General features: G+C 47.6%; 32 protein-coding genes (2 of these 32 only partly in view). 15 read left to right on the forward strand and 17 right to left on the reverse strand.

The window, feature by feature from the left end; translation table 11 throughout:
- The 6 genes from ACOMHB_RS11370 to sthA form a co-directional block, all read left to right on the forward strand.
- Positions 1-781 carry the 3' portion of a hypothetical protein gene (locus tag ACOMHB_RS11370; RefSeq protein WP_448216692.1) on the forward strand. Its footprint begins 665 nt before the window's first position, so the window shows 781 of its 1,446 coding nt (coding positions 666-1,446); the start codon falls outside the window, past its left edge; it ends in the stop codon at positions 779-781.
- Between the two features lie 69 nt (positions 782-850).
- On the forward strand, positions 851-1,633 hold the full coding sequence (locus ACOMHB_RS11375; protein WP_448216693.1) for a hypothetical protein: 783 nt from the start codon (positions 851-853) through the stop codon (positions 1,631-1,633).
- Positions 1,634-1,748: 115 nt separating this feature from the next.
- Positions 1,749-2,843, forward strand: a complete 1,095-nt coding sequence (locus ACOMHB_RS11380; RefSeq protein WP_448216694.1) for a carotenoid oxygenase family protein — start codon at positions 1,749-1,751, stop codon at positions 2,841-2,843.
- 220 nt (positions 2,844-3,063) lie between these two features.
- On the forward strand, positions 3,064-4,185 hold the full coding sequence (locus tag ACOMHB_RS11385) for an FAD:protein FMN transferase (RefSeq protein WP_422133381.1): 1,122 nt from the start codon (positions 3,064-3,066) through the stop codon (positions 4,183-4,185).
- A 155-nt stretch (positions 4,186-4,340) separates the two neighbouring features.
- Positions 4,341-4,586, forward strand: coding sequence for a (Na+)-NQR maturation NqrM (gene nqrM, locus ACOMHB_RS11390; protein ID WP_422133382.1), 246 nt, complete (start codon positions 4,341-4,343; stop codon positions 4,584-4,586).
- Between the two features lie 248 nt (positions 4,587-4,834).
- Positions 4,835-6,229, forward strand: coding sequence for a Si-specific NAD(P)(+) transhydrogenase (gene sthA / locus ACOMHB_RS11395; protein WP_422133383.1), 1,395 nt, complete (start codon positions 4,835-4,837; stop codon positions 6,227-6,229).
- Between the two features lie 46 nt (positions 6,230-6,275).
- Here the strand turns inward: sthA and ACOMHB_RS11400 are convergent, their stop codons facing one another.
- The 4 genes from ACOMHB_RS11400 to ACOMHB_RS11415 all read right to left on the reverse strand — a co-directional run bounded on the left by ACOMHB_RS11400 (position 6,276) and on the right by ACOMHB_RS11415 (position 10,141).
- Positions 6,276-7,082, reverse strand: coding sequence for an ion transporter (locus ACOMHB_RS11400; protein WP_448216695.1), 807 nt, complete (start codon positions 7,080-7,082; stop codon positions 6,276-6,278).
- Positions 7,083-7,265: 183 nt separating this feature from the next.
- On the reverse strand, positions 7,266-8,549 hold the full coding sequence (gene codA / locus ACOMHB_RS11405; protein ID WP_448216696.1) for a cytosine deaminase: 1,284 nt from the start codon (positions 8,547-8,549) through the stop codon (positions 7,266-7,268).
- A 229-nt stretch (positions 8,550-8,778) separates the two neighbouring features.
- Positions 8,779-9,153, reverse strand: a complete 375-nt coding sequence (locus tag ACOMHB_RS11410) for an RING finger domain-containing protein (RefSeq protein ID WP_448216697.1) — start codon at positions 9,151-9,153, stop codon at positions 8,779-8,781.
- Positions 9,154-9,721: 568 nt separating this feature from the next.
- Complete coding sequence (locus ACOMHB_RS11415; RefSeq protein ID WP_448216698.1) at positions 9,722-10,141, reverse strand: RING finger domain-containing protein; 420 nt, start codon at positions 10,139-10,141, stop codon at positions 9,722-9,724.
- 653 nt (positions 10,142-10,794) lie between these two features.
- Between ACOMHB_RS11415 and ACOMHB_RS11420 the strand changes: the two genes are divergently transcribed.
- The gene (locus ACOMHB_RS11420; RefSeq protein ID WP_422442386.1) at positions 10,795-10,962 is read left to right on the forward strand and encodes a hypothetical protein; all 168 of its coding nucleotides are present in this window, start codon (positions 10,795-10,797) and stop codon (positions 10,960-10,962) included.
- Positions 10,963-11,407: 445 nt separating this feature from the next.
- Here ACOMHB_RS11420 and ACOMHB_RS11425 read toward each other — a convergent pair whose 3' ends face one another.
- Positions 11,408-13,696 (reverse strand): RING finger protein, encoded by a 2,289-nt coding sequence (locus ACOMHB_RS11425; protein ID WP_448216699.1) that lies wholly within the window; start codon positions 13,694-13,696, stop codon positions 11,408-11,410.
- 273 nt (positions 13,697-13,969) lie between these two features.
- On the opposite strand from ACOMHB_RS11425, the gene ACOMHB_RS11430 reads away from it, so the two are divergent.
- Entirely contained in the window at positions 13,970-14,881 is a 912-nt protein-coding gene (locus ACOMHB_RS11430; RefSeq protein ID WP_448216700.1) for a patatin-like phospholipase family protein, read from the forward strand.
- 70 nt (positions 14,882-14,951) lie between these two features.
- Here the strand turns inward: ACOMHB_RS11430 and ACOMHB_RS11435 are convergent, their stop codons facing one another.
- Positions 14,952-15,512, reverse strand: a complete 561-nt coding sequence (locus ACOMHB_RS11435) for a Smr/MutS family protein (RefSeq protein ID WP_422133390.1) — start codon at positions 15,510-15,512, stop codon at positions 14,952-14,954.
- 206 nt (positions 15,513-15,718) lie between these two features.
- Between ACOMHB_RS11435 and prmB the strand changes: the two genes are divergently transcribed.
- Positions 15,719-16,723, forward strand: a complete 1,005-nt coding sequence (gene prmB, locus ACOMHB_RS11440; protein WP_448216701.1) for a 50S ribosomal protein L3 N(5)-glutamine methyltransferase — start codon at positions 15,719-15,721, stop codon at positions 16,721-16,723.
- Positions 16,724-16,813: 90 nt separating this feature from the next.
- On the forward strand, positions 16,814-17,908 hold the full coding sequence (gene aroC, locus ACOMHB_RS11445; protein ID WP_422133392.1) for a chorismate synthase: 1,095 nt from the start codon (positions 16,814-16,816) through the stop codon (positions 17,906-17,908).
- A 71-nt stretch (positions 17,909-17,979) separates the two neighbouring features.
- On the opposite strand, the gene ACOMHB_RS11450 is transcribed toward aroC, so the two are convergent.
- The 5 genes from ACOMHB_RS11450 to ACOMHB_RS11470 form a co-directional block, all read right to left on the reverse strand.
- Positions 17,980-18,489: a phosphoribosyltransferase gene (locus ACOMHB_RS11450; RefSeq protein WP_422133393.1), complete on the reverse strand. Its 510-nt coding sequence runs from the start codon at positions 18,487-18,489 to the stop codon at positions 17,980-17,982.
- Positions 18,490-18,642: 153 nt separating this feature from the next.
- Positions 18,643-20,448: an AMP-dependent synthetase/ligase gene (locus tag ACOMHB_RS11455; protein ID WP_448216702.1), complete on the reverse strand. Its 1,806-nt coding sequence runs from the start codon at positions 20,446-20,448 to the stop codon at positions 18,643-18,645.
- Positions 20,449-20,837: 389 nt separating this feature from the next.
- Entirely contained in the window at positions 20,838-22,238 is a 1,401-nt protein-coding gene (locus ACOMHB_RS11460; RefSeq protein WP_448216703.1) for a TrkH family potassium uptake protein, read from the reverse strand.
- Positions 22,239-22,547: 309 nt separating this feature from the next.
- A complete protein-coding gene (gene acuI / locus ACOMHB_RS11465) occupies positions 22,548-23,525 on the reverse strand; it encodes an acrylyl-CoA reductase (NADPH) (RefSeq protein WP_448216704.1) in 978 nt (325 codons plus the stop codon).
- Positions 23,526-23,602: 77 nt separating this feature from the next.
- Entirely contained in the window at positions 23,603-24,475 is an 873-nt protein-coding gene (locus ACOMHB_RS11470; protein WP_422133398.1) for a LysR family transcriptional regulator, read from the reverse strand.
- Between the two features lie 135 nt (positions 24,476-24,610).
- Here ACOMHB_RS11470 and leuC point away from each other — a divergent pair, with 135 nt between their 5' ends.
- The 5 genes from leuC (at position 24,611) to ACOMHB_RS11495 (ending at position 30,830) form a co-directional block, all read left to right on the forward strand.
- Complete coding sequence (gene leuC / locus ACOMHB_RS11475; protein WP_422137099.1) at positions 24,611-26,026, forward strand: 3-isopropylmalate dehydratase large subunit; 1,416 nt, start codon at positions 24,611-24,613, stop codon at positions 26,024-26,026.
- Between the two features lie 6 nt (positions 26,027-26,032).
- Entirely contained in the window at positions 26,033-26,680 is a 648-nt protein-coding gene (gene leuD, locus ACOMHB_RS11480; protein ID WP_448216705.1) for a 3-isopropylmalate dehydratase small subunit, read from the forward strand.
- 220 nt (positions 26,681-26,900) lie between these two features.
- Complete coding sequence (leuB, locus tag ACOMHB_RS11485; protein ID WP_422133400.1) at positions 26,901-27,980, forward strand: 3-isopropylmalate dehydrogenase; 1,080 nt, start codon at positions 26,901-26,903, stop codon at positions 27,978-27,980.
- Positions 27,981-27,999: 19 nt separating this feature from the next.
- Positions 28,000-29,121: an aspartate-semialdehyde dehydrogenase gene (asd, locus tag ACOMHB_RS11490; protein ID WP_448216706.1), complete on the forward strand. Its 1,122-nt coding sequence runs from the start codon at positions 28,000-28,002 to the stop codon at positions 29,119-29,121.
- A gap of 191 nt (positions 29,122-29,312) precedes the next feature.
- Positions 29,313-30,830, forward strand: coding sequence for an IS1182 family transposase (locus ACOMHB_RS11495; RefSeq protein ID WP_448216038.1), 1,518 nt, complete (start codon positions 29,313-29,315; stop codon positions 30,828-30,830).
- Between the two features lie 470 nt (positions 30,831-31,300).
- Here the strand turns inward: ACOMHB_RS11495 and ACOMHB_RS11500 are convergent, their stop codons facing one another.
- The 6 genes from ACOMHB_RS11500 to ACOMHB_RS11525 all read right to left on the reverse strand — a co-directional run.
- A complete protein-coding gene (locus ACOMHB_RS11500) occupies positions 31,301-33,439 on the reverse strand; it encodes a hypothetical protein (protein WP_448216707.1) in 2,139 nt (712 codons plus the stop codon).
- 330 nt (positions 33,440-33,769) lie between these two features.
- Positions 33,770-35,917: a hypothetical protein gene (locus ACOMHB_RS11505; protein ID WP_448216708.1), complete on the reverse strand. Its 2,148-nt coding sequence runs from the start codon at positions 35,915-35,917 to the stop codon at positions 33,770-33,772.
- 170 nt (positions 35,918-36,087) lie between these two features.
- Positions 36,088-37,464 (reverse strand): exodeoxyribonuclease VII large subunit, encoded by a 1,377-nt coding sequence (xseA, locus tag ACOMHB_RS11510; RefSeq protein WP_448216709.1) that lies wholly within the window; start codon positions 37,462-37,464, stop codon positions 36,088-36,090.
- A 142-nt stretch (positions 37,465-37,606) separates the two neighbouring features.
- Positions 37,607-45,895, reverse strand: coding sequence for a hypothetical protein (locus tag ACOMHB_RS11515; RefSeq protein WP_448216710.1), 8,289 nt, complete (start codon positions 45,893-45,895; stop codon positions 37,607-37,609).
- A gap of 246 nt (positions 45,896-46,141) precedes the next feature.
- Positions 46,142-54,493, reverse strand: coding sequence for a hypothetical protein (locus ACOMHB_RS11520; protein WP_448216711.1), 8,352 nt, complete (start codon positions 54,491-54,493; stop codon positions 46,142-46,144).
- A 296-nt stretch (positions 54,494-54,789) separates the two neighbouring features.
- Positions 54,790-57,671: the 3' end of a hypothetical protein gene (locus ACOMHB_RS11525; RefSeq protein ID WP_448216712.1), read on the reverse strand. It continues 5,308 nt past the right edge of the window; the window shows 2,882 of its 8,190 coding nt (coding positions 5,309-8,190); the start codon falls outside the window, past its right edge; the stop codon is at positions 54,790-54,792.

Raw genomic sequence — 57,671 nt, forward strand, 5'->3', positions numbered from 1 at the left:
GAAATCTGAGAGTTATTACTCCAGAGCGCTCCTGCAAAGTGTCAACCTCAATAATGGCAAGCCTGCCAGCCGTTGGGATGATATAAAAGATGAACCGATCAATGCGAAAGGGGATGGTCTCTTACAGTTCGGCGAAACCATCTATATAACGAGCGATATGTTAGAAATTCACGCTCGTGTGCCTTCCACTTTGAGAGGAGACTTCAGTGGCCTTAATGTTGACCCTTACACCCGTTCAATGGTGCTCAGAGGCAAGCATCACAAGTTGGTTATTGTTCGATACCCCGTGGAACCCGTGAGCATGGCCTATATTGGAGCCTGGGGAAAAACGGTGAGTTCAGAGATATTGGACGGTAAAGAACCACCGCTGCTTGAAGATGGTTATCCCAAAACATTCAGAGTCACCCATGACTTTCAGGATAAATCTGATCTACTGCCAGCCACTAAAGAGAAGAAGAAGCGTTATGCGCATCATCATATGATCAGCATGAAAAAGGGCATTATCTATTCTGCAGAAGCGGACTTTGAAGGTTTTGGGCAGTTCGTCTATCAATGCGATACCGGTTTGACCTCTGGAGAAGCCTGGACAAAAGGTGCCTGGATAGAGCCAAGGCAATGCCAGTGGGAAAAAGCTTCTGCGCACTACACGCGGCCCGACAAGCTGGAGGGGCTGGGCTATCCATTAAACGGATTAAACTATTTTCATTCTTTTACTACCCGGTTGGTGGATGAGAAAGGCCTTGTTGATCCTAACCTCCCTGATTCAAGGGATGAACTCTAACAAGGCTGGAGGCGCTCTTATGGCCAATAGGCAATGCAATCGTACTTGCGCAAAAAAACAGGAAATATGATGAACATATCATCTAGCACAAACACTGTGTTTCGCCCCGAAAAAACCGTGAACAACAATAGTCCAGAGGAAAACAGCAACACCTCATTTGCCGGTAAAAAAACAGGCCATGCAAAAACTGTCAGGGTTTATATAAAGGATTCGTTTATACAGACACATCAGTCATTAATAAATCCCTCTATTACCAACAAAACAACCCTCCATAGCTTTGAAATCGGAGGCAGAGCTTATGGCTCATTTTGTGATGAGGGCGCTCACGAATACATAAGATCACTTTTTCAAGACAAAGATGATGATATTTCTTTTGTTGTCAAAGAGCAGGATGACATTGAGCGTGAATATCACCCTCCGGCTCTCTGGGGAAAACGATTTGTTCAGTGGATTTCACTAGGGGCCAATTACTGTACGACTTGCGAAGACGATAAGGATCAGCTTCCATCATGTCATCAGTTCGAGCATTTCTTGCACTGCGGAGTAAAAAAATTCTCTATTAAAAACGTTATAACCTGTTACAACGAAGCAATAGTCACTGATATAAAAACAGTTAAGCCATTCAGCTATCTAAACTTGGCAGATACCTTTACACAAGAGTGGATTCACTCCATGACCTACATAGGCTCCGGTTTCTGCACCGGTATGTTTGGTACAGATGGTCCTATTGCTATCCAGACTGTTGAAAACTCTTTATTACACTGGAGCAACAAGGACTGTGAAAGCCCCAGGTCAATTACCTTACGGACTGGTTTATTGTACGCAGGCAGTAATTTTGCAACATTCACCTGAAAGCCAGGCGACGCCACGCTTCTCCCCTGAAAAGCGGACTCTGCAGTGCGAGATAGGTATGGGTTCCCACGCTCCTTCAGAGCCCAGTATTTTACTAGCCCGGAAGAGGGGGTAAATGATGAAGATTACCCATAAGAACGAGGTCAAACACAGTCTGAAGCCCAGTTCACACCCCTATCTAAGCGGTGCCTGGACTCCCAATTTCACGGAATACTCGGCCAGTGATATGGAGGTTATTGGGGAAATACCGACCGATATAGACGGCGTATATGTAAGAAATACTGAAAATCCTGTGCAGGAACCCATCGGTCATTACCACCCTTTTGATGCTGACGGCATGATTCATGCGGTGTCATTTCGCGATGGAAAGGCTGAATACAGTAACCGCTTTGTTCGCACCAAGGGGTTTGTCGCCGAGCAGGAGGCCGGAGAAGCGCTTTGGGCTGGTTTTATCAATGACCACAAGATGTCAAAGCGTCCGGGGATTGGTGCTCAGGGCAGTTCCAAAGATGGTTCATCAACGGACGTGGTGGTTCACGCAGGCAAGATCATTTCCACGTTTTGGCAATGCGGTGACGGGTATCAGCTGGACCCCTATACCCTTGAACAGTTGGGCACATTTAGCTGGGCGCCCATTGATGGGATATCTGCCCATCCGAAAGTCGATGAAAAGACGGGTGAGATGCTGTTCTTCAATTATTCCAGGTATCCACCTTATCAACACTACGGTGTCGTTAATCGTGACGGCAAGTTGGTGCACTTCACACCGGTGCCGCTACCCGGTCCCCGCTTGCCCCATGACATGGCATTCTCTGAAAACTACTCGATTTTTGCCGACCTGCCACTGTTTTGGGACCCCGTGCTGCTGGAAGACAATATTCACTTCCCTTGCTATTACCCTGAGTTGCCTTCGCGATTTTCTATCATTCCCAGGTTCGGTAACGAGAAAGACATTGTTCAGTTTGAAGCAAAGCCGACTTATGTTTTGCACTGGCTTAATGCCTACGAAGAGGGTGATGAAGTTATTCTGGAAGGATATTTTCAGGAAAACCCCAATCCGGGTCCCATTCCTGGCTTGCCCAAAGGCGCTGGTAAACTGATGGCTCAGCTGGCCCTGAATCATCTTCAGCCGAAGCTGTATCGCTGGCGATTTAACCTCGTAACAGGTGAGGTTGTTGAGGGCAGGTTGGATGATCGGGATCGATCATGAACCTGATCGGAAAGACACCTGAGAGCAATCTGGAGAAGGGTATTCAGATGTGCTCCGGCTGGCAGACCAGTCAATATTGATGGTCTGGTCAGATAAGAAAGCGCTCTGGTGCTCTGTACGGATGACGATGCAACACTCCCGGTGGTACACTGCGTCCCCTTGAACGAATTCTGGAGGTGTCAGAACGGCATTTCCAGTGTCTACGGGAGAGAACAGGTTGTTGTCCAAATCCTATAAGTGGTCACTGTTGATCGGCTTAATTCTTCTGGCTGCTGGCTTTTATGCTCTGTCTTTGCGTCCTACCCTGAAGCATATAAAGGGTGAGACCATGGGCACTACCTACAGTATTACTTACGTTTCAACGCCTTTTTCCCATTCGACAGGGAGTGTTAAAAAGCAGGTGGATAGGCTGCTGGAAGAGATCAACGACAGCATGTCTACCTACCGTGAAGACTCCGAGTTGATGCAATTCAACCGCGCCGAAATCGGGAAGCCATTCAAGGCTTCCGATGAGCTGGTGGATCTTGTCGAGAGAAGTCTGGTGGTTTCCCGCATGTCGGATGGTGCCTACGATGTGACTGTGGGTCCTCTGGTAAATCTGTGGGGTTTTGGCCCTTCCGATGCCAGCAGGCAAGCCTCACAAAGTAAAGAAGAATCGTCCGGTTCCGGTGATAAAAAAGCTCCGGAATACATAGAATGGATGATCAATAATTATCCGGCTGAACTGCCTTCTGATGAAGAGATTGCTGCAGCTCAGGCTAAAGTGGGTTATCAGGCGGTTATCGCAGATACCCGAAACGATGAGCTGACCCGAACCAAAGACGTCTTTGTGGATCTCAGCTCCATTGCCAAAGGTTATGGTGTCGACAAAGTGGCTTATCTGCTCAAGTCAGAAGGCATCAACAGTTATCTGGTTGAGATTGGTGGTGAGGTCATAGTCGGTGACCCTAAACCGGATGGCTCTCTCTGGAAGTTGGGTATCCGTGGTCCAGCTATGATCGGCAGTAATCCGGCCCTGATTGTTGAGCTGGAAAACAGGGCCATGGCGACATCGGGCGACTACCTGAATTATTTTGAAGTGGATGGCCAGAAGTATTCCCATACGATCAATCCCCGAACCGGCCATCCTGAAATGGGGCGTCTGGCCGAAGTGGCTGTGATTGAGGATAATGCTGCTGAGGCTGATGCACTGGCCACCCTGTTTATGGTTTTAGGTGATAAAGAAGGTCTGAAGCTGGCCAACAGGGAGGGAATCTCAGCCTACTTCACCTATCATACTGAAAAGGGTTTTGAAGCGGTCAGCAGTGATGCATTCAAACCCTTTCTGCCAGAACAGAATTGAGTGATGACCAGGCCGATAACCCTGGCTGCCATTGCAAACGACAGAGCACTTATTGCAGTGAAAAACTGTCATATAAAATTAACAGTGCCCGAGCGGTGCTAGATAAATAAGAGTGTTTTCTTTAGCTACGGGCCTCTTCTCAGGAGGGCAATATCATGACACTGATGCTGATTACATTTGGAATCTTTTTGCTACTGATGGCCCTGATGGCCATTGGTGTAATTGTTGCCAACAAGCCGATCAAGGGGTCCTGTGGTGGTTTGAGCACCCTTGGCCTGAAGGATGGCTGCATGATCTGTGGCGGCGGGGACAAGAACGATCCTTTCTCTGAAGGTCAGCATAGGGATATGGAGCATCTGTTTTACGATGCGACTGCCGAAAAGACTGTTAAGAAGAGTTGATTTGCTCTCTGAACGGGCTTTCTGCTCTGCAGGAAGAGTGCGAGCAATATCCGGAAAAAACCGGAGTTTCCCAATACGGATGACCGATTGTTTCTGTATTGAAGGTTAAGAGGCTGTTCCCTTAAAGTTTGTGGGCAGCCTCTGAGAAAATTAATAAAAATATGGGAGCCTTGCAGTGTCATGAACCTCTGGGCACAGAGTTCATGACCTGATGCAATGCTGCCCGGATCGCTTTGAGGGGTTAAAGGATGGGTGTAAGTCACTACGATCTGGTTGTGCTGGGTTCCGGGCCGTCGGGCGAAGGGGCGGCAATGAATGCTGTCAAGCTGGGCAAGAAGGTTGCAGTCGTTGAGCAGAATGCCTTTGTAGGTGGTAACTGTACCCATCTGGGTACCATACCTTCCAAGTCTCTGCGGCACTCAGTCAAACAGATCATGGACTTCAATACCAATCCCATGTTCCGTGAAATTGGTGAGCCCCGCTGGTTCAGTTTTCCCAAGGTTTTGAAAACGGCTGAACGCGTCATTCAGAAGCAGGTGCAGTCCCGCACCTTATATTATGCCCGAAACCGGATTGATCTTTATTTTGGCCATGCCTCCTTTGTTGACGAGCATACTATTGAGGTTCAGCAGGATAATGGCCATGTCGAAAAACTTCACGGGTCCAATATTCTGATTGCCACCGGCTCCCGTCCTTACCAGCCTGCAGATGTTAACTTCCGTCATCCACGGATTCACGACAGTGATTCTATTCTTCAGCTAACCACTACTCCACGCCGGATGATCATTTATGGAGCGGGTGTTATCGGTTCCGAGTATGCCTCCATTTTCTCTGGTCTGGGTGTGCTGGTGGATCTGGTGGATACCCGTGATCGTCTGCTCTCTTTTCTGGATAAGGAGATTTCCGATGCTCTGGGCTACCAGCTGCGGAAAATGAACGTCATTATTCGTCACAATGAAGAATACCAGAAAGTGGAAATGCTGGATGACGGCGTAGTGATGCACCTGAAATCAGGCAAGAAGCTGAAAGCGGATATTCTATTGTGGGCCAATGGCAGAACGGGCAATACTCAGGATATGGGCCTTGAACTGATAGGTCTGAAGCCGAACAGCCGCGGACAGCTGTCTGTTAATGAGAATTATCAGACAGAGATTGATCATATCTATGCAGCGGGCGATGTGATTGGGTGGCCCAGCCTGGCCAGTGCTGCTTATGATCAGGGCAGGTCCGCTGCTGGTAATATGGAAAATATCGGACAGTGGCGTTTTGTCAACGAAGTACCGACCGGTATCTATACCATTCCGGAAATCAGCTCGCTGGGTAAAACCGAAGAAGAGTTGACAGCTGCTGCTGTGCCCTATGAAGTGGGCAAAGCTTTCTTCTCGAGGCTGGCCCGGGCCCAGATTACCGGCGAAACAGTGGGTATGCTAAAAATCCTGTTCCACCGCGAGACCGGTGAAGTGCTGGGTATCCATTGTTTTGGTGACCAGGCATCGGAGATCGTACACATCGGTCAGGCTGTGATGTCCCAAAAAGGGGAAGCTAACAATATCCGCTACTTCCTGAACACCACATTCAACTATCCCACTATGGCCGAAGCCTACCGTGTGGCTACTCTGGATGGTTTGAACCGTTTGTTCTGAGTATCTCCAACCTGCCAGGCTAAACAGTCTGGCAGAGACCCGATGATTAGCTTTTCTTTTGCAGGAGGCATTTGATTTCGGTCAGCTGTTGCTGCAAATCTTCAAGGTTGGGTTGACCCTCATTCTTAATAGCTTCTTCTTCACTGCGCACCTTTTGACGCTCTTCCTCCAGAACGTTGACGACAATACCAATGATCATGTTCAGAAAGGCGAAGGTCGTGAAGAAAATAAAACTGAGATAGTAGGCCCAGCTCAGTGGGTAGACAGCCATGGTTTCGTACATGACATCGGTCCAGTCTTCGAAAGTCATGACCCTGAACAGGGTCAGCATACTGATGGAGATATTACCCCAGAGTTCAGGATTGATATTCAGGAAGAAGGTGCTGCCAACAGCGGCGTAGATATAAAAAATGATGAACATCAGCAACATGACATAACCCAGTTGTGGCAGAGCTTTCAGCAGTGAGTTCAGTAGCAGTCGAAGCTCGGGGATGACAGATATCATCCGCAGTACCCGGAAAATTCTGATTAATCGACCCACAAGAGCCATCTCGGTATCGCTGACCGGGATCAGGCTGACGATCACAATCAGGGTGTCAAAGAGATTCCAGCCGGACTTGAAGAAATTCTTTTTGTTCTCTTCGCCAAAAAAGCGGATTAGTATTTCCACCAGAAAAAAGAGTGTAATACCGATATCCAGCACGCTGATAGTGCCTTCAAGGTACGGTGGCAGCTTATAAGTCTTCGCGCCAATGACCAGGGCAGAGAAGATGATGATACTAACGACAAAGAGTTCAAATATCTTGTTGGAGCGTATGGCGTTGAAGCGAGCCTGTAAATCGCTGTTTTTCATGGTTTGGTTACGATTAAAAAGGGCGGGTTGACTGCCCCGGATGCGACTGCACCGGGCTATGTTTTAATTTTAAGGCAGTTATTCTACCGTGAATAACATTGCCTCCCCAAGAGGGAGGCAAGTATTTTTTCAGCAGGCAGATTCTAAGTATCTGCTTCTCCTGGTGTCTATCAGATAAAAAGCTTATTGAGGGCAGAAAGAATAATCGATAGGGCCAGACAGCGAGTGATTAGCCCTGATGCACGACTCTGCGGGTCTGGTTTCTGCAATCAGCTGGCCGTTGCGGAAAGAGTGGGTTACCACTGACTGACGTCTGATGGCATCAAAGACGGTCTCGGAGTCCAAAACAATCAGGTTGCCGGGTTTCCCTTCTTCAATCCCGTATTGGTCGTGAATATTCAGGCATTTCGCACTGTTAGTGGTAATCAGGTCGATGCCCTGATTTATCTGATCCAGCCCTGTCATTTGACAGCCCACCAGACCTGTAAACAACACTTGTAGCATATTACAGCCCTGCATCGGGAACCATTGGTCAACAATGTCGTCCTGACCAAAGCAAGCATTTACACCGGCCTCAAGCAGTTCTGGTATACGAGTAATACCACGGCGTTTCGGGTAAGAATCCATTCGCCCCTGAAGGTTCAGGTTGGTTACCGGGTTGGCGATAAAGTGTATGCCTGACCGTTTCAACAGCCGCATCAGCTTCACGACATAGGCGTTGTTATAGGAATGCATGGCAGTAGTATGACTGGCAGTCACACGCTGACCCATGTTGCGTTCCAGAGCCAGACAGGCAACAGTCTCGACAAATCGGGATTGTTCGTCGTCTATCTCATCGCAGTGAATGTCGATCAGGCTGTCGTATTTTTCGGCAAGGTCAAAGACGGTATTGAGAGAGTCCAGAGCATATTCACGGGTGTATTCAAAATGGGGAATAGCACCGACGGCATCACAGCCCAACTTCATGGCTTCTTCGAGAAGCTCTGCACCTTTAGGAAAAGATGGGATGCCTTCCTGCGGAAAGGCGACCAGCTGGATATCAATCAGATCTTTAACTTCTTCTTTCACCTCGAGCAGAGTATGAACGGCGGTAAGACCCGGATCGGTAGTGTCAACATGACTGCGAACATGCTGCACGCCCTGACCTGCATACCAGGCAAGTGCTTTTCTGGCTCTTTGCCTGACGTCGTCGTGAGTCAGGTTTTTCTTGCGCTCAGACCAGTTTTGAATCCCTTCAAAGAGGGTGCCAGTGCGATTCCAGACGGGTTCACCTGCCGTTAGGCAGGTATCCAGATGGACATGAGGATCAATGAAGGGAGGGAGTGCCAGCTTACCCCCGGCGTCAAGGCTATCAGTGTCAGGCTGGCGTTGAGTACCGGCGGGAGTAACGCTCAGGATCATGCCCTGATTAAAAAGGATATCAAACAGGCCTTCCTGTTGATGCAGACGCACATTTTCAAGACGCATGATTTACCTCAGCCCGCTTTTGCCGGAATAGGGCGGTTTTTCAGAATAAAGCATCACAGATAAAGGCGAAATGCACCATTACCTCCAAGTCGGGCTAATGGTACAAAAGTTTCCAGATAGAAAAAGAGTGGCCCGATCCCATTCATTCGTCAAAGCAGGAATAACTGCGAAAACTTGAGAAAGTAGCAACCCAAGTGGCCCAAGGGAATTTCACAGTGTTTTCTTTTAATTAGCCGTAATGAACGTCAACTCTGAGTGAGTTGATTGAATGCCTTGGCCAACTCAATGTCTGTTGCCTAGATAGAGTGAACTCGTAGTCGATTGGCTGATTAAGCAACAAATCTAGAAAGTTCAATGGCATGGCAGGCACTGGTTGTACTTCCCTTCCCCTGAGACTGGTTCTGCACAAAGGACAGATACTATTGGCCGATAGCCACCTCGCCACGCAGTCTTTGTGAAACATATGGTGGCAATCTTCGAGAACCCTGACTTCCCTTCCGTCAAAGGATTCGAGACAAACAGGGCAATTGTCGGTGGGCTCTTGATAAGGTGCTGACGGACTTGGTGTGCTGGGTGGTGTGCCGAGTGGTCTGGTTCCGTTCATATCTCATACTCCTGTCTCTGATTTTTCAAATGGCTTATAGTTTTAGATCATTGTCTATGCATTTAGTTCCCTGTGCATATAAGTACCTAACCAGTTGGTTTCGCATATTCTGGACGGCGGCTTTTTCCACCCTTCTGCGTTCCAACTCTGGTTGCGTAGCTACGGCTACGTGCCCGTCGTTGCGCCTTGAAGAATGAAAAAATCCACTCGCCAGAATATGCGAAACCAACTGGCCAGGTACTTAGAAAAGCTCTTTTGCTGAGAAGGTTCTGAAAGCAACAGGCAGCGAATGTCTCTAATGCCCCGTTTTTACTTTTAACTTTTAGAATAAAGCATCACAGATAAAGGCGAAATGCACCATTAACTCCAAGTCGGGCTAATGGTACAACAGTTTCCAGATAGAAAAAGAGTGGCCCGATCCCATTCATTCGTCAAAGCAGGAATAACTGCGAAATCCCGAGAAAGCAGCAACCCAAGCGCCTCCACCACGGGAATTCACCAGTGATTTCTTTTAATTAGCGGTATATTCAACTCTGACTGAGTCATCGACTAAATTCCCTGCCGGACGTCATGTCAGCAGCCCATGTTGAGAGAAGCTTGAATCTAACGGCGCAGGCAAGTATTCAACTCTGACTGAGTCATCGACAATATTCCCTCGCGATGTCAGCAGCCCATTTTGAGAGAAGTCTACATATGCCTGCGCAGACGAAAAAACTTGAAAGCTCAACGGCATGGCAGGCACTGGTTGTGCTTCCCTTGCCCTGAGACTGGTTCTGCACACAGGACAGATACTATTGGCCGATAGCCACTTCGCCACGCAGTCTTTGTGAAACATATGTCGGCAATCTTCGAGAACACTGACTTCCCTATCGGCAAAGGATTCGAGACAAACAGGGCAATTGTCGGTGGGCTCTTGATAAGGTGCTGACGGACTTGGTGTGCTGGGTGGTGTGCCGGGTGGTGTGCCGGGTGGTCTGGTTCCGTTCATATCTCATACTCCTGTCTCTGATTTTTCAAATGGCTTATAGTTTTAGATCATTGTCTATGCATTTAGTTCCCTGTGCATATAAGTACCTAACCAGTTGGTTTCGCATATTCTGGACGGCGGCTTTTTCCACCCTTCTGCGTTCCAACTCTGGTTGCGTAGCTACGGCTACGCGCCCGTCGTTGCGCCTTGAAGGATGAAAAAATCCACTCGCCAGAATATGCGAAACCAACTGGCCAGGTACTTAGAAAAGCTCTTATGCTGAGAAGGTTCTAAGCAACAGACAGAGAATGTTTTTAACGCCCCGTTTTCACTGTTTAATATTTAGTCAGTCAGTAAATAAAGCACTACCAGCCCACATCAGGAGAGGCAACAAGTAATACTTTGATCTAATTGTGAGATCTGAACCAAATTCCTATTGTTAAAGTATCGAAGCTAAGTCTTATGACAAGGATGTTAGTATGATCTTGGAAAAACTTTGCGGTCAAAACTGGCCTGCCCATTTAAGAACAAACTCGGGCTGTCAGGTTAATGGCATTGCCCAGGGTAACTCAGGAAGATTCCGGGTCCGAGAGGTAAGGAGTTGTCAAGTTGAAGAGAATTTGATGCCAAAGGGCGTCTCTGACATAACATTCCGGTCCGCCACCAGAGGTTTGGTGAATATTTCTAAAAGCCTCGCTGCAGCCGCTAATTCTTGTGGGAAATTACCTGACCGAAAGGTAAAAGTAGCGGCAGTAGCTGCTGAATTCACTATTAAGTTGACAATGAAGCTGGTCGTGAAACCACAAATTACTTCTTATTTAAAAACAGCCGTCAAACCATGATAACAAGGCCAGTGACCATCGGACTTGAAAGTGCTTTAAACGCTCTCCACCAGCTTTTGCCAAGGTAGTTGTCTGTTGCTCGAAGCGATGGCTATCTTCAGGGAAGCACTTGACTGACAAAATGACACTGGGGTGGATTTCCATGACACTTGAATTCCAGCCAGCGAAAAAATGAGTTCTGCTTCTGTTGTTACTGCTTTCATTAATAATTACGGTTCAGGAAAAGTTTCGGGTATTCGAAATGGAGTGAAGATTTGATCACTTTCTCAGCTTATTTTTTCAGGTGTGTAAATCGAATTAGTGTGCCGGTTTGAATTATATGTATCAATTGCCTGACGACTTACGACGGTATTTATCAACCAGCGGCCTGAGTGCCCGTGCCTGCTCAGCAATGACCGGATCATTACCAGGTTCCGCACTGGTCAATCTTGCATAGATAGGGTTGTCATCTTCTGGTCAGGTTCCTCTCCCTGCCTGCACTTGTGACACCGGATGCTTCACGGTGTAACAAACTAACGTATGGCCTGAGTGTCTGTGCCTGCTCAGCAATGGCCGGATCATTGTTTCGTTCTGCACTACTCAACCTTACATAGATAGGGTTGTCATCTTCAGGCCATGTTCCTCTCCTTGCCAGCACTTGTGTCACCAGATGCTGCACAGAGTACAAATTAACCGATGGCCTGAGTGCCTGTGCCTGCTCAGCAATGGCAGGATCATTGCTATGTTCTGCACTACTCAACCTTGCATAGATAGGGTCGTCATCTTCAGGCCAGGTTCCTCTCCCATCCTGCATTTGTGACACCAGATGCTGCACAGAGTACAAATTAACCAATGTCCTGAGTGCCTGTGCCTGCTCAGCAATGGCAGGATCATTGCTGCGTTCTGCACTTCTCAACCTTGCATAGACAGGGTTGTCATCTTCAGGCCAGTTTCCTCTCCCATCCTGCATTTGTGACACCAGATGCTGCACAGAGTACAAATTAACCAATGGCCTGAGTACCTGTGCCTGCTCAGCAATGGCTGGATCATTGCTGCGTACTGCACTTTTCAACCTTGCATGGATATGTTTGTTATCTTCAGGCCAGGTTCGTCTTCCTGCCAGCATTTCTGACACCAGATGCTGCACAGAGTACAAATTAACCAATGGCCTGAGTGCCTGTGCCTGCTCAGCAATGGCCGGATCATTGCTGCGTTCTGCACCTCTCAACCTTAAATAGATATATTCGTCATCTTCAGGCCAGGTTCCTCTCCCATCCTGCATTTGTGACACCAGATGCTGCACAGAGTGCAAATTAACCAATGGCCTGAGTGCCTGTGCCTGCAAAGCAATAGCCGGATCATTGCGACGTTCTGCACTACCCAACCTTAAATAGATATATTCGTCATCTTCAGGCCAGGTTCCTCTCCCTGCCCGCAGTTGTGACATCAGATGCTGCACAGAGTAAAAATTAACCAATGGCCTAAGTGCTCGTGCCTGCTCAGTAATGGCCGGATCATTGCTACGTATTGCACTGCTCAACCTTGCATAGGTACATTCGTCATCTTCAGGCCAGGTTCTTCTCCCTGCCTGCATTTCCGTTACAATTTGAGCAACCTCCTGGAGTGCGATACGAGCAGAGCTGACTAGTCTCTCTTGGTTGACAGTGTTTTCTTTATGGATCAAAAAACCATGTAAAACGCCCTGATCATGCCGACATTCCGGGCAGGAATTAACTGTTCGCTCATCAATTTCTGTCGTTAACCACAGTTTCAGACAGTCTACATGAAACAAATGCGAACATGACGTTTTCACCACGTCCTCAGATTCCTCAAAATTAGTCAGACATATGCTGCAAGTTCTTCCAACATATTCAACCCCTTGCGCTTCATCAAGGCTGTTCGACGCAGACTCTGGTAGTACAAATACGGGATACAACATAACTGTTTCTGACTGATGTACCTGCGAATAGCCGGACAAACCTTTCCCTTGAAGATGTGCAAGCAGTTCTGAGGCATCTAACGGCATCTGGCTGAATAAGGATTTATTGTGTGCCTTTTTAATTCCATCCAAAGCCGCAGATAAATCTGTTGCCCTGACGAATTGTCGGGATTTACCGGAAGTGGTGGGATACCCATTATGAAGCCATTGTTTCAGCCACTGGCTGATCCGGGCCAAAGCTAACAGGTAGTCAAACTGCCAGTCGGGCAGATTAAAAAATCCCTTGGCAGGAATGCCCGGCATAAAAGGAGGAGAAGGTGGTGGTGGGTCAAATGGAAAGCCTCCCCCTGATAATCGCAAGTTGGGTTCAGGTATTAATGCGGGCCATTCTGGCAATGGGAAGCTCATGCCATTTTTCTCTGCTTCCTCAGAAACCTTACTTGTAGCCAGGTCACCCTCGTCACTGTCAGTTCTATCCAGTTGCAATTCAGGGCTGATACACAAGAAGTTTCCTTGTTCCGTTGATGGGGTTTCAATATTATCGCGATTGAGTAGATAACAGTTGAATGAAACTTCGTCTATTGGCACCCTGCCAATATGGGTAGCATTTGCAGCGACCAGCATTTCTTCAAACAAGGCCAGAGAGTCTTCAGGCACAAAGAAGACAAAATCTGTTATCAGATAAGCCTCCTGGTCAAGCGCCCTGTTTGTGACGATGAGCAGACGTCCTTGAAAACGGCTATCACCAAATCCACTGACCGCCAAAGAGATCAAGAGCGTCCCGATTATAAGAAAGATCACTGTTTTAATTTGCACTCAAATTTCCATCTTTCTTTAGTCAGGGCTGAGTGTAGCTCAGAGTGCGGGCAGGCTCGCCTGACAGTTTCGACCATACTCATCGCAATACCTTGCCATCTCCCGGGAAAAAAACAAAAAAACAGTATGAGTAAACCTGCTGTCTGGATCGAAACAGAGCGCTGGTTGACTTCAGTCATTACCGATAACTAAAGTATCCAGACCCTATAGACCTGAGGGCTGACAGGGTTCATGCTATTGCCCAACGCAAGCAATTCAAAGGACACAAGAGCAATGACAAAAAGAGTAGCTCTGGTCTTGGGCAGTGGTGGTGCCCGGGGTTATGCCCATGTCGGGGTCATTCGGGAGCTGGAGGCCAGAGGGTACAAAATTACGGCAATAGCCGGTTCTTCCATGGGCTCACTGATCGGTGGTCTATGGGCTACGGGTAAACTGAATGAGTACTGTCAATGGGCCGAGACCCTTGATTCGTTCGAGATTATCCGTTTGTTGGATATTTCTTTGGGGCGTCCGGGCGTCATCAAGGGTGACCGTCTTTTTGAACGCATGCGCGATATTATTGGTGACTGTCGTATAGAAGATCTGCCGATTCCCTATACAGCGGTGGCTACCAGCTTGACTTATCGCAAGGAAATCTGGTTTCAGCGTGGTGATCTGGTGACGGCTATTCGTGCTTCCAGTGCCATTCCTTCTTTGTTCAGTCCGGTAGAAATACATGGTCAGGTGCTGGTAGACGGCGGTGTGCTTAATCCTTTGCCAATGGCGCCTGCGGGGTCCGCTCTGGCCGATATGGTGGTGGCTGTTGATCTGTTGGGCAAACCTTTTCAGAAAAATGACGGGGCTGAAGAGAGAGAGAAGGAGAAAAAATCCATTTTTGACGGGCTTATTGATAAGTTTGTAGGTGTCAACGAGAGTAAAAAGTCTCAGGATGAACTCAGTGCTTCCATGAGCCTGATGGAAATTTCCAACCAATCCATGGAAGTGATGCAGGAGTCACTTTCCCGATATAAAACGGCGGGCTATCAGCCAGATGTCCTGGTCAATGTGCCTCGAAACATCTGTCAGTTCTACGAATTCCATCGCTTTAACGAGATCGCGGCTGTGGGCAGACAATTGGCTATTGATGCCCTGGATCAATGGGAATCCCGTCACCAGGAGGAGTCTGCCATTCTCCTGGAAGCATAAGTTTCCTCTGTTTGAAAAAAATCTCAACCTATTAGTGAGGCTGAGTGCTGAAGGTGTTTGTGAAGGGTTATCAGGCTTTTCTCTTCAAAAGCACAAGAAGCGACCCGGTCCCGCCTTCTGAAGGGGGTGCTGAACAAAATGCCAGGACTTCCGGAAGCTGTCGCAGCCAGTGATTGACATGACTTTTCAGGGTGTTCTGGCGATTGGTACTGCGGTGTGATTTGCCATGGATAATTCGAACGCATTGCATGCCTTCATTACGGCAGAACAATAGAAATTCTGAAATCAGCTCCCTGGCTTCCTCGATCCTGTAACCGTGGAGATCCAGTTGATACTGGATAGGCAGTAATCCCTGGCGTAACTGGCGCATACGGGTATGTTGAATGCCTGATCTGCTGTATACCAGTTTTTGCTCTGGTTCTATAGGTTCAACCCAGGCTTCCGAAAGAGCGGCTCCGCCCGGCTTGTCTTCCATCTGAGCAGACTGCCGACGAGCTCTGAGTGTACAGTCGGGCACTTTAGTCGCTGGTTTTTTGAGCTCGGCAGAGCGGTTGGTTTTCTTCAATGGCCGCACGTCCATCATGGCTTCTTTGAAAAGGCCTTCCTGATCGTCGTTATCGTTTTCGGTCATGACTCTGCGCTCATTTTTAAACAGACTTAACAGGCTCCTGGCAGCCTGAAATAGAGGTATTCTAACCCTAATTGTGGTCTGACTAATACCGTGGCAGCTGTTCGGAGCCGTTTGCGGCGAAAAAGTGGTTCTTTGCCTGTGCCTGAATATGCTACCTTATGGCGGTTTTGCAGGGGAGATCCTGAAAGTGACCCAGAGGAGAGAGAGTGACTGAAATCAGTGACACGCGTACTGGCAAGTCCTACAGAGCCATCAAGCCCTATGATGGTCTGGTCAGTATCCGGGACTTCATTCGCTGGGCGGCATCACGATTTAACGAAGCCGGGCTGTTTTTCGGGCATGGAAGTGATAATGCTCTGGATGAGGCTTTTCATCTGGTGTTTCAGGTGCTACAGCTGCCCTGGGAATTGCCGGAACCCTACATGGACTGCCGACTTTCCCTGAATGAGCAGGAGAGAGTGGCAGGGCTGATCGAGCGCAGAATTTCAGAACGCAAACCCTTGGCTTACCTTGTCAATCAGGCCTGGTTCTGTGGTCAACCCTATTACGTTGATGAGCGAGTGTTGGTACCTCGTTCACCGATTGCCGAGCTGATTCAGCATCAGTTTCAACCCTGGTTGATGGACATCCGGGTTGAAAGGGTGCTGGATCTTTGTTCAGGTTCCGGCTGTATTGGTATTGCTGTGGCCCATGAGTTTCCTCAAGCCACAGTCGACTTACTGGATATATCAGAAGACGCTCTGGAAGTGGCGGGTATCAATATCGACAGTCATGAACTCTGGGGCAGGGTTCAGGCCATTCGTTCTGATCTTTTTGAAGCGATCGATCATGCTCCGGAAAAGCCAAAGTATCAGCTGATTGTCAGCAATCCACCCTACGTGGATGCTGAAGATATGGCCGATTTTCCGGATGAGTTCAGCCACGAGCCGGAGCTCGGTCTGGCAGCGGGAGAAGACGGTTTGGATATGGCCCGCGTTATTCTGGCACGTGCCGCAGACTTTCTGGATGAAAAGGGTTTGCTGGTTCTGGAAGTAGGTAACAGTCATTGGGCCCTGAGAGATGAGTATCCTGATGTGCCGTTTATCTGGCCGGAGTTTGAAGCAGGTGGTCATGGCATCCTGATACTGGATGCCGGAAGCTGTCGTAAATATCAGCCTCTGTTTAGCAGCCGTGAGCAAAGAAAGCAGGCTGAAACAGCTATGAATGACTGAAACCTTTTTCTGGAAAAAGGTTTCACAGTAGAGCATTAAATCCCTGACGGGAGCAACGACGGACAACTGTCAGAGGAGGGGGAAGTTGAAATGGCAGGCAACAGCATAGGCCAGGTTTTCAGGGTTACGACCTTTGGTGAGTCCCATGGTATTGCCCTGGGGTGTATAGTGGATGGCTGCCCTCCGGGCATACCTCTGAGTGAGGCCGATCTGCAAAAGGATCTCGATCTGCGCAAGCCCGGTACCTCTAAATATACGACGCAGCGTCGTGAGCCGGATCAGGTCAGGATTTTGTCCGGCGTTTTTGAAGGTAAAACCACCGGCACCCCCATTGGTTTGCTTATCGAAAATGTGGATCAGCGTTCCAAAGATTATTCCAATATCATGGATCGTTTTCGTCCTGGCCATGCTGACTATACCTACACCCACAAATACGGCTTTCGTGACTACCGTGGCGGCGGGCGCTCGTCTGCTCGTGAAACCGCCATGCGTGTTGCAGCCGGTGCGATTGCCCGGAAATACCTGGAAAGTCAGGGCATCGAAATTAAAGGTTATCTGTCCCAGCTGGGCACGATCAGTATCGACAAGATTGACTGGGATGAAGTTCGCAACAATCCTTTCTTCTGCCCGGATGCGGATAAAGTGCCCGCCATGGAAAAACTGATCGATGATTTGCGTCGTGATGGTAATTCTACCGGGGCCAAAGTGACCGTGATGGCTACAGGTGTGATGCCGGGACTGGGTGAACCGGTTTTTGATCGTCTGGATGCCGACCTGGCTCATTCTCTGATGAGCATTAATGCCGTCAAAGGTATTGAGATAGGCGATGGCTTCGACTCTGTAGCCCAGAAGGGAACAGAGCATCGTGATGAGTTGACGCCAGAAGGCTTCCTGTCCAATTCAGCCGGTGGTGTTCTTGGCGGTATCAGCTCAGGTCAGGATATTGTTGCCCATATTGCCCTGAAACCCACTTCCAGCATGACTGCGCCTGGCAAGAGCATCAATATGGAAGGCGAACCTGTTGAAGTGGTCACAAAGGGACGTCACGATCCCTGTGTCGGAATTCGTGCTGTACCCATTGCTGAAGCCATGATGGCTATCACCCTGATGGATCACCTGATGCGTCAACGTGCCCAGAATGCTGATGTGGTCAGTCCGGCTCCGGTTATTCAGGGTCAGGCCTGAACCGTTCCGTTCCCCGGCCCTCTGTCAGGGGTCGGGGGTTGTGTTATGAGTATTCAACGGCTTTCAGTGGCTTACTTTTTGCCAAACTGATCAATGTCTTCAGCATCCCAGGCGTAGTTAATCCAGTGGTCGTGGATGTCCTCACCAGTGAAGAAGTGGCTCAGCCTCTCTGGCAGTGTGCCTTTCTTTTCTTTCAGTTTATTGTGCACGACGAAGGCAGCAAACTCGGTTTCAGGGTGTGTGTCGTACAGATGATTCAGTGTGAACTGCAGAGTGGTTCTTTCATCATCGACCTCATCAATGACCAGAACTTTTTTACCATCCAGGTTGGTGTCTGTTTCCAGCCATTGTAGTTTGACCGGTGTCTCTGATGGCGCCGTACCTGTCTCGTCACTGTAGCGGGAGAGGGATACAATCAGAATCGGTTTGTTGATATAGGTGCGCATGATGCGTGCTGGAATCAGACCACCGCCACCAATGGCCAGGAGATAATCAGGCTCAAATCCGGAGGCTCTGATCTTTTCCGCTGAGGCGCGAATGGTGTTATGGATATCGTTATAGGTGAAATTATATTGCTCCATGAGCACTTAAACCTTTAGATGAATGAAGAGTCTTTTGACAGGCTAATAAAACTGAAGCAGGGAAGGATAGGCGATTTAATATTGATAAGCCAAGTAGGGCTTTCCACTGCAGCATTAAGAGGCCATCCGGTTTGAGAATGGCCTGCCTTGGTGTCAGGGTGACGTGACCGGTTGGTACATGGCTTCGATTTCCTTGCGGAAACGTTCCATGATAATCTTTCTGCGCAATTTCAGTGTTGGCGTGATCTCTCCCGTTTCGATGGAGAATTCACGAGGCAGCAGAGTGAATTTCTTAACCTGCTCGTACCGGGCCAGTTCTTTCTGAATGTGATCCAGGCGTTTCTGGAACATAGCCCGGATATCCGCATTGCGGATCAGATCCATTTTGTTTTCGTATTTCAGGTCAGTGCTTTTTGCGTACTCTTCCAATGCTTCAAAAGCAGGTACTATCAAAGCAGAAACATAGTTTTTGGCATCAGCAATGATGGCAACCTGTTCAATAAACCGATCCTTGCCCAAAGTGCCTTCTATGTATTGAGGTGCAATATATTTGCCGTTGGACGTTTTCATCAGCTCCTTGATGCGCTCGGTGATGCGAAGCTGCCCTGTCTCATCGATCAGACCTGCATCGCCGGTTTTTAGCCAGCCATCGGCATCAAAGGCTTTGGCTGTTTCATCCGGCTTTTTGTAGTAGCCGCGCATGACGGTTGGGCCTTTCACCAGTATCTCGCCTTCCTGCCCGATTTTAACCTGAGTGCCGGGGAGCGGTGAGCCGCAGCTGCCAAACTGGTAACCCGTATCGCGAAAGCAGGTAAAAGTTGCCGTGGTTTCAGTCATGCCATAACCCACTTTGACATTGATGCCAAGGGCATGGAAAAAACGGTTGATTTCGTCATCCAGCCGGGCACCACCACAGGGCATGAAACGGATACGCCCTCCCAGCTTTTCTTTGATTTTGCTGAACACCATTCTGTCAGCCAGCTGGTTCAGGCTTGTCAGATAACCGGGTACTGTCTTGCCCTGGCGCTTCAATTCCATGGTGGTGAGACCGACTTTCATAGCCGTATTGAAAATAAAGCGCTTAAGCGGAGAGCCCTTTTGTACCATGGTGTTCACGCCGGTATAAATCTTCTCGTAGAAGCGTGGTACTGCACAGACCACCGTTGGCTTCAGTGTGGGCAATATTTCTGCAATTTTGGTCGGATCTTTCAGGTAGCAGTTAACAGCGCCCCGGGTCAGAACGTAATAACTCCAGGCCCTTTCAAAAATATGGCTCAGAGGCAAAAACGCTATGGATACATCGGTATGGTCAATATGAATCAGAAGATCATGTGACTCAAACGATGCACCGATGCTGTTGTAATCGAGCATAACGCCTTTTGGTTGACCGGTGGTGCCCGAGGTATAGATCAGGGTGTAGAGGTCGTCCAGAGCCTGATTTTTCAGGCGTTCTGTCAATAATTCGGACTCAGTGGGAGCACTGGCCATAAAATCACTGAAATACAGTGCTTTATCGCAGCCTTTCAGGTTAGTCCGGGAGTCAAATACAATAACTTTCTCCAGACATTCACAATGGTCCAGAAGCTTCAGCGCGCTATCGAACTGCTCCTGTTCGCCGACAAACAAAATGGAAATTCCGGCATCTTCAATAATGTAGCGAGCCTGCTCAGCGGTATTGGTTGGGTAAATGGGCACAGTGACGCAGCGAGTCTGCAAAATGCCAAGGTCTGCAATAGTCCATTCGGGAAGGTTCTGCGACCAGATCCCGATATTAGTCTGAATCGGCAGATTGTCTGTTAGCAGAGAGCGAGAAACGCAATCGATCTTTTCTCCGAGCTGCTGCCAGTTAATGGATTGCCATTGATGATTTTCAGAGAAACGAATAGCCGTTTGACGGGAATGGTTATTTGAGCGCTGACGAATCAGGCTGACAAGGTGCGACGGAGGATTATCATTCATTGGCAAGCAATATACATATTATAGAAGTGACTGTTTTCTCGGTTCAAAAAACGACACTTTCTGCTTATGGCTGATTTTATTTAGCATCAAACAGGTTGCAGCCTGCTTTCAATGCTTTCGTTTGCGGCGAAGAATATTACAGCAGTAACGATAAATACTATTTGATTTATATCAGTTTTCTAGCAGCCTGTCGGACTTAAGCGTCCGTAGCGAGGATTGCAAGAAATTGAGGATAAAAATCTCTGTTTCTGAGGAGAATAGCGAGCTATTTGACGAAGAAACAGGGATTTTTAGACCAATTTATTGCAACCGCACGACTGCATGGATGCAGGAGCTAGAGCAACGCAGGAGCAGTTGCCGTGTAGGACAGTCTTAAGTCCTACAGGCTGCTAGTGCTTCCAGAATGCTGGAGTGAAGAGTACCAAAACGGTAATAACTTCCAGTCTGCCTAGCAGCATTCCCACGCTCAGGAACCATTTGGCGGCATCAGGCAGTGATGAAAAGTTGCCCGCAGGTCCGATAATATCTCCAAGTCCGGGACCTACGTTGGCAACTGCTGTCAATGCACCACTGAGACTGGTGACAAGATCCAGCCCCAGAAAGCTCAAAAGCAGGGTGAGAATAGTGGTCAGGAGTGCGAAAAAGAAGCAGAAAGCGATCAGAGATCTCAATATGTCGCTACTGATTTGATGGCCGTTGTAGCTTTGTACAAAACAGGCTCTCGGATGAGCCAGTTGTTTCAGTTGAATGCCCAGCAAACGTGCTGCAATCTGAAAACGGAAAACCTTTATTCCTCCTGCTGTGGAGCCTGAGCAGCCACCAATGACCGTCAGGCAGAGGAAGAGGGCGGCTGCAAACCCTCCCCATGACTCGTAGTCAGTCAATGCGAAACCTGTCGTCGTGATCACAGAAGTAGTATTAAAGGCGACCAGGGTCAAAGACTTGAGCAGTGAATAATCACTGTTTATAAACAGTCGCAGAGTCAAAAAGCCCCAGAGTATGAGCAGGAATTTGAGAAAAGCCTGAACCTGGTTATCCCTCAACAAAGACTGAGAATCACCCCTGAGAAATTTGACAAAAAGGACAAAGGGAAGCGATCCAAAAATCATGAACACTATAGCAACCCAGTGAATGAAGGGGTTTTTGAAGTGATCCATGGAGCTGTCGGAAGTTGAGTAGCCTCCGGTGGAAAGCGTGGTCATGGCGTGGTTGATGGCTTCAAAGCCATGCATGCCTCCGAGAAAATAGAGATACGCACAAAAAATGGTCATACCCAAGTAGATACAAACAATACGTTTGGCGATGCTGCCTGAACGGGGCATGGCTTTGTCTGACCAGTCGGAAGATTCGCTTTGGAACAGACGCATACCACCGACTTTCAGAAAAGGCAGTACCGCTACAGCCAGGACAATAAAGCCAATGCCGCCGAGCCATTGAAGTAGAGAGCGCCACAGCAGGACCCCGGTATTCATCTGGTCAAGTCCACTGAGCACGGTAGAACCGGTGGTTGTAATCCCGGACATGGTTTCAAAGAATGCGTCGGTGTAGCTGATATCCAGCTGTATGTAGAGAGGCAGAGCTGCGAAGGCACTCAGTGTCAACCAGGATGCGTTGGTCAGCAGAAATATTTGCCTTGGTTGCAGGCTGAATACATGTACACGACAAAAGTAGTAAAGTGGTGCGCCTGCCAACAGGGTGATCAGGGCCGACAAGCCGAATGAATAAATTCCTTCCTCGCCAATGACGAAATCATGCAGGGCTGGCAGTAGCATCAATACTGACAGCATCATCAGAAACAGGCCTATGACAAGCAGAACGGGGCGCAAATTCATGGTTGTTTTTGTTTAATCAGTCAAACCTCGAACTATTGCACTTAAAGGGTTCGAAGTAATTAGGGGTTAATACCAGTACATGGCTTCAATGAGTGTATCCTCAATTTTTGCCAAGAAAGCATGTTGCCGCAAGATTCATGGAGCGATCATGAACAGCACGACAACATCAAGAGGATGAGAAAATGAGTCAGCTGAAAAACAGCAGAGCGAAAAATTCGATGCCTTTTGTAAAGGCTGCTTATAAAAATGACTTATAAAAAGAACGGGTTAGATTTTCACGATCACACGACCGGTCACCTGACCCACCGTGATGGCTTCAGCGTACTCAGCAATTTCTTCCAGTGTCACTTCCTGACAGGCAGAGTTGTAAAAATCAGCAGGTAACAGGTCCACCAGTCGCTCCCAGGCCTGAGTACGTTTTTCTGTTGGACACATCACAGAGTCGACGCCCTGGAGGTTTACGCCCCTCAAGATGAATGGCATCACCGTAGTCGGAAGGTCAAAACCTCCTGCCAGTCCACAGGCTGCAACAGCACCGCCATAGTTCATTTCTGAGAGAACCCTGGCGAGCAGCTTGCTGCCAACCGTATCAATTGCACCCGCCCACATTTGTTTATCCAGCGGGCGGGCGGGCTCCTCAAAACGGCTTCTTGGCAGGATCAGTTTGGCTCCCAGGTTGACCAGCATGCCGGAGTTTTCCGGACGACCTGATACAGCGACAACATCGTAATGCAATTTTGCCAGCAGGGCGACAGAAGTACTGCCCACGCCACCACTGGCACCGGTGACCAGAATTTCACCTTTTTCAGGTGTGACACCTGAGTGTTCCAGAGCCATTACGCACAACATTGCTGTCAGACCTGCTGTGCCGATTATCATGGCTTTCTGGCTGTTGAGTCCCTTTGGCATTTTTACCAGTTGACTGGCTTTGACCCTGGCTCTTTCAGACATACCACCCCAGTGGTTTTCACCCACGCCCCAGCCGGTGAGGATAACTTTGTCACCTTCTGAAAATTCAGGATTGTCAGAATCAATGACTGTACCCGCAAAATCAATGCCCGGTACCATGGGAAAGTTGCGGATAATCTTGCCCTTGCCAGTGATGGCCAGACCGTCCTTATAGTTCAGCGAGGAATATTCGACGGCTACCGTGACCTCCCCTTCGGGTAAACGACTGTCGTCCAGTTCCCGGACAGAAGATACAGTGGCTTGGCCTTCCTGCTCCAGCAACAGCGCCTTGAACATACAACACTCCGTCAGTTCTGTGAAAGGTAGTGAAATCGATAGTGGAATTATAGGGACAAGTTGGCGAATAACAATGATCAGCCGGTTTCCTGATTCAGAAGGTCCAGAAGCGCATTGGCCGCATTCGACAGGGTTCGCTCTTTGTGGATGATATACCCCAACTTTCTTGAAGGCGTATGGCATTGTGTGTTCAATGCAATGAGATCGTCGTCCAGCATCGAGGCGGGCAAAATGGTCCATGCCAGACCGATGGAAGCCAGCATACGGATTGTTTCGAGGTAATTGGAAGACATGGTGGTTTGCAAAGACAGACCTTCTTCTTCAAACAGTGTGCGAACCAGCCGGTGAGTGAATGTGTTTGAGCTTGGCAGAATTGCCTGATGTTCACTTAACTGCTGGGTGGTGACTTTTTTCAGGCTGGATAAGGGGTGGTCTCTGGCCGCCATAAAAATCAGCGGGTCATTCCAGACCAGACGGGATTCAAATCGATCCGGGTTGTCAGGAGAGAGTGTTACGATACCGAATTCAATTTCACCACGACTCAGCATTTCATAAGCCACCTCCGAATCCACAAAGCGAATGTCGAGCTTGACATCCGGGTAGCGGCGGGAGTATTCCCTCAAGATGTCAGGGAGCCTGCGTAAGCCTATATGGTGACTGGTGGCTATGGCCAGAGTCCCTTTTACCTGAGTCTTCAGGTTACTGATTTCTTGACGGGAGTCCTTCATCAAGTCCAGCATTTGTCTGGCTTTGGGCATAAGGATGCGTCCAGCTTCGTTCAAATTGATCTGTCGACCCATGCGATCAAATAACTGGGTGCCTAATTGGCTCTCAAGCGAAGCAATGCGCTTGCTGACGGCCGGCTGGGTTAAATGCAGCTTTTCTGCCGCCTGGGAGAAAGACTTGCACTCAGCAACGGTCAGAAATGCGGTGAGGCTGGGTATATCCATGGTTCAGTTTTTTGTAAGGGGTAAATGATTGATAACTTATAGTTATTAATAGCATGAAAAAGATGAATTTGAGTAATCTGTTCTGTCGTTCTAGGATACCCATAAAACGGAAACGCTGTAATGAGGATTCAACCAATGGCAGGTAAGACGCTCTATGACAAGTTGTGGGACAACCACCTTGTTCGTCAACGAGACGATGGTTCGTCTTTGATCTACATTGATCGACAGCTACTTCATGAAGTCACCTCTCCCCAGGCGTTTGAAGGTCTGCGTCTTGCTGGCCGCCGACCCTGGCGAATTGATGCCAACCTGGCAACGCCTGATCATAATGTGCCAACTACCGTTAATGAGCGCAAAACCGGCATTGATGGTATCGAAGATCCTATCTCGAAAATTCAGGTTAAAACGCTGGATGATAATTGCCACGATTTCGATATCGTCCAGTTCGATATGATGGATACCCGCCAGGGGATTGTCCATGTTGTGGGTCCTGAACAGGGCGCAACTCTGCCAGGTATGACCGTAGTCTGTGGTGATTCCCATACCTCTACTCACGGTGCTTTCGGCGCGCTGGCCCATGGTATTGGTACCTCCGAAGTCGAACACGTCATGGCTACCCAGTGCCTGGTTGCCAAGAAAATGAAAAACATGCTGGTGCGTGTTGATGGCGAGCTGGGTTTGGGTGTTACGCCGAAAGACGTGGTTCTGGCCATTATTGGCAAGATCGGAACCGCTGGTGGTACCGGCTTTGCTGTCGAATTTGGTGGCGACGTTCTGCGAGCCATGAGTATGGAAGGTCGAATGACTGTCTGCAATATGGCTATTGAAGCAGGTGCCCGTGCAGGTATGGTTGCGGTCGATCAGACCACGGTCGATTATGTAAAAGGTCGTCCTTTTGCACCCAAAGGCGAGCTCTGGAACAAGGCGGTAGAGGCCTGGTCCGATCTGCACTCTGATGCTGATGCTGTTTTTGATGAAGTGGTTGTTTTAAAAGGTGAAGACATCAAACCTCAGGTGACCTGGGGTACCTCACCTGAAATGGTTCTGCCTGTGGATGCTAATGTACCGTCCCCGGCAGATGCGGAAGGTTATGCAAGAGCCCTCGAGTACATGGGGCTGACAGCAGGCATGCCGATCACGGATATCCCTGTTGATCGTGTTTTCATTGGTTCCTGTACTAACTCCAGAATTGAAGACCTCAGAGAGGCGGCTGCTGTCGTAAAAGGTCGAAAGGTAGCTGACACCGTTAAGGAAGCTCTGGTTGTCCCGGGCTCGGGTCTGGTAAAAGAACAGGCAGAAAATGAAGGGTTGGACAAAATCTTTGAAGCGGCCGGTCTGCAATGGCGTGAGCCGGGTTGCTCCATGTGTCTGGCCATGAATGCCGACAAACTGGGTGCCGGTGAGCATTGCGCATCCACTTCAAACCGCAATTTTGAAGGTCGTCAGGGTTTTGGTGGTCGAACCCATCTGGTAAGCCCGGCTATGGCCGCAGCGGCTGCGGTAACCGGCCATTTTGTTGATGTGCGTCAGATGATGGGGCAGGGGGCTTAAGACACCATGAAGGCATTTACTATTCATAAAGGTTTGGTAGCACCTCTTGATCGTGCCAATGTTGATACCGACATGATCATTCCCAAGCAGTTTCTCAAGTCCATCAAGCGCAGTGGCTTTGGTCCCAATCTGTTTGATGAGTTGCGCTACCTTGATGAGGGCCAGCCCGGCCAGGATTGTTCAAAGCGTCCGGTGAATCCTGACTTTGTGCTGAATCAGGATCGTTATCAGGGGGCATCGGTACTGATCGCCCGTCAAAACTTTGGTTGTGGCTCCAGTCGGGAGCACGCTCCATGGGCTCTGGATGATTTTGGTTTTCGCTGCGTCATTGCGCCGAGCTTTGCTGATATTTTTTACAACAACTGTTTCAAAAATGGCATTCTGCCGATCACTCTCTCGGAAGAGGCTGTTGACGAGCTGTTCAGTGAAATTGATGCGCAGGAAGGCTATCAGCTGAAAGTGGATCTGGAACGTGAAAAAGTGATCAAGCCTGATGGCAGTGAACTCAGCTTTTCGATTGATGAGTTCAGACGTCACTGTCTGCTCAATGGTCTGGACGACATAGGTCTGACATTGCAGGACGCTGATGCGATCAAAGCCTTTGAAGGGCACCATCGCAACAGTCAGCCCTGGCTGTTTGATGCTATTCATTAAATTTTGCCAGTTTAACAAATAACAAAGTAAGTCGACTCTTGCTCCCATACACCAGAGGCTATTGCAAAGCTCTCACTCCCGCGCCGGGGTCCAAAGGGCCTGAGAGCGTGGGAATCAGCTTTTTGTGACAGCCGCCGGAGCCCGGGGGGAGTTTTTCAACAGCCTGCCCAGTGTCAAATCGAGCTTACAAAACACTGTTTTTAATGAGAGGTAAAGGGAAGTGAGTAAACAGATTTTATGCCTGCCCGGTGACGGCATTGGCCCTGAGATTGTGGCAGAAGCGCTGAAAGTTCTGGATGTCGTTAAAACCCGCTTTGGGTTGGCTATTGAAATCAGTGAAGGTTTGGTGGGTGGTGCTTCGCTGGATGTTCATGGTGTTCCCCTGACCGACGAGACTCTGGCCGAAGCGAAAAAATCTGACGCGATTCTCTTTGGTTCTGTGGGTGGTCCCAAGTGGGATGACCAGCCGATGATGAACCGTCCTGAGCGTGGACTGCTGAAGCTGCGTTCCGAAATGGGACTGTTCGCCAATCTGCGACCAGCAATGCTGTTTCCCCAGTTGGCAGAAGCATCCAGTCTCAAGCACGAACGGGTGGCGGGTCTGGATATTCTGATCGTCCGTGAACTGACCGGTGGTATCTACTTTGGTGAGCCAAGAGGTGTTCGTACCCTCGAGAGCGGAGAGCGGGAAGGTTACAACACCTATGTCTACCGTGAATCTGAAATCAAGCGTATTGCCAAAGTGGCTTTTGAAGCGGCTCAAAAGCGTGGTGGTCGACTGACATCGGTTGATAAATCCAATGTGCTTGAAGTGACCGCTCTCTGGCGTGAAATAGTGTCAGATATGGGCTCTGACTACACCGATGTGGAACTGAGTCATATGTATGTTGATAATGCGGCAATGCAGCTGGTGCGTGAACCCAAACAGTTTGATGTAATGGTCACCGGCAACATGTTTGGCGACATTCTCAGCGACTGTGCTGCTATGTTGACTGGCTCCATTGGTATGTTGCCATCGGCTTCCCTGAACGAAGCCAACCAGGGGATGTATGAGCCTGTGCATGGTTCTGCCCCGGACATTGCCGGTCAGGGTAAAGCGAACCCGCTGGCTCAGATTCTTTCTCTGGCGATGCTGCTCCGATACTCCCTGGGGGAAATTGCAGCGGCAGATGCGATTGAAAAAGCCGTCAGCGATGTTCTGGATCAGGGACTGCGTACCGGAGATATTGCATCAGCAGGTTGCAAACAGGTAAGCACCTCTGAAATGGGCGATGCCCTAGTGGCTTGTTTGAAGGGTTGAGCATTTAGGGAGGCTAGTTATGAAAAAGGTCGGTTTTGTTGGCTGGCGGGGAATGGTCGGCTCGGTTTTGATGGATCGTATGCGTGAAGAAAACGACTTTGCGAATATTGACCCGGTCTTCTTTACCACTTCCCAGCAGGGTCAGCCTGGTCCACTCGTAGGTCAGGATGCAGGCAGACCTGCTACAGCGCTTCAGGACGCTCACTCAATTGAAGCGCTGGCCGCTATGGATATCATTATTTCCTGTCAGGGTGGCGATTACACCAATAAGGTTATTCAGCCATTGCGTGACAGTGGTTGGCACGGCTACTGGATTGATGCCGCTTCTTCTCTGAGGATGAAGGACGACAGTGTTATTGTTTTGGATCCGGTCAATCGTCCTGTTATCGATCGGGCCATTGATGCCGGTGTCAGGAATTTTATCGGTGGTAACTGTACTGTCAGCCTGATGCTGATGGCCATTGGTGGTCTGTTTCGTGAGGGGCTGGTGGACTGGGTCAGCGCCATGACTTATCAGGCTGCCAGTGGCGCCGGTGCCCGAAACATGCGTGAATTGATCGCTCAGATGGGTGTGATTCGCGATAACGTTGCCCGGGAGCTGGCCGATCCAGCCAGTGCCATTCTTGATATTGATCGTAAGACATCTGATCTGCTGCGCAGCTCGGATTTACCACAAAGTGAGTTCGGGGTGCCTCTGGCAGGCAGTCTGATTCCCTACATTGATCGTCAACTGGAGAACGGGCAGAGCCGTGAGGAGTGGAAAGCTCAGGCAGAGACCAATAAGATTCTCGGTCTGGACGGTCAGTCTCTGGTGCCGGTTGATGGTGTCTGTGTTCGTGTCGGTGCCATGCGTTGCCACAGTCAGGCGTTGACAATCAAGCTGAACAAAAATGTGCCAATGGCTGATATCGAAAGCCTTGTTGCCAATGCCAACGACTGGGTTTCTCTGATTCCCAATGATCGTGAGGTGACCATGGAGAAGCTGACACCGGCAGCCGTGACCGGCAATCTGGATATTCCTGTGGGTCGTATTCGCAAATTGAATATGGGTCCTGAATATCTGTCTGCCTTTACGGTAGGTGACCAGTTGTTGTGGGGGGCTGCAGAGCCTCTGCGTCGGATGTTGGGAATTTTGCTCTGATCCTTCTGGCCAGCCAGTTTTCTGGCTGGCGATCTGCTAAATGTCTGAGTTGAGCTACTTGGTGGGGTCCTTCTGTTGCCCAGGGTTTCGGCGGTACTCTTCAAGAATTTCGGGTAGCACTTCTCTAGGAGCCTGACCGAGAATAGGCTTATCTGTTATGATAAGCCTTAAACCAACTCCGATGATGCCAGATGTCACCACCACCAAAATTCAAGGACAGCCCTGTTGAGTTTGACCAGCATCTGCTGTTCCCAACCAACATTTTCGACCTGCTTCCCAAAGACCATGATTGTTTCGTTTATGAAAGCATTTTTCAGAACATCGATACGTCTGAGGTTGAAAAAAAATATCACCACCTTGGTCAGCACGCTTACCCTCCAAAGCTCATTGTCGCTATTCTGATCTACGCCTATAGCCATGGTGTTTTCAGCTCCCGTCAGATTGAGCGACGGTGTCGACAAGATCTGGCGTTCATGTATATCTCACAAATGAACTGCCCAAATTTCAGGGTTCTGGGAGATTTTCGTAAGGAAAATCTGTCGTTTTTTCATGACTGCTTCAAACAGTCCGTCAAACTGGCCATGGAGCTCAAAATGGCATCACTGGGCCATATCAGCCTGGATGGCTCCAAGTTCAAAGCCAACAGCTCAAAGCACAAGGCCATGACCTACGGAAGGCTCAAGGCTAAAGAGGCAGAACTCAGTGCAGAAGTGGATGAGCTGATCAAAAAAGCCAGTCAGTGCGACCAGGAAGAAGACGACGCCTACAAAGCAAGCAACGGCTACAGCATTCCTGAAGACCTCCAGTTTAAAGAGGAGCGTCTGAAAAAAATCAAAGCGGCCAAAGAAGCCCTTGAAGAACGCGAAAAAGCCCTGAACCCTGATGAGCCTATTGACGACAAAAGGCAGATAAGCTTTGCAGACCATGATGCCCGGATCATGAGCAAGAAAAGTTACTGTGAGTACAGCTACAATGCTCAAATCACCGTAGATGCTGATAATCAGATCATCGTCGGCCAGCACATCAGCCAGCAAGCCAATGATGTTCAGGAGGCAGAGCCTGCTTTGGAAGCACTGTCTGAGACAACCGATGGTGCTGTAGTGGATAAGGTGAGCATGGATAATGGTTATTTCTCAGGGCCAAACCTGCATGTGCTGGATAAGCATGAAATAGATGGCTACATAGCCACCGACAGAAAAGAGAAGCCAGCAGATACCCAGCTTAAGGACTCTGAGCGTAAGTTTGTCAAAGCAGATTTTGACTACGATGCAGAAATGGATGTGTTTATCTGTCCGGCTGGGGAGAAGCTGATAACTAACCCAGACAGCAAGGCCAAGAGGCAGAGTTACCGGGCGAACAAGGACGCATGCAGGAAGTGTGTTTACCGTTCACAATGCAGTGGCTCAAAAAAGGATGCTGGCAGGGTCATCCGCACAGACAAGTTTGAGCCCGCGCGGCAACGTATGAACAAGAAAATGGAGACAGCCAGTGCGAAAGCAATCTATGAGCGTCGTAAGGTCATTGCAGAGCCACCGTTTGGTCATATAAAAAACTCAGGGTTCAGGAGTTTTAGCCTTCGTGGTAAAGAGAAGGTAGAAGCAGAGTTCTCACTGGTATGCACGGCACACAATTTCAAAAAATTTGTGAAGGCCGCTTCAACGGGATCAATCCGTCTTGAGAATTTAAAAGGGGTTAAAAAAGCGGCATAAAGGCTGTGAAAAGGCCTAAATTTGCAAAAATGAGCAAAATTACACCAAAAATTGGATGTTTTTTGCTCATCCTGAAATTTTAGAGAGCCTCTGGGGATCTAGTTACGCCATTCTCGGTCAGGCTCCTAGGAGCCTCACCGAGAATAGACTGCCCTACGCGGCAACTGCTCCTGCGTTGCTCTAGCTCCTGCATCCATGCAGTCGTGCGGCGGCAGCAAATTGGTCTGAAAATCCGCTTTTGTTCGTCAAATAGCTCGCTATTCTCCTCACAAAACCGAATTTTCATCCTCAATTTTCTGCCGTCCTCGCTACGGGCGCTATTCTCGGTCAGGCTCCTAGGAGGCTTATATGGTTCGCCCGTAGCGAGAACAAGCACCATTCCAGGTCAGCCTTCCAGTTTAAAGAGTTGAAGGATAGATCAAGATAATAAGAGTGTTTTTGTGTCTTCTTCATGAAGGGCGGGCGTCATTTCAAGGAGTAAGGTCATTGTTCCGGTTTACATCAGCAAGCTTGTGTTTTCGATGCATTCTTTTATGATTCGTCAAGTCAAAAGCGTTCTTGCAAACAGTCCCGCATGGTCTCTGCAGACCATCCTCTGAGACCACTGTCATATCGCAGGTTTGTGGTTCGCTATGGTCTTTCCTTTTGTGGTTCGACAGGGCTTTGGTATTATCGAAGAGCTTTCCGCATGGCCATGGTCGGCCATCCTTACCGACTTGTGTCAGGTGGCAGGTTTTTGGTCCGGTATGGTATGTGCTTTTGTGAATAGACAGGCTTGAAGCACTTTTACACACCGACCCGCATGGCCGCCGCTGCCCGTCCTTCCCAATGACAGTTTCCTTACAGGTTTGTTGCCGGGTGTGATCTCTTCTTATGTGATCACTCAGGTCCTGAGAATTCTTGTAGGTCTTGACGCATAGCTGCTGCTGGCCATCCTCTCCGGCCACGGCCACGCCACAGATTCGTTTTCCGCTGTGGATTCTGCTTTTGTGACTCGACAGGGTTTGAGCGTTCTTGCAGACTGTCCCGCATAGTCGCTTCTGGCCATCTTCCCCAACTACGGTTGCGTCACAGGTTTGTTGTCCAGTATGGAAGGTTCTTTTGTGATCCGTCAGGGCTTTAGAAGTTATGCAGAGCGCCCCGCATCGGCGAGGCTTGCCATCGTCCCCGATCACGGTTACATCACAGGTTCGTTGCCCGCTATGGTGATTGTTTTTGTGAGCTGACAGGGCTTTAGCATTATTGCAGACTGCCCCGCAAGGCTGCGGCTGGCCATTCTTCCCGATCATCATCACGGCACAGGTTTTTTGCCCGGTATGGAATCTTCTTTTGTGACCCGACAGGGCGCCAGCACTTCGGCAGACCATTCCGCATGGTCGTGGCTTGCCATCCTCTCCGACTACTTTTACGCCACAGGTTTTTTGCCCGCTATGGTATAAGCTTTTGTGACTCGACAGGGCTTGAAGACTGTTGTAGGACTTTCCGCATGGTCGCTGTTGGCCATTTTTCCCAACCATGGTCAGGTTACAGGTTTGCTGCCCGGTGTGGACGCTTCTTTTGTGATACGCGAGAGCTGCAACATTCTGGCAGACCATTCCGCATGGCCTTGGTTGGCCATCGTCCCCGACGAGTGTTACGTCACAGGTCTTTTGTCCGGAATGGTATCTTTTTTTGTGCGACAAAAGTATTTTTTGATTCTTAAAAACTTTCCGGCATTGCCGCAGTTGGCCATCCTCGCAGACTAGGATCACGTTGCAGATTGCTCGCCCGCTGTAGTCAGTTGTACCGGCTGCGCCTGAACCCATTGAGTCTGCGACCCCGTCTGAGGCGACCCCGTCTTCAGAGCTGCAACGATAGCAGTGTCTATTGGCCACGTGGGAGCATGTACTTTCTCCGGATGTTTCTTCAGTGTCGTATGTCGAACTTTCTTCACAATCTGGCACTATGCTATCGGATGGTTCGGAAGATTGTCGGAATCGACAAACACCATTACAGGGATGGATATAACAATTTAAACCTAAAGTATGCAGGTGTTGTTCAGGATCTTCGTCACCGTCGGCAGAGTCAGAAAACAGGAGACTGGTGAAATAGCCTGTGCTGTAAGTGCTGGCTTGTGGAGCACGGCCTGATGATTCCGGTGCTTGATAATGGGGTTGGCCTTGTTCAGAGCCTGGCGTCACGGCGGTGATAGCAAGCCGGTAATTTTCACTCGCTTCCTGTTGCTCAATAGAGTTAAACAGCAGTGAATTGGCGTTCCAATAGCTTTTTAAAAGCCAACCAACGGTGATAACTGCTTCTATAGCTAAGGATGAACAAGGGTTTGAGCTTGGGGAGGCATCTCTGGTGCTCAGAATGAACTCACAAGCAACCAGCAGATTCGTCGCATAAAGCCATGGCCACGAAATCGATTCTATAAGAGTCGTTTGCACTTCCTGACTGTCAGGCTTGTGTCGTTTGTCATCAGCTGATGAGTCTGGTTCTACATTGCCGTTTGTGTCGACAATGTCTGATGGGTTGCCTGTAAATGTTGGTCGGTTAAGCTTTATAGAAAAGTTCTGGTCAGGAAAATCTGCATTCTGTTCAACCTCGATAACAAAACGTCTTGCCAACGCTTTAGTCTGGCAGACGACAGAAAACGACAGTAACAGCAGTGCCGCAAAAAGTGAGTGTTTAATAATTCTATCCTTGCCCTGTGGTTTACAGAGAAGAAGGATAGATTAAGAACACAAGAGTGTTTCTTTATCTTTTTCATCAAGAAGGCGTTGTAAAACGCCAACAACCAGGATTTGTGGATCTCAATCACCTGACAGTCTGCTGAACCCTGGCTGAATCGGGCCGTCACCCGTTCACCTTCAGTCAGTTGTCCGGCATCCCGAATAAATTCATCGCCTCTGGCGACAAGGGAATTTTGCGATACCCCCTCAAGGGCGGGTGCCATTTCAAGGATTGAGGTGATTGTTCCGGTTTACATCAACAAGCTGGCGTTTTCGATGTCTTCTTTTATGATTCGACAGGTCAAAAGCACTCTTGCAGACAGTCTCACATGGTCTCTGCAGACCATCCTCTCCGATCACTGTTACATCGCAGGTCTGTGGTTCGCTGTGGTCTCTTCTTTTGTGGATCGATAGGGCATTGGAATTATTGAAGAGCTTTCTGCATGGCCGTGGTCGGCCATCCACTCCGATTAGTGTTAAGTCGCAAGTTTTTGATCCGGTATGGTATGTGCTCTTGTGACTCGACAGGAACATAGCATTCTTACACACTACCCCGCACGGACGCTGCTGCCCATCTTTCCCAATGACAGTTTCCTTACAGGTTTGTTGCCCGGTGTGATCTTTTCTTATGTGATCCCTCAGGTTCTGATAACTCTTGTAGACCTTCCCGCATGCCTGCTGCTGGCCATCCTCTCCGGCCATGGTCACTCCACAGGTTCGTTTCCCGCTGTGCATTCTGCTTTTGTGATTAGACAGAGTTTGAGCGTTCTTGCAGACTGTTCCGCATAGTCGCTTCTGGCCATCTTCCCCAACTAAGGTTGCGTCACAGGTTCGTTGTCCAGTGTGGAAGGTTCTTTTGTGATCCGTCAGGGCTTTAGAAGTTGTGCAGAGCGCCCCGCATCGGCGAGACTGGCCATCTTCCCCTATCACGGTTACGTCACAGGTTCGTTGCCTGCTATGGTGATCGGTTTTGTGAGCTGACAGGGCTTTAGCATTGCTGCAGACTGCTCCGCATGGCTGCGACTGGCCATTCTTCCCGATTACCATCACGACACAGGTTTTTTGCCCGGTATGGAATCTACTTTTGTGACTCGACAGGGCACCAATATTTCGGTAGACCATTCCGCATGGTCTTGGCTGGCCATCCTTTCCGACTACTTTTACGCCACAGGTTTTTTCCCCGCTGTGGTATAAGCTTTTGTGATTCGACAGGGCTTGAAGACTTTTGTAGGTTCTTTCGCATGGTCGCTGCTGGCCATCTTGGCCAACTATGGTTTCGTTACAGGTTTGTTGCCTGGTGTGGACGCTTCTCCTGTGATACTTGAGGGCTACAACATTCTGGCAGACCATTCCGCAAGGCCGTGACTGCCCATCCTCCCCGACTATTGTGACGTAACAGGTTTTTTGTCCGGTATGGTATTGGCTTTTGTGAGTCGAAAGTGTTTTTTGATTCTTGTAGACTTTCCGGCATTGCCACTGTTGGCCATCCTCGCCGACTAAGATCACGTTGCAGGTTGCTCGCCCGGTAGTAGTGTCAATTGTACTGGCGGCCCCTGCACCTGTTGAGTCTGAGGCGACCCCTTCTGAGGCGACCCCTTCTAAAGGGCTGCAACGATGGCAGTGTCTATTGGCCAGATGGGAGCATGAACTTTCTCCGGATGTTTCTTCATTGTCGTATGTTGAACTTTCTTCACAATCTGGCTCTATGCTATCGGATGAGTCGGAAGATTGTCGGAATCGACAAACACCATTACAGGGATAGGTATAACAATTTAAACCCAAAGTATGCAGTTGTTGTTCAGGATCCTCGTCACCGTCGGCAGAGTCAGAAAACAGGAGACTGGTGAAATAGCTTGTGGTGTAAGTGCTGGCTTGTGGGGCACACTGGCCTGATGATTCCGGTGCTTGATAATGGGGTTGGCCTTGTTCAGAGCCTGGCATCACAGCAGTGATAGCAAGCTGGTAATTTTCACTCGCTTCCTGTTGCTCAATAGAGTTAAACCGCAGTGAATTGGCATTCCAATAGTTTTTTAAAAGCCAACCAACGGTGATAACTGCTTCTATAGCTGAGGATGAATAAGGGTTTGAGCTTGGAGAGGCGTCTCTGGTGCTCAGAATGAACTCGCAAGCTACCAGCAGATTCGTCGCATAAAGCCATGGCCACGAAATCGACTCTATAAGAGTCGTTTGCGCTTCCTTACTGTAAGGCTCGTGTCGTTTGTCATCGGCTGATGAGTCTGGTGCTACATTGCTGTTTGTGTCGACAATGTCTGATGGGTTGCCTGAAAATGTTGGTCGGTTAAGCTTTATAGCAAAGTTCTGATCAGGAAAATCTACATTCTGTTCAACCTCGATAACAAAACGTCTTGCCAACGCTTTAGTCTGGCAGACGACAGAAAAAGACAGTAACAGCAGTGCCGCAAAAAGTGAGTGTTTAATAATTCTATCCTTGCCCTCAGGTTTACAGAGAAGAAGGATAGATTAAGAACACAAGAGTGTTTCTTTATCTTTTTCATGAAGAAGGCGTTGTAAAACGCTAACCACTAGGATTTGTGGATCTCAATCACCTGACAATCTGCTGAACCCTGGCTGAATCGGGCTGTCAGCTGTTCACCTTCAGTCAGTTGTCCGGCATCCCGAATAAATTCTTCGCCTCTGGCGACAATGCTGTAGCCTCGAGACAGGGTTGCCAGAGGGCTGACAGCATCCAGCATGCCTGTCAGTTGTTTCAAGCGATTTTCTTTCTGTTTTAAAAGTACCTGCAGAGATGAATCAAGCTGGCTTTTCAGCAGATTCAACTCTCCTTGCAGCCGCTCAATGCGTCTTGAAGGTGAAGACTGTAAAAGCCTGTCGTTTAGCCTTTGATACTTTGCAGCCTGAGCCTGAAGGGCTATGGTCATCGATTGTTGCAGACGAATGTCCAGATCTTTCAGCCGCTGGTTGAGCTCTCTCAGGCGTTCCCCCGGATGACGCAGGCGCAGACTGGTGTTATCAAGCCGCTGGGACAGGGCCTGCAGACGATGCTTCATCAGAGTCTGTAGCTTTCGATTCAGCAGACCGAGCTTATTGAGAATTTCCTGTTGGTCCGGACTGAGTACTTCAGCCGCCGCCGATGGTGTCGGTGCCCGGTAATCAGCGACAAAATCAGCAATGGTAAAATCAATTTCATGGCCCACAGCACTGACCACGGGAACTTGAGAAGCCGCTATGGCTCTGGCGACTCTTTCCTCATTGAAAGGCCAGAGGTCTTCCAGTGAACCACCCCCACGACCGACAATCAAAACGTCAAACAACCCACTGCGATTGGCCATTTCAATGCCTCTGACCAGCTCGTCGGCAGCTTCTTTCCCTTGAACCGAACTGGGAATGACTGTGATGGGTATGGAGGGGAAGCGTCTTTTTAATACCGCCAGGATGTCGCGGATAGCCGCGCCTGTTGGAGAGGTCACAACACCAATATGGGAGGGCAGGGCAGGCAGAGGCCTTTTCCGCTCCGCATTGAACAGACCCTCGTTGTCCAGCTTCAGCTTAAGCGCCTCAAAAGCACGTTGAAGAGCACCGGCACCGCCTTCTTCCATGTGATCGACAATCAACTGGTAGTCGCCCCGGCCCTCATAAAGGCTCACCCGACCCCTGACAATCAGTTGCATGCCTTCAGCCGGAACAAAACGAATGCCGCGATTGCGGTTTTTGAACATCGCACAGCGAATCTGGGCATTGGCATCTTTAAGGGTGAAGTACCAGTGTCCTGACCCGGGTCGGGCAAGGCCGGAAAGTTCGCCTTCCACCCTGACGTTTGCGAAGCGCGTTTCCAGCATTCTCCGGGTTTGGCTGTTCAGCTCTGTTACCGTCAGAGGACGCTGATTCTCTGATTGAGCGGGAGACCCCGGCTCAGCATGAAATAAATTCTGGCCTTGCATGAGGATGTTGATGCCACAGTGTTTGAGAGATGAGATAAGGCTGAACAACAATATACCGGATTATTCCCGGGCAAACTATACACTTATTGATGCCAGGTTGGGCATTTCAGTATACCTTACTGAGTAGATTATCAACAACTTTTTAAAGATCCAACATTCTTATTTGGTTTTCAATAAACGTCATTATCTCATCGCCATTTGTCTGTTCTAAGCCTTGCAAAAAAAGCTCGGAAGCGTGTGTGAAAAAGTGAAACAAAGTCATCCAGAAACTAATTTCCAGATTGTATTCTTTGAATGCGGTCCTCACGGCCATCCGGTTATCATCGTACTTAAGTGTTAGATCGGCGGTTGCCAGCAGTGCCAAAAAAACGTTTCTCATTTTTTCATCTTTTTCAATCTTCTGTCTCATGATCCCATCCCAGAACAGATCCCGTTCGTTGTCACTGCTATCATTGAGGGTCTCGTACGCCCAAAAATAATAGTGAATCAGGGCCGACTTTGTGCGATGTTTTTTCAAAAGAACATGGCTTATAGCTTCATAATCCGGGTGCGATTTAAGTTGCGGAAGGTTATAAACGTATTCATCAAAACCGGTGTCAGGTTGTGGTGTTTCCCGCAGTGCTTTAAACAGGTTTGTATAGTCATATCGGCTTAGCTCGTAGCTGGCAATAGCCTCTGGTAATTGGTCAATATCAGCAGCAGTTGCCTCAGATGATGTATCAGGCGCCTCTGATTTATCCGACAAAAAAACGTTAACAAGGCTTAAATAGTTTTTAATATTTTTTGGCCTGTCACCACTTTTGATTTCACTGTTCAGCCAAAAACTATATTGCTTTATTCTTTGGTTAATGGGAAAAAGCCTTGTTTTCTCCAGTGGTTCCAGAAGTATTTGCTCAATACTTTCAGGATCACTTTTACTCTGAAATAACGCTTCTTCAACTTCAGGGACATCATTGCTGAACACAAATTGGATGTTATGGTGTATGGGGCTAATTAAAAAATGCTTTGCGATCACTGTCGGCCAACCAGCTTGGGGGATATGCAAAAGATTAAAGCGTTTATCAGTAAAGACTCTGATGGCTGCCTCAACGGCAAAACGTACACCATATAGAGAGCTTGCTAATAGCCCTGGCAAGATGTCCGTGACAATCTTACCCGCTTCAATAAAGATCTTTTCCCCTGGTTTTCTGGTCGATGCGTATTGAATAACAGGCTTATTGTCCAGGTCTGTTTGCCAGGCTTCTGATGTCTCGTCCTGATAATACTGGTAGTTATCCAGTCGCATAGCCACTAGTGATTCCAGATAACCGGCATAAGGAAAGTTGAGATGGCGTGCTTTCTGGAAATGGGCATGTGCGCTGAGCATAACTCTTTTGTGACCGGTTAATATTACCTGCTGAGAGTCCAAATTTATTTGTGCCTCCAGAAGTGTCAGGCCAGCCAGACAATGAAGCCAGCCTGACATCTCTGATGATTGAGAGTCCATTCTATCTTCATATTCTTCTAACTGCTGTTTTAATTCCTCGTAGCCAGCTTTTCTCGCTTGTTGAATAGCTATAATAAAAATATTTTCGTTTCCAGCTGTGAACATTTTCAAGTGTTCATGATTAAAGACAATATGTTCGATGATTCTTGATTCAATATGACTTGCAATAGTGTTTACTGGCTTATGCCATACAAAGTGTTGAAAACGTGCGAGAAATGTTTCCCAGTCGTAGGACTTAATCTGGAGTTTTTTTGCCTTTTCTGCATTTCCACCAATGAGCCTGAGAATATACTCATGAATCAGAAAAAAGGTGTTGTACCAGTAGGATTCTTTATCGTGGGCAGTCATTTCGGGAAGCAAATGAATTATTTTTTTCAGAAGTCGTAAGTCATGACCAAAATGAAGTGCGGTTGTGCGGGCCTGGATTTCAAAGGGAAGAGCTTTAAGATGAGGGAGATCCGGTTCTGCTTCTGGTGATTCACTAACCAGATAAAAAGCAAGTTCTATAATATCTGCCATTACCCGAATATCAGGATCAGTATCTTTAGAGAGCTTGCCCTGAGCCTCTTTCAGGGATACGTACACGTTCGAGTCTGATGCCAGGCCGAAGACTGAATAGTAAATGGTCAACATAGATAAATCCAGATAATCAGAATCCAACAAATCCGATCGACCAGAAGCGAGGTAGAGAATCAGTCTTAATATTGCTTCCTTATCAGCTTCCGCTTGCAATTTTGCTTCTGCTTCCGCTGCCGCTTTTGTTACTGCTTTCGATTTCGCTGCTACTTTTGCTTTCTCTGCTGCTTTCGATTCCGCTGCTACTTTTGCTTTCGCTGCCGCTGTCACTGCCGCTTTCGTTTCCGCTATTGCTGTCGCTACCATTCCCGATTCCTCTGGCGCTCTCCTTTGAGGTTTCTTTTCCACTGTAGCTTCTGCCAGCGCTATCGCTGCTGCTGTCGCTTTTGTATCTGCTAACTCTATGGCTACTGCTGCCGCATTCTCAGCTTCCCTGACTGCCGAAGCCTCTCTCTCTGCCGCAGCCTCTCTCAACGTCGCTATCACTGCCACAGCAGTTCCCGCTTTCACTAACGATCGTTCATTCTGTCCGTTACGCAGATGCTGGGTAATAGTATATTGTTGGTCCATTCGATTCAAAACAACATCAACTGCGCCGTCAGAGCCTTTTACCGTTAGCTGATCCATAAATTCTCTGAGTATTCGTATGGAAGTTGTTACCCTGCCAGGAATATTGCTTTGCGGGTTTTTCGTGTAAGTCTCTGCACCAAAGGCCAGTTTCAGTTCGAAAGGCTTTGGAATCAGTATCAGCCACTTGAGCAATACTCCGATCATAACCATTAGGTTTGAATCCGATTCTAATAAAATCTCAATAGACTGTGACACCCCGGAGAATGCAGAGTAAATGGCTCTGGATGTTGCACTGGACTCTATTTCCATAGCATATTCAAAAAACAGCAAGAGTATCGGGGCATAAGGGAAGCCATGATCACCAGACAATAAAATAGTTTCGTTTATCCTTTTGGCGTTGAGTTTCACTTCCGGGCCAAAGGGTAACTCAATGGTTTTGTTGTCATCTGACATTTTGGCACCCATCATGGCCAGTGCCTTCATAAAATAGTAATAACCGATTCCCAGTCTGTTTGTTAAATGGTTACCATTTCTTATTATTGCCTTTCGGAATGCAGTGATTTGCTTTTCTGCCTGTTGCAAAAATTTCTCCGGGTTGCTCTGAATAAGTCTGAGTTCCTGAATAATATTGTTATCCAGTTGTAATAAATACTGGTTATAAATTTGTTCATCGTATGGTCCTGTTGACGGTCGGATGCCAGGCCTCAGGTCTTTTGGTTGCCTGGCTGCTTTTACGGTTCTTTTTGCCTTTTCAGAATGTGTACCTGTTCCAGAGGTTAGTTGCGCCGGAGTGGGGGAAACCGGAACCTTTTTGATTTGAATAAAGTCTCTTGCAAGCAGCAAAGAGCGGGCAAGCATCCAGTCTTTTATTAAATCGGATCTGGACTTTTTAATCGCTTTATTGCTTATTTTGTTATGATGCCCGTCAAAAATTTCCTTTTCACCCTTACTGTCTTTGCTCAAAGAAGCCTTGAGATAGCTTTCCCAAAAACCCATTTTCCAAAAGGCTATGAATCTGGGTTGATGATATTTGAGCAGTTGTCCGGTTTGCTCAGTATCCATGAATGCCTTCAGGTCAGTCATGGCCAGTACGTTTGGGAAATAAGATATATCCATGAGCTGAGCTTTTTTTTTCGAGGCGCCTTTAATTTGCAGGGCGTTAAGGCTGTACGACCAAAGTTCACTGTGAATCTGAGCGACTGCGGGTTCTTTTTTTCTCTCCAGTATCAGTATCAGTGAACCGATGGTTTGTTGCAGTTCACGAGTCCGGGGTCGAACTGCTTTCAGGGCTGTTAATACAGAGGCGGTATCCGGTTCTCTCAGGGCATTGACAATGTGCTTCACCTCTTTGCCTCTGTCTGAGAGGTCTGACTCTTTGGCTAACCCCTGCTCAATCCTGGTCAGGGTTATGGCGTCTGTATCCTGATAGAGCTGCTCCAGAAATCCACCCTTCAATAGACCTTCAACTTTTACCTGGTTGAAGCTTGTCGCTCTGGAAGCCATGCTGCGTAACAGCCGGCTGACAGGTTCCATCTGAGGCCAGCCTGCCGGATGTTGGTTGCGCAATTGCATCCCGATTAATAATTGGTAGGCAAGCGGTATACCGGCAATGGCTGCCGGTAGCAGTAGCTCGAAGGTTTTTTCGTAGATCTGCAATACTTCTGATTTTCCAGCTGGGAATTTCTGGTTCAGAATGAATAACGCCTGAACCAGTTGCGCATAAGGAAAGTGGTTCTCATAAGCCGCCTGTTCTAAGCTTTTGGCCGGGGTATGGGCCAGGTTGATGGTGATGACTGGCTGGTCTGTAGATGTATCAGCCGATGCTCCGGAACAGGCCAGTGTTTTCAGGGTTTTTGTTTTTCCGTCATGCAGTTGCTTTTGCAGTGTATTGGATTCTTTATCGGGCGCAGGATTTTCTGCCGGGGCTTCGCTTTCTGCAGAGGCTTTGCAATCTTGTGTCTTTGTTGCCCTGTTCAGCTCGTCCGCAAAGCTATGATCCATCTCCTTAAGCCAGTTTGATATTTCTACGGACTGAGACAAGGCCGTTTCGAAATCGATCGTATTCGAGATTGACTTTTGGGCTGGGGTGTTATTCTTTCTTTTATTTGAGCGTTCAGCAGGATCAGGTGCCATTGCCTCACTGTTATCAGCAACTACAGAGCGTTGATCATCAGGGCTTGCTTCTACTGTGATATCGTTTTTTTCTGGTACCGTGGCAATGTCGCTTATTTCTTGTTGTTTCTGTTTGTTCTCATGGGAATCGAAAGAAGAATCTTTTGTTATCGCTTCTCTAGCTTCGACATAAGCAGCGGTAGAAACTGTTGCCTGTTCGTCAATATCACTATTGCTTTCCAGTGCCTTGTCAGGTTCGGGCTTGATATAAGGAAGCAGAAATTCCGGTAACCCGGATGATTCTGAAGAACGGCTGAGCAGTGACTGTTGAATAATCGCCTGAACCTGTTGCTCAGTGTCACTCACCAGCAAGATTTTTAATATATTTTGAGCATTTTGCCCCCTTTTCTTTGCATCAATGCCCGGGCAGGTTTGATCAAGTTGTGTGTCCTGAAGCAGTTTTTCAACCATAGCGGGCAGGCTTGGCATAAGTAGCCTGGAACTCTTGGCAAAAGGTTCTACACGGGTGAAATCGAAATACCCTTGAGGGCCGGCAGAAATATTGATCGATAAGATGCGCCATTTTTTGGTCTTGCAAGCGGCGAATCTTATCGTATTTTCTTTGCCGTTATCGGGAAAGCAATGGATCTTTAAAGTGTGCAGTAACCCTGTGCGCCGCAATTCTTTCGGGCTGGCTAAAGCTATGGTGTGAAAGTTGTTGCGTCTCACGGTAGTGCCAGGCAGGGCGCGTGTCAGCTTTTCCTCAAGGGAGGCCGAAATCTTTTCCAGACTTTGAATATTCTCAACTGCCAGATCAATATTATTGGTAGCAGGTACCTTGCCCAGTTCGGTGGGTTTAAACAATGACGAGAGATGTTGCCATCTGGCTAAACTCCCATAAACAAAAGCATCTTCAGTATCGGATATAATACTCTCGGCTTCTGCATAGGTTTTTCTAAAAACAGGTGCCAGCACCAGGAGTGCAGGAATCACATAGCGGATATCCTGTTTTTTTACTAAAAATACGCCCTCGGAATAATCTTTTACATGATTATCCAAAGACTGTATTTTGTCGTTTATTGCAGATGTGGAGAGATCAGGGGCTATAAAGGCGATATATTTACTGGCAGACTCTTCCCAGAAAAAAACCACTGCTCCAAGCACGTTTTTGCTAACGTAAAATGTTCCATCAGGGTTCTCTGTACCGTCGAACGGGTAACAAACAAGGCGTAATTTATTGTAAAACCTGAACAGGTTCTGTCCGAGATCTCCCTGCATGAATGTATCGGGTGCAGTGAACGCCTGTTGTAGTATTTCGCTGGCAGATTTTATGGACGCCTCCTCCAGCCGTTCGCTGGCAGATTTTATGGCGTTGCACTGGAGCGTTTCCCGGCATAACAAAATATCCTTCTGCCATTGTGGAAACAGTTCCCATAAAGTATTTTCAAACGCACTGTCTTCCAGCCATTCGTTTTCCTGCTTGTTTAAGTAGGAGCTGATCAGGAAGTGAGTGAACCAGGGGGGGGTGTCACTTTGATGAGACAGTTTTACCGTGTGATTCTCGTGAAACAGAAACATATGGATATTTTCAAGCCCATCCAGAGGCTCTTGAGGTGTGTGGTCATGGTAGCTATAGGAGAGATATCCCCGACCATCAGTAACAATGACCTGTATAGAATTTTCCAGTGCTTTGGATGCCAGCATCATGTGTTGTTGGTTTTTTGGATCAAAACCCCGGAGCATCTGGTTATATAATGTTTCACTGCCACAGTCGGGTGGTTTGCATAGACGGAGCAGGGTGTCAAATTTTTCCCTGGATGTGATACCAAGCTGTTCTGAAAGAAAGTCCGATCTATGGGCCATTCTTTCAGGCCGAAGTCCGGAGCGCCTGTACAAATAGAATAGATGTTTAAGCAAGGATGCTGAGGGTACTGCGTCTGCTGGTGTGACCGGATGCTTGCCGCCCGGTGGTGGTGGCTCATTGTCGTCAATATTGTTCCTACCGACAGAGCTGGCAGTTCGTTTACTTTTGTTGCCACTTTGTTCGGCTTTTTGTGCAGAGGGATTACTCGGGGAGGACTGAGATTCAGGCGGTCCATTATTCCCCTGGACACCAGAAGCAGTCATTATGCCTGATGCAAACCCCATAGAGGGGAGTGACACATCTGGCTGATGAGGGATGGCAGGAGGATGAAAACCGTCGAATGCGTTGCTTGTTTGGGGCACCAAAGCCAGTGGGTTTCCGTCTGTTTGACGGGTAAAATAAGGTGATACACGACCGGAAAAGTGTGAGTGGACAGGGTGCCCCGGAAACTCCCGGTTTAAATAGGTCAGCACATTGTTCAGTAACTCAGGCCGCCGTTTAACAAACTGGTAAAGTGAACCGGGGTCGCTCTGAATCTGCTCCCTTACCCGGGCACTGAGGCTTTTGGGGATGGGTGATATGAACCCTGAGAGAATTCCCCGCCATTGATAGAGATTAAAGGGCGTACTGGTCACCGTGCTCATAAGCAGGGCGGCCAGGTTAAGGTGCTCACTTTCTACCAGGGTGCCAATTTCAGGTCCGTCCCAACCGGCGTAATGATCCTCGACATTATAAGGGGCATCAGCGAACCGCATCAGCAGCACCGGGTCACCTGCTCCCCAGAAATGGTATTTCCGATGTCTGTCGTTGCGGGCGATGAATAAAGAAGATCTTGACCAGGCTGGACAGGTATCATTGCCAGGCGATACTTTTTCCAGTGCCCAGAGGTTAAAGTACTTCCCGGTCATGAGCGCCGGGCTGGGTTCTACCGCAGTCTCGGGAATACCCGGTTGGTAAAGCCAGCTTTGATCCGACCACTGATAAAGCCAGTGATTATTCTGGCAGGCGTGTACTTTTGCTTTGTCAGCTGACTTGCTTTTATTGGGTTCTCCAAACAACTTATTGTGGGAAGAGAGACAGTGAATAGCCTGATTGACCCGCTTGATATAGCCACTGTCTAAAGCGGTTTGCCCGTCAGTGCTGATGATGTCTTTTTTAGCCAGTTCGGGCAATAGCCAGGGTTTTGCGTGGTTCAGCGGGAAGTCAATAAGAACGCTCTGACACTTTTTATGCTCTGTAAGCAGATTAGTCTGGCAGATAATAGCCTGCAGGCGATTCTGCTGACTTTCCCGCCAGGGACGCAGGAAAAGGGTACTGGTATGGGTGTCGTTTAGTAGTTTCCAAAGCGACAGCCAGGCAGACAGAGAATCACCCTCGACGGCCTGAGTCTCTGACGATGATGTCGAGGGTGAAGCCGTAATCTGCCATACAGGATGATTTTCGATGCAAGTGGTTTGCACTGATAAGCGGCTTTTCAGCAAAGAGTGATCGATCATCACCGGATGAGGATTGCAATCGGGGGCATCACCAAAAGCCCGGGACAGTGAGGGGAAGCCGCGACTGAAAGAAGGGTAGGGTATGATTGAAGGCGGAAGCAGTTTTGCAAACAGGAACCCGGGCAGATGACTCAACCATTGATTCCTGAAAAAAAGGGACAGTTTTTTGGGGGTTCCAACGTCGTGTATTACGTGATAATGGTTACCCAGCTTGAGGTGAAAGTTATTGGCTTTAAATCCGGCGTAGAGACCCAAAAAGCGGATTTCTGGTGCCTTGTATCCGGGTTCACTCTGGTGGCCGGAGGCATGACCTGTTTGTACGTTCATTGCAATCATGAACAGCAGCGAAATAAAGAGAAGTTTTAACAGTCTTCTGTGACAAACAAGCATAGAGTTGCCATAGATCCCAATTGATGATTATTAATTTATTAATCAGAATTGACCTGTTAAACAACAGTTTTTATTTATTGAATTGTTCTGATCTCTATGGAGTCTGAGGAAAAATAGCAGTGGGTTCAGGATGTAGCAAGAGTGGCTTTGTAGCTGAGCGTAAACTGAACACATGCCTTCAATTTACTCACTTGGTCTTTCCAGTGTTCCTAACGGGCCAGATAATGAATGAAGTACTAGTTTTTGTTGGTTTTCATGATGCTTTTGATGGAAATCTGCTTTTTGTGTCTCTCCCAGAGCAAAAGCGGAATTGGCCGAGAACCCGTGAAAAACGACCAACCAGGGAGCAAAATCCGTATTGTATTGTTTGAATGCAGTGTTCATGGCCTCCCGGTTATCATCGTACATAACCGTTAGATCGGCGGTTGCCAAAAGTGTCAGGAAAGCTGTTTTCATTGGTTTATTTTCTTCAATCTTCTTTGTCATTATTTCCTCCCAGAACAGCTGTCGTTCGTTGTCATAGCTGTTATCGAGGGTCTCGTAAGCCCATAAATAATAGTGAACCAGGGCTGACTTTGTACGATGTTTCTTCAAAAGAGCATTACTGATAGCCTCATACTTTGGGTGAGATTTTAGCCGGGGCAGATTAAAAACGAATTCATCCAAACCGGTTTCAGGTTGTGGTGTTTCATGTAGCAATCCAAACGACGTTGTATAGTCAAACCGACTTAGCTCATAGCTTGCGATATTCTCTGATAATTGATCAACATCAGAAGTTGTTGTCAGGGATGATATATCCGGCACCTCTGATTTACCCAATACAAAAGCTTTGACAAGGCTCAAATACTTTTTACTATTTTCTGGCCTGCTACTGCTTTTGATTTTGTTGTCCAGAGCAATACCATATTGTTTTGGTCTTTTTTTAATGGGGAAATGCCTTGTTTTCTCCAGTGGTTCCATAAGTATTCTCTCAATGCTGTCAGGATTACTTATCTCGGGAAATAACGCTTCTTCAACTTCCGGGCCATGATTGCTGAATACAAATTGCAGGTTATGGATTACGGGGGTAATCAAAAAATGCTTTGCGATCAGTGCTGGCCAACCGGCCTGAGGAGTTTGCAGAAGATTAAACCGATTGTCAGTAAAGACTCTGATAGCTGCTTCAGCCGCAAAACGCACACCCAATCTAGAGCTTGTTATTAAGCTTGGCAAAATATCGTTAACAATTTTACCTGCTTCAATAAAGATCGTTTCCCCTGGTTTTCTGGTCGATGGGTATTGAATAACAGGGTTATTGGTGGAGTCTGTTCGCGAGGCTTCGGATGTCTCGCCCTGATAATACTGAAAGTGCTCATCCAGACGCATATGCACCAGTGATGCCAGGTAACCACCATAAACAAAGCCGAGTCGATGTGCTCTTTCGAAATGATAATAAGCACTGCCCAGAACGCTTTTGCGACCGTTTAATACTACCCGCTGCAAGCCAGAACTTACTTGTGCCTCCAGAAGCGTCAATCCAGCCAGACAATGAAGCCAGCCTGACATCTGTACAGATTGAATATCCAATTTACCATCATATTCGTTTAACTGCTGTTTTAATTTCTGATAGCCAACTTTTCTGGCTTGCTCAATAGCAAGAATAAAAATACGTTCGTTTCCAGCTATGAATATTTCCAAGCTGTCATAGTTAAAGACAACCTGTTCAATGATTTTTGATTCAATACGACTTGCGACAGTATTTGCTGGCTTATACCATGTATAGTGCCTAAACCAATCGTGTAATGTTTGCCAACCAACTGAATCAATCTGGAGTTTTTTTGCCTTTTCTGCATTTCCACCAATGAGCGTGAGAATATACTCGTGAATCAGAAAAAAGGTGTTGTAATAATACGACATGGTATCGTGGACAGCTATTTCAGGAAGCAAATGAATTATTTTTGCCAGAAGTCGTAAGTCATGACCAAAATGAAGAATGGTCATGTTAGCCTGGGAAGAGAATGGAAGGGCCTTAAGATGATGGAGATCCGGCTCTTCTTCTGGTGATGGATTATACAGAACCAGATAAAAAGCAAGTTCTATAATATCTGCCAGTGCCCGCCTCTCCGGATCAATATTTTTAGTGAGCTCGCTCTGAACCTGTCTCAGGAATGTGGTAACCTCCAAGTCTGAAACATAGCCTAATATAGAAAAGCTAATGATCAATGTCGAAAGATCCAGGCTATCAAAATCCAACAGTTCCGTTCGGCCAGTAGCGATGTAAAGTGTCAATCTTAATTCTGCTTCCGCTGTCTCTACTGTTTCCAAATTCGCTGCCGCCAGCGCTTTTTCTGCAGCTATCACTTCCGCTTTAGCTTTTGCTAACTCCGTATTTAACGTTAATACTCTCGCTTCTGTATTCGCTATCTCTAAGGCTACTGCTGCCGCTGTCGAAGCCTCTTTCGCTTCTGTATTCGCTACCTCTAAGGCAACTGCAGCCGCTCTCGAAGCCTCTCTCGCTTCTGCATTTGCTGTCTCCAGAGCTACTGCTGCTGCTTTCGAAGCATTTTTCGCTACTTCTAAAGCTTTCAGAGCTTCTTTCGTTGCCGCTAACAGTACTCCAGCCACTCCTGCTTTGCCTGACTCGGCTGCAGCCGATTTCTTTTCCGCTTTTTCATTCTGTTTGTTTGGCAGATGCTGGCTAATGGTATGTTTCTGGCCCATTCGACTCAAAACAACATCAACTGCGCCGTCAGAGCCTTTTACCGTTAGCTGATCCATAAATTCTCTGAGTATTCGTATGGAAGGTGTAACCCTGCCGAGAATATTGCTTTGCGGGCTTTTCAGGTAGGTGTTTGCATCAAAGGCCAGTTTCAGTTTGAAAGGCTTTGGAATCAGTATCAGCCACTTGAGTAATAGTCCGGCCATAACCTGTGGGATTGAGAGCGATTCTAATAAAATCTCAATAGACTGCGACACTCCGGAGAATGCAGAGTAATGGGCCTTCGCTATTGTATTAGTATTTCCTCCCATGCCATGCTCAAAAAACAGCAAGAGCAATGGGGCATAGGGGAAGAAATGTTTATCAGACAATCTAATAGTCTCTTTTATCTTTTTAGCGTTGAGTTTGACTTCAGGGGTAAAAGACAACTCAATGGTTTTTTCATCATCTGACATTTTGGCCCCCATCATGGCCAGTGCCTTCAGAAAATAGTAATAACCGATTCCCAGATTGTCTGTTAAATCGTTGCCATTTCTTACCAGAGCTTTTCTGAATGCAGTGATGTGAGCTTCTACCTGTTGTAAAAAATTCTCCGGGTTGGTCTGAATAAGTCTGAGTTCCTGAATAATATTGTTATCCAGTTGTACTAAATACCGGATATATAATTGTTCATTGTGCGATCCTGTTGATGGTCGGATGCCAGGCCTCAGGTCTTTTGGTTGTTTGGCTGCTTTTACGGTTCTTTTTGCTTTTTCAGAATGTGTACCTGTTCCAGAGGTTAGTTGCGCCGGAGTGGGGGAAACCGGAACCTTTTTGATTTGAATAAAGTCTCTTGCAAGCAGCAAAGAGCGGGCAAGCATCCAGTCTTTTATTAAATCGGATCTGGACTTTTTAATCGCTTTATTGCTTATTTTGTTATGATGCCCGTCAAAAATTTCCTTTTCACCCTTACTGTCTTTGCTCAAAGAAGCCTTGAGATAGCTTTCCCAAAAACCCATTTTCCAAAAGGCTATGAATCTGGGTTGATGATATTTGAGCAGTTGTCCGGTTTGCTCAGTATCCATGAATGCCTTCAGGTCAGTCATGGCCAGTACGTTTGGGAAATAAGATATATCCATGAGCTGAGCTTTTTTTTTCGAGGCGCCTTTAATTTGCAGGGCGTTAAGGCTGTACGACCAAAGTTCACTGTGAATCTGAGCGACTGCGGGTTCTTTTTTTCTCTCCAGTATCAGTATCAGTGAACCGATGGTTTGTTGCAGTTCACGAGTCCGGGGTCGAACTGCTTTCAGGGCTGTTAATACAGAGGCGGTATCCGGTTCTCTCAGGGCATTGACAATGTGCTTCACCTCTTTGCCTCTGTCTGAGAGGTCTGACTCTTTGGCTAACCCCTGCTCAATCCTGGTCAGGGTTATGGCGTCTGTATCCTGATAGAGCTGCTCCAGAAATCCACCCTTCAATAGACCTTCAACTTTTACCTGGTTGAAGCTTGTCGCTCTGGAAGCCATGCTGCGTAACAGCCGGTTGACAGGTTCCATCTGAGGCCAGCCTGCCGGATGTTGGTTGCGCAATTGCATCCCGATTAATAATTGGTAGGCAAGCGGTATACCGGCAATGGCTGCCGGTAGCAGTAGCTCGAAGGTTTTTTCGTAGATCTGCAATACTTCTGATTTTCCAGCTGGGAATTTCTGGTTCAGAATGAATAACGCCTGAACCAGTTGCGCATAAGGAAAGTGGTTCTCATAAGCCGCCTGTTCTAAGCTTTTGGCCGGGGTATGGGCCAGGTTGATGGTGATGACTGGCTGGTCTGTAGATGTATCAGCCGATGCTCCGGAACAGGCCAGTGTTTTCAGGGTTTTTGTTTTTCCGTCATGCAGTTGCTTTTGCAGTGTATTGGATTCTTTATCGGGCGCAGGATTTTCTGCCGGGGCTTCGCTTTCTGCAGAGGCTTTGCAATCTTGTGTCTTTGTTGCCCTGTTCAGCTCGTCCGCAAAGCTATGATCCATCTCCTTAAGCCAGTTTGATATTTCTACGGACTGAGACAAGGCCGTTTCGAAATCGATCGTATTCGAGATTGACTTTTGGGCTGGGGTGTTATTCTTTCTTTTATTTGAGCGTTCAGCAGGATCAGGTGCCATTGCCTCACTGTTATCAGCAACTACAGAGCGTTGATCATCAGGGCTTGCTTCTACTGTGATATCGTTTTTTTCTGGTACCGTGGCAATGTCGCTTATTTCTTGTTGTTTCTGTTTGTTCTCATGGGAATCGAAAGAAGAATCTTTTGTTATCGCTTCTCTAGCTTCGACATAAGCAGCGGTAGAAACTGTTGCCTGTTCGTCAATATCACTATTGCTTTCCAGTGCCTTGTCAGGTTCGGGCTTGATATAAGGAAGCAGAAATTCCGGTAACCCGGATGATTCTGAAGAACGGCTGAGCAGTGACTGTTGAATAATCGCCTGAACCTGTTGCTCAGTGTCACTCACCAGCAAGATTTTTAATATATTTTGAGCATTTTGCCCCCTTTTCTTTGCATCAATGCCCGGGCAGGTTTGATCAAGTTGTGTGTCCTGAAGCAGTTTTTCAACCATAGCGGGCAGGCTTGGCATAAGTAGCCTGGAACTCTTGGCAAAAGGTTCTACACGGGTGAAATCGAAATACCCTTGAGGGCCGGCAGAAATATTGATCGATAAGATGCGCCATTTTTTGGTCTTGCAAGCGGCGAATCTTATCGTATTTTCTTTGCCGTTATCGGGAAAGCAATGGATCTTTAAAGTGTGCAGTAACCCTGTGCGCCGCAATTCTTTCGGGCTGGCTAAAGCTATGGTGTGAAAGTTGTTGCGTCTCACGGTAGTGCCAGGCAGGGCGCGTGTCAGCTTTTCCTCAAGGGAGGCCGAAATCTTTTCCAGACTTTGAATATTCTCAACTGCCAGATCAATATTATTGGTAGCAGGTACCTTGCCCAGTTCGGTGGGTTTAAACAATGACGAGAGATGTTGCCATCTGGCTAAACTCCCATAAACAAAAGCATCTTCAGTATCGGATATAATACTCTCGGCTTCTGCATAGGTTTTTCTAAAAACAGGTGCCAGCACCAGGAGTGCAGGAATCACATAGCGGATATCCTGTTTTTTTACTAAAAATACGCCCTCGGAATAATCTTTTACATGATTATCCAAAGACTGTATTTTGTCGTTTATTGCAGATGTGGAGAGATCAGGGGCTATAAAGGCGATATATTTACTGGCAGACTCTTCCCAGAAAAAAACCACTGCTCCAAGCACGTTTTTGCTAACGTAAAATGTTCCATCAGGGTTCTCTGTATCGTCGAACGGGTAACAAACAAGGCGTAATTTATTGTAAAACCTGAACAGGTTCTGTCCGAGATCTCCCTGCATGAATTTATCGGGTGCAATAAACGCCTGTTGTAGCATTTCGCTGGCAGATTGTATGGACGCCGCTTCCAGCAGTGCGCTGGCAGATTTTGTGGATGCCTCCTCCAGCCGCTCGCTGGCAGATTTTATGGCGTTGCACTGGAGCGTTTCCCGGCATAACAAAACATCCTTCTGCCATTGTGGAAACAGTTCCCATAAAGCATTTTCAAGCGTACTGTCTTCCAGCCATTCGTTTTCCTGCTTGTTCAGGTAGGAGCTGATCAGGAAGTGAGTGAACCAGGGGTCGTTGTCACTTTGATGAGACAGTTTTACCGTGTGATTCTCGTGAAACAGGAACATATCGATATTTTCAAGCCCGTCCAGAGGCTCTTGAGGGGTGTGGTCATGGTAGCTATGGGAGAGATATCCCCGACCATCAGTAACAATGACCTGTATAGAATTTGCCAGTGCTTTGGATGCCAGCATCATGTGTTGTTGGTTTTTTGGATCAAAACCCCGGAGCATCTGGTTATATAATGTTTCACTTCCACAATCGGGTGGTTTGTATAGACGGAGCAGGGTTTCAAATTTTTCCCTGGATGTGATACCAAGCTGTTCTGAAAGAAAGTCCGATCTACGGGTCACTCTTTCAGGGCGAAGTCCGGAGCGCCTGTACAAATAGAATAGATGTTTAAGCAAGGATGCTGAGGGTACTGCGTCTGCTGGTGTGACCGGATGCTTGCCGCCCGGTGGTGGTGGCTCATTGTCGTCAATATTGTTCCTACCGACAGAGCTGGCAGTTCGTTTACTTTTGTTGCCACTTTGTTCGGCTGTTTGTGCAGAGGGATTACTCGGGGAGGACTGAGATTCAGGCGGTCCATTATTCCCCTGGACACCAGAAGCAGTCATTATGCCTGATGCAAACCCCATAGAGGGGAGTGACACATCTGGCTGATGAGGGATGGCAGGAGGATGAAAACCGTCGAATGCGTTGCTTGTTTGGGGCACCAAAGCCAGTGGGTTTCCGTTTGTTTGACGGGTAAAATAAGGTGATACACGATCGGAAAAGTGTGAGTGGACAGGGTGCCCCGGAAACTCCCGGTTTAAATAGGTCAACACATTGTTCATTAACTCAGGCCGCCGTTTAACAAACTGGTAAAGTGAACCGGGGTCGCTCAGAATCTGCTCCCTTACCCGGGCACTGAGGCTTTTGGGGATGGGTGGTATGAACCCTGAGAGAATTCCCCGCCATTGATAGAGATTAAAGGGCGTACTGGTCACCGTGCTCATAAGCAGGGCGGCCAGGTTAAGGTGCTCACTTTCTACCAGGGTGCCAATCTCAGGTCCGTCCCAACCGGCGTAGTGATCCTCGACATTATAAGGGGCATCAGCGAACCGCATCAGCAGCACCGGATCACCTGCTCCCCAGAAATGGTATTTCCGATGTCTGTCGTTGCGGGCGATGAATAAAGAAGATCTTGACCAGGCTGGACAGGTATCATTGCCAGGCGATACTTTTTCCAGTGCCCAGAGGTTAAAGTACTTCCCGGTCATGAGTGCCGGGCTGGGTTCTACCGCAGTCTCGGGAATACCCGGTTGGTAAAGCCAGCTTTGATCCGACCATTGATAAAGCCAGTGATTATTCTGGCAGGCGTGAATTTTTTCTTTGTCAGTTGTCTTGCTTTTATTGGATTCTCCAAACAACTTATTGTGGGAAGAGAGACAGTGAATAGCCTGATTGACCCGCTTGATATAGCCACTGTCTAAAGCGGTTTGCCCGTCAGTGCTGATGATGTCTTTTTTAGCCAGTTCGGGCAATAGCCAGGGTTTTGCGTGGTTCAGCGGGAAGTCAATAAGAACGCTCTGACACTTTTTATGCTCTGTAAGCGGATTAGTCTGGCAGATAATAGCCTGCAGGCGATTCTGCTGACTTTCCCGCCAGGGGCGCAGGAAAAGGGTACTGGTATGGGTGTCGTTTAGTAGTTTCCAAAGCGACAGCCAGGCAGACAGAGAATCACCCTCGACGGCCTGAGTCTCTGACGATGATGTCGAGGGTGAAGCCGTAATCTGCCATACAGGATGATTTTCGATACAAGCGGTTTGTACTGACAGTCGGCCTTTCAGCAAAGAGTGATCGATCATCACCGGATGAGGGTTGCAATCGGGGGCATCACCAAAAGCCCGGGACAGTGAGGGGAAGCCGCGACTGAAAGAAGGGTAGGGTATGATTGAAGGCGGAAGCAGTTTTGCAAACAGGAACCCGGGCAGATGACTCAACCATTGATTCCTGAAAAAAAGGGACAGTTTTTTGGGGGTGCCAACGTCGTGTATTACGTGATAATGGTTACCCAGCTTGAGGTGAAAGTTATTGGCTTTAAATCCGGCGTAGAGACCCAAAAAGCGGATTTCTGGTGCCTTGTATCCGGGTTCACTCTGGTGGCCGGAGGCATGACCTGTTTGTATGTTCATTGCAATCATGAACAGCAGCGAAATAAAGAGAAGTTTTAACAGTCTTCTGTGACAAACGAGCATAGAGTTGCCATAGATCCCAACTGATGATTATTAATTTATTAATCAGAATTGACCTGTTAAACAACAGATTTTATTTATTGAATTGTTCTGATCTCTATGGAGCCTGAGGAAAAATAGCAGTGGGTTCAGGATGTAGCAAGAGTGGCTTTGTAGCTAAGCGTAAACTGAACACATGCCTTCAATTTACGGATTTGGTCTTCCTGCTATTCCTGCTGATTAGTTAATTAATGAAGTTACATGCCTTTTAGTTTTTCAAAAAGCTCGAAATGATAATCTGCCTTTTGCTTCTCGCCCAGAAATAAGGCGGAAGTGGCTGAGATCGAGTGTAAAAAGGCCAGCCAGCTAGAAAGATCTATATTGTATTGTTTGAATGCATTGATCATTGCCTCCCGGTTATCATCGTACATAACCGTTAGATCGGCGGTTGCCAGAAGTGCCAAGAAAGCTTTTTTCATTGGTTTATTTTCTTCGATTTTCTTTGTCATTATCTCACTCCAGAACAGATCCCTTTCGTTTTCAAGGCTATCATTGAGGGTCTCGTAAGCCCATAAATAATAATGAATCAGGGCTGACTTTTTACGATGCTTATTCAAAAGAGCATTCGTTATAGCCTCGTAATTTGGGTGAGATTCCAGCCTGGGCAGGTTATAAACGAATTCATCCAAACCGGTTTCAGGTTGTGGTGTTTCCTGTTGTTCTTTCAACAATGTTGTATAGTCGAACCAGCTTAGCTTATAGCTTGCAATACTCTCTGATAATTGATCACTGTCAGAAACTGTTGCCTCGTATGGTGTATCCAACAGATCTGATTTATTGAATAAAAAAGCTTTGACAAGGCTTAAATACTTTTTAATACTTTCTGGCCTGTCACCATTCTCGATTTCACTGTCCAGAAAAATACCATAATACTCTGGTCTTTCGCTAATGGATACCTGTCTTGTTTTATCTAGTGGTTTCAGAAGTATTCCCTCAATACTGTCTGGATCATTTGTCCTGGGAAATAGCGCATTTTCAGCTTCAGGACCGTCATTGCTGAACAGAAACTGGATGCGATAGTTTGCAGGGCAACTCAAAAGGTACTTTGTGAGCATTGTCGGCCAACCAGCCTGTGGGATATGCAGAAGGTTAAACCGTTTATCAGTAAAGATTCTGATGGCTGTTTCGGCCGAAAAACGTACACCAAGTAAAGAACTTGCCAGCAAACCGGGCAAAATTTCCGTAACAATCTTTCCCGCTTCAATAAAAATCTTCTCTCCTGGTCTTTTGGTCGATGTGTATTGAATAACAGGCTTATAGATTGAGTCTTTTTGCCAGGTTTCTGATGTCTCGTTCTGATAATACTGGTAGTGGTTTGCTAGTCGCATAAATACCAGAGATTCCAGATAACCACCATAATGAAAGCCAATTTCACGTGCTTTCATAAAATGATTATGAGCACTGATCAGGACGCTTTTGCGATCGGTTAATATTATCTTCTGGTGATCAGAACCTACTTTTGCTTCCAGAAGTGTCAATCCAGCTAGACAATGAAGCCAGCCTGACATCTGTAAAGATTGATAATCCAATTTACCCTCGTATTGGTTTAACTGCTGTTTTAATTTCCGATAGCCAACTTTTCTGGCTTGCTCGGTAGCAAGAATAAAAATACTTTCGTCTCCATCCCAGAACTTTTTCACGCTGTCATTTTTAAAGACAACATAGTCCATGACTTTTGATTGCATATTATGGGAAGCAGTCTTGACCGGCTTATACCATACAGAGTTCTTTAACCCGGTGCCTAATATTTTCCAGCCCATTGAGTTAGCCTGGAGTTTTTTTGCCTTTTCTGCATTTACACCGATAAGAGTGAGAATATGCTGGTGAACCAGCAAAAGAATGTTATAAAACGAATGGCTATCTTCGGTAACCAGTTCGCGAGACAAGCCAATTAATTTTGTCAAAAATTGTAAGTCATGACCAAAATGCATAGCGGTTAAGAGAGCCTGGTTATCGAAGGATTGGGTTTTAAGATGAGGGAGGGCCAGCTCTGCTTCTGGTGATGCACCAACCAGATGAAAAGCAAGCTCTATAACATCTGCCATTGCCCGATTTTCAGGTTCACTATCTTCAGAGAGATTCCTCTGGGCTTTTTTCAGGTATGTGGGGAGCTCCGTGTCTAATTCAGGGCCAATTATAGAAAAGACAATGGTCAATATGGATAGGTCCAGGCAAATAAAATCAATCAATTCCGTTCGGTCAGTGGCGAAGTAAAGTATCAATCTTAATGCTGCTTCTGTTCTTTCTTCCGCCTCTAATACTGTTTCCCTTAGCGTATCGTCTACCGCCTCCTCTACCGCTTCCTCTACCGCTTTCGCTTTCTCGTCCGTTAACACTTCTATTATCGTATGCGCTGCCGCTTTAGCTGCGTCTACCAGCTTACCTATCGCCGTTACCACCTCTGTCGATATCTCCAACCCTGTAGCGTTCGACTTCGTTATTAGTGTCAGTTTCCTTGTTGCTTTCGTTAACGCCATCGCTTTCTCTTTTGCGGTCGCCTTCACTTTTACTATCTCGTTCGCTAACTCGTTCTCGTTCTCGTTCGCTACCGCTACCGCTACTGCTATGGCTACTTCTACTATGGCTTCTTCTGCCGCTTTCTTGGCCTCAATTGCTGCCACTGAGGCTGACTGAGACGATTCCCCTTGTTCATGCTGTTCGTTTAGCAGATACGCGGTATTTGTAAATAGCTGGCTCAATCGATTCAATACAACATCAACTGCACCATCAGGACCTTTTACCGGAAGCTCCTCCAGAAATTCTCTTAGTATATGTATAGAAGGTGTTAGCCTGCCTGGAATCTTGCTTTGCGGGTTTTTGAGGTAAGTGTCGGCATCAAAGGCCAGTTTCAGTGCGAAAGGCTTTGGAATCAGCACCAGCCATTTGAGTAATAGTCCGGCCAGAACCGGTGTATCTGCGCGCGATTCTAATAAAAACTCAATAGACTGTGATACCCCGGAGAATGCAGAGCAATAGGCCTGGATTACTTGATTAGGCTTTCTTCCCATGCCATGTTCAAAAAACAGAAAGAGCATCGAGGCATAAGGGAAGTTAAGATCTTTGGACACTAAAATAGACT

This window comes from Endozoicomonas sp. 2B-B (assembly GCF_053470045.1).

What these genes read in the sequence shown, in the direction of transcription:
- ACOMHB_RS11375 (WP_448216693.1), top strand. Translation starts at nt 851, where the DNA reads ATGAACATATCATCTAGCACAAACACTGTGTTTCGCCCCGAAAAAACC.
- ACOMHB_RS11380 (WP_448216694.1), top strand. Translation starts at nt 1,749, where the DNA reads ATGATGAAGATTACCCATAAGAACGAGGTCAAACACAGTCTGAAGCCC.
- nqrM (WP_422133382.1), top strand. Translation starts at nt 4,341, where the DNA reads ATGACACTGATGCTGATTACATTTGGAATCTTTTTGCTACTGATGGCC.
- sthA (WP_422133383.1), top strand. Translation starts at nt 4,835, where the DNA reads ATGGGTGTAAGTCACTACGATCTGGTTGTGCTGGGTTCCGGGCCGTCG.
- ACOMHB_RS11400 (WP_448216695.1), bottom strand. Translation starts at nt 7,082, where the DNA reads ATGAAAAACAGCGATTTACAGGCTCGCTTCAACGCCATACGCTCCAAC.
- codA (WP_448216696.1), bottom strand. Translation starts at nt 8,549, where the DNA reads ATGCGTCTTGAAAATGTGCGTCTGCATCAACAGGAAGGCCTGTTTGAT.
- ACOMHB_RS11410 (WP_448216697.1), bottom strand. Translation starts at nt 9,153, where the DNA reads ATGAACGGAACCAGACCACTCGGCACACCACCCAGCACACCAAGTCCG.
- ACOMHB_RS11415 (WP_448216698.1), bottom strand. Translation starts at nt 10,141, where the DNA reads ATGAACGGAACCAGACCACCCGGCACACCACCCGGCACACCACCCAGC.
- ACOMHB_RS11430 (WP_448216700.1), top strand. Translation starts at nt 13,970, where the DNA reads ATGACAAAAAGAGTAGCTCTGGTCTTGGGCAGTGGTGGTGCCCGGGGT.
- ACOMHB_RS11435 (WP_422133390.1), bottom strand. Translation starts at nt 15,512, where the DNA reads ATGACCGAAAACGATAACGACGATCAGGAAGGCCTTTTCAAAGAAGCC.
- aroC (WP_422133392.1), top strand. Translation starts at nt 16,814, where the DNA reads ATGGCAGGCAACAGCATAGGCCAGGTTTTCAGGGTTACGACCTTTGGT.
- ACOMHB_RS11450 (WP_422133393.1), bottom strand. Translation starts at nt 18,489, where the DNA reads ATGGAGCAATATAATTTCACCTATAACGATATCCATAACACCATTCGC.
- ACOMHB_RS11455 (WP_448216702.1), bottom strand. Translation starts at nt 20,448, where the DNA reads ATGAATGATAATCCTCCGTCGCACCTTGTCAGCCTGATTCGTCAGCGC.
- ACOMHB_RS11460 (WP_448216703.1), bottom strand. Translation starts at nt 22,238, where the DNA reads ATGATGCTGTCAGTATTGATGCTACTGCCAGCCCTGCATGATTTCGTC.
- acuI (WP_448216704.1), bottom strand. Translation starts at nt 23,525, where the DNA reads ATGTTCAAGGCGCTGTTGCTGGAGCAGGAAGGCCAAGCCACTGTATCT.
- ACOMHB_RS11470 (WP_422133398.1), bottom strand. Translation starts at nt 24,475, where the DNA reads ATGGATATACCCAGCCTCACCGCATTTCTGACCGTTGCTGAGTGCAAG.
- leuC (WP_422137099.1), top strand. Translation starts at nt 24,611, where the DNA reads ATGGCAGGTAAGACGCTCTATGACAAGTTGTGGGACAACCACCTTGTT.
- leuD (WP_448216705.1), top strand. Translation starts at nt 26,033, where the DNA reads ATGAAGGCATTTACTATTCATAAAGGTTTGGTAGCACCTCTTGATCGT.
- asd (WP_448216706.1), top strand. Translation starts at nt 28,000, where the DNA reads ATGAAAAAGGTCGGTTTTGTTGGCTGGCGGGGAATGGTCGGCTCGGTT.
- ACOMHB_RS11495 (WP_448216038.1), top strand. Translation starts at nt 29,313, where the DNA reads ATGTCACCACCACCAAAATTCAAGGACAGCCCTGTTGAGTTTGACCAG.
- xseA (WP_448216709.1), bottom strand. Translation starts at nt 37,464, where the DNA reads ATGCAAGGCCAGAATTTATTTCATGCTGAGCCGGGGTCTCCCGCTCAA.
- ACOMHB_RS11515 (WP_448216710.1), bottom strand. Translation starts at nt 45,895, where the DNA reads ATGAACGTACAAACAGGTCATGCCTCCGGCCACCAGAGTGAACCCGGA.
- ACOMHB_RS11520 (WP_448216711.1), bottom strand. Translation starts at nt 54,493, where the DNA reads ATGAACATACAAACAGGTCATGCCTCCGGCCACCAGAGTGAACCCGGA.